Source organism: Variovorax davisae, assembly GCF_030316845.1.
Lineage (GTDB): Bacteria > Pseudomonadota > Gammaproteobacteria > Burkholderiales > Burkholderiaceae_C > Variovorax > Variovorax davisae.
Map to the genome: position 1 here is coordinate 275,651 of NZ_JASZYS010000004.1, position 57,111 is coordinate 332,761.

The 57,111-nt window shown below is 70.3% G+C and carries 47 protein-coding genes, 1 tRNA gene and 1 pseudogene (1 of these 49 running past the window's edge); 35 read left to right on the forward strand and 14 right to left on the reverse strand.

Annotation, left to right across the window (positions count from 1 at the left end; genetic code table 11):
• Nucleotides 1-73: 73 nt before the first annotated feature.
• From rpoZ to QTI33_RS11760, 3 genes are read right to left on the reverse strand one after another with little or no spacing between them, the layout of a single operon-like run.
• Nucleotides 74-277 (reverse strand): DNA-directed RNA polymerase subunit omega, encoded by a 204-nt coding sequence (gene rpoZ / locus QTI33_RS11750; protein ID WP_019656435.1) that lies wholly within the window; start codon nt 275-277, stop codon nt 74-76.
• 32 nt (nt 278-309) lie between these two features.
• Entirely contained in the window at nt 310-930 is a 621-nt protein-coding gene (gmk, locus tag QTI33_RS11755) for a guanylate kinase (protein ID WP_286369933.1), read from the reverse strand.
• A gap of 55 nt (nt 931-985) precedes the next feature.
• Nucleotides 986-1,924 (reverse strand): WYL domain-containing protein, encoded by a 939-nt coding sequence (locus QTI33_RS11760; RefSeq protein WP_286506114.1) that lies wholly within the window; start codon nt 1,922-1,924, stop codon nt 986-988.
• A gap of 95 nt (nt 1,925-2,019) precedes the next feature.
• Here QTI33_RS11760 and QTI33_RS11765 point away from each other — a divergent pair, with 95 nt between their 5' ends.
• From QTI33_RS11765 to recD, 5 genes are all read left to right on the forward strand, one after another.
• Nucleotides 2,020-3,171: a metallophosphoesterase family protein gene (locus tag QTI33_RS11765; protein WP_286506116.1), complete on the forward strand. Its 1,152-nt coding sequence runs from the start codon at nt 2,020-2,022 to the stop codon at nt 3,169-3,171.
• A 61-nt stretch (nt 3,172-3,232) separates the two neighbouring features.
• The gene (locus tag QTI33_RS11770; protein ID WP_286506117.1) at nt 3,233-5,893 is read left to right on the forward strand and encodes an AAA family ATPase; all 2,661 of its coding nucleotides are present in this window, start codon (nt 3,233-3,235) and stop codon (nt 5,891-5,893) included.
• A 9-nt stretch (nt 5,894-5,902) separates the two neighbouring features.
• Complete coding sequence (recC, locus tag QTI33_RS11775) at nt 5,903-9,415, forward strand: exodeoxyribonuclease V subunit gamma (protein ID WP_286506118.1); 3,513 nt, start codon at nt 5,903-5,905, stop codon at nt 9,413-9,415.
• Nucleotides 9,412-13,149, forward strand: a complete 3,738-nt coding sequence (gene recB, locus QTI33_RS11780; RefSeq protein ID WP_286506119.1) for an exodeoxyribonuclease V subunit beta — start codon at nt 9,412-9,414, stop codon at nt 13,147-13,149. Before recC ends, recB begins: the two co-directional genes overlap by 4 nt.
• The gene (recD, locus tag QTI33_RS11785) at nt 13,146-15,266 is read left to right on the forward strand and encodes an exodeoxyribonuclease V subunit alpha (protein WP_286506121.1); all 2,121 of its coding nucleotides are present in this window, start codon (nt 13,146-13,148) and stop codon (nt 15,264-15,266) included. Before recB ends, recD begins: the two co-directional genes overlap by 4 nt.
• A 6-nt stretch (nt 15,267-15,272) precedes the next feature.
• On the opposite strand, the gene QTI33_RS11790 is transcribed toward recD, so the two are convergent.
• The 4 genes from QTI33_RS11790 to QTI33_RS11805 form a co-directional block, all read right to left on the reverse strand.
• Nucleotides 15,273-16,031, reverse strand: a complete 759-nt coding sequence (locus tag QTI33_RS11790; RefSeq protein WP_286506123.1) for an SDR family oxidoreductase — start codon at nt 16,029-16,031, stop codon at nt 15,273-15,275.
• Between the two features lie 5 nt (nt 16,032-16,036).
• Nucleotides 16,037-16,516, reverse strand: coding sequence for a carboxymuconolactone decarboxylase family protein (locus QTI33_RS11795; RefSeq protein ID WP_286506124.1), 480 nt, complete (start codon nt 16,514-16,516; stop codon nt 16,037-16,039).
• Between the two features lie 127 nt (nt 16,517-16,643).
• A complete protein-coding gene (locus QTI33_RS11800; RefSeq protein WP_286506125.1) occupies nt 16,644-17,525 on the reverse strand; it encodes an RNA polymerase sigma-70 factor in 882 nt (293 codons plus the stop codon).
• Nucleotides 17,526-17,568: 43 nt separating this feature from the next.
• Nucleotides 17,569-18,486, reverse strand: a complete 918-nt coding sequence (locus QTI33_RS11805) for a YicC/YloC family endoribonuclease (RefSeq protein WP_286506126.1) — start codon at nt 18,484-18,486, stop codon at nt 17,569-17,571.
• Between the two features lie 90 nt (nt 18,487-18,576).
• Here QTI33_RS11805 and QTI33_RS11810 point away from each other — a divergent pair, with 90 nt between their 5' ends.
• From QTI33_RS11810 to QTI33_RS11840, 7 genes are all read left to right on the forward strand, one after another.
• A complete protein-coding gene (locus QTI33_RS11810; protein WP_286506127.1) occupies nt 18,577-19,584 on the forward strand; it encodes a serine/threonine protein kinase in 1,008 nt (335 codons plus the stop codon).
• A complete protein-coding gene (locus tag QTI33_RS11815) occupies nt 19,581-20,486 on the forward strand; it encodes a PP2C family protein-serine/threonine phosphatase (protein ID WP_286506128.1) in 906 nt (301 codons plus the stop codon). The genes QTI33_RS11810 and QTI33_RS11815 overlap by 4 nt, the downstream gene beginning before the upstream one ends.
• 28 nt (nt 20,487-20,514) lie before the next feature.
• Nucleotides 20,515-21,243, forward strand: coding sequence for a ribonuclease PH (rph, locus tag QTI33_RS11820; RefSeq protein ID WP_286506129.1), 729 nt, complete (start codon nt 20,515-20,517; stop codon nt 21,241-21,243).
• A gap of 31 nt (nt 21,244-21,274) precedes the next feature.
• Nucleotides 21,275-21,880 (forward strand): RdgB/HAM1 family non-canonical purine NTP pyrophosphatase, encoded by a 606-nt coding sequence (rdgB, locus tag QTI33_RS11825; protein ID WP_286506131.1) that lies wholly within the window; start codon nt 21,275-21,277, stop codon nt 21,878-21,880.
• Nucleotides 21,877-23,130 (forward strand): radical SAM family heme chaperone HemW, encoded by a 1,254-nt coding sequence (hemW, locus tag QTI33_RS11830; protein ID WP_444814834.1) that lies wholly within the window; start codon nt 21,877-21,879, stop codon nt 23,128-23,130. Before rdgB ends, hemW begins: the two co-directional genes overlap by 4 nt.
• 19 nt (nt 23,131-23,149) lie before the next feature.
• Nucleotides 23,150-23,824: a TetR/AcrR family transcriptional regulator gene (locus tag QTI33_RS11835; RefSeq protein ID WP_286506133.1), complete on the forward strand. Its 675-nt coding sequence runs from the start codon at nt 23,150-23,152 to the stop codon at nt 23,822-23,824.
• Nucleotides 23,825-23,863: 39 nt separating this feature from the next.
• A tRNA-Ser gene (locus QTI33_RS11840) sits at nt 23,864-23,951 on the forward strand.
• A 34-nt stretch (nt 23,952-23,985) separates the two neighbouring features.
• Here QTI33_RS11840 and QTI33_RS11845 read toward each other — a convergent pair.
• The 5 genes from QTI33_RS11845 to QTI33_RS11865 form a co-directional block, all read right to left on the reverse strand.
• Entirely contained in the window at nt 23,986-24,357 is a 372-nt protein-coding gene (locus tag QTI33_RS11845; RefSeq protein WP_286506134.1) for a hypothetical protein, read from the reverse strand.
• Nucleotides 24,358-24,443: 86 nt separating this feature from the next.
• Nucleotides 24,444-24,809, reverse strand: coding sequence for a hypothetical protein (locus QTI33_RS11850; RefSeq protein ID WP_286506135.1), 366 nt, complete (start codon nt 24,807-24,809; stop codon nt 24,444-24,446).
• A gap of 45 nt (nt 24,810-24,854) precedes the next feature.
• Nucleotides 24,855-25,736 carry an alpha/beta fold hydrolase gene (locus tag QTI33_RS11855; protein WP_286506136.1) on the reverse strand — a complete coding sequence of 294 codons (882 nt, stop codon included), beginning with the start codon at nt 25,734-25,736 and terminating at the stop codon, nt 24,855-24,857.
• A 13-nt stretch (nt 25,737-25,749) separates the two neighbouring features.
• Nucleotides 25,750-25,989 carry a hypothetical protein gene (locus QTI33_RS11860; protein WP_286506137.1) on the reverse strand — a complete coding sequence of 80 codons (240 nt, stop codon included), beginning with the start codon at nt 25,987-25,989 and terminating at the stop codon, nt 25,750-25,752.
• Between the two features lie 366 nt (nt 25,990-26,355).
• Nucleotides 26,356-27,519 (reverse strand): citrate synthase family protein, encoded by a 1,164-nt coding sequence (locus QTI33_RS11865; protein ID WP_286506138.1) that lies wholly within the window; start codon nt 27,517-27,519, stop codon nt 26,356-26,358.
• 82 nt (nt 27,520-27,601) lie between these two features.
• Between QTI33_RS11865 and QTI33_RS11870 the strand changes: the two genes are divergently transcribed.
• From QTI33_RS11870 to QTI33_RS11895, 6 genes are all read left to right on the forward strand, one after another.
• Nucleotides 27,602-28,555: an NAD(P)-dependent oxidoreductase gene (locus tag QTI33_RS11870; RefSeq protein ID WP_286506139.1), complete on the forward strand. Its 954-nt coding sequence runs from the start codon at nt 27,602-27,604 to the stop codon at nt 28,553-28,555.
• Nucleotides 28,556-28,559: 4 nt separating this feature from the next.
• A complete protein-coding gene (locus tag QTI33_RS11875) occupies nt 28,560-29,282 on the forward strand; it encodes a fumarylacetoacetate hydrolase family protein (RefSeq protein WP_286506140.1) in 723 nt (240 codons plus the stop codon).
• A gap of 5 nt (nt 29,283-29,287) precedes the next feature.
• A complete protein-coding gene (locus QTI33_RS11880; protein ID WP_286506331.1) occupies nt 29,288-30,043 on the forward strand; it encodes an SDR family oxidoreductase in 756 nt (251 codons plus the stop codon).
• A 36-nt stretch (nt 30,044-30,079) separates the two neighbouring features.
• Nucleotides 30,080-31,054, forward strand: a complete 975-nt coding sequence (locus QTI33_RS11885) for a Bug family tripartite tricarboxylate transporter substrate binding protein (RefSeq protein ID WP_286506141.1) — start codon at nt 30,080-30,082, stop codon at nt 31,052-31,054.
• 129 nt (nt 31,055-31,183) lie between these two features.
• Nucleotides 31,184-32,305 carry a TIR domain-containing protein gene (locus QTI33_RS11890; protein WP_286506142.1) on the forward strand — a complete coding sequence of 374 codons (1,122 nt, stop codon included), beginning with the start codon at nt 31,184-31,186 and terminating at the stop codon, nt 32,303-32,305.
• Between the two features lie 4 nt (nt 32,306-32,309).
• Nucleotides 32,310-33,119, forward strand: coding sequence for an N-acetylmuramoyl-L-alanine amidase family protein (locus QTI33_RS11895; protein WP_286506143.1), 810 nt, complete (start codon nt 32,310-32,312; stop codon nt 33,117-33,119).
• On the opposite strand, the gene QTI33_RS11900 is transcribed toward QTI33_RS11895, so the two are convergent.
• Nucleotides 33,070-38,562 (reverse strand): DUF7379 domain-containing protein, encoded by a 5,493-nt coding sequence (locus tag QTI33_RS11900; protein ID WP_286506145.1) that lies wholly within the window; start codon nt 38,560-38,562, stop codon nt 33,070-33,072. The two genes, QTI33_RS11895 and QTI33_RS11900, sit on opposite strands and share 50 nt — an antisense overlap.
• A gap of 236 nt (nt 38,563-38,798) precedes the next feature.
• On the opposite strand from QTI33_RS11900, the gene QTI33_RS11905 reads away from it, so the two are divergent.
• The 9 genes from QTI33_RS11905 to QTI33_RS11945 all read left to right on the forward strand — a co-directional run bounded on the left by QTI33_RS11905 (nt 38,799) and on the right by QTI33_RS11945 (nt 46,670).
• A complete protein-coding gene (locus QTI33_RS11905) occupies nt 38,799-39,599 on the forward strand; it encodes a glycerophosphoryl diester phosphodiesterase membrane domain-containing protein (protein WP_286506146.1) in 801 nt (266 codons plus the stop codon).
• Complete coding sequence (locus QTI33_RS11910) at nt 39,596-40,276, forward strand: toll/interleukin-1 receptor domain-containing protein (protein WP_286506147.1); 681 nt, start codon at nt 39,596-39,598, stop codon at nt 40,274-40,276. Before QTI33_RS11905 ends, QTI33_RS11910 begins: the two co-directional genes overlap by 4 nt.
• A complete protein-coding gene (locus tag QTI33_RS11915) occupies nt 40,273-41,196 on the forward strand; it encodes an AAA family ATPase (RefSeq protein WP_286506149.1) in 924 nt (307 codons plus the stop codon). Before QTI33_RS11910 ends, QTI33_RS11915 begins: the two co-directional genes overlap by 4 nt.
• Nucleotides 41,193-42,719: a tetratricopeptide repeat protein gene (locus tag QTI33_RS11920; RefSeq protein ID WP_286506151.1), complete on the forward strand. Its 1,527-nt coding sequence runs from the start codon at nt 41,193-41,195 to the stop codon at nt 42,717-42,719. The genes QTI33_RS11915 and QTI33_RS11920 overlap by 4 nt, the downstream gene beginning before the upstream one ends.
• Before the next feature lie 142 nt (nt 42,720-42,861).
• A complete protein-coding gene (locus tag QTI33_RS11925) occupies nt 42,862-44,817 on the forward strand; it encodes a putative Ig domain-containing protein (RefSeq protein WP_286506153.1) in 1,956 nt (651 codons plus the stop codon).
• A 32-nt stretch (nt 44,818-44,849) separates the two neighbouring features.
• Complete coding sequence (locus QTI33_RS11930; protein WP_286506344.1) at nt 44,850-45,224, forward strand: hypothetical protein; 375 nt, start codon at nt 44,850-44,852, stop codon at nt 45,222-45,224.
• A gap of 2 nt (nt 45,225-45,226) precedes the next feature.
• Nucleotides 45,227-45,661 (forward strand): aryl-sulfate sulfotransferase, encoded by a 435-nt coding sequence (locus tag QTI33_RS11935; protein WP_286506332.1) that lies wholly within the window; start codon nt 45,227-45,229, stop codon nt 45,659-45,661.
• A gap of 107 nt (nt 45,662-45,768) precedes the next feature.
• A complete protein-coding gene (locus QTI33_RS11940; RefSeq protein ID WP_286506155.1) occupies nt 45,769-46,191 on the forward strand; it encodes an FHA domain-containing protein in 423 nt (140 codons plus the stop codon).
• Nucleotides 46,192-46,280: 89 nt separating this feature from the next.
• Nucleotides 46,281-46,670, forward strand: a complete 390-nt coding sequence (locus QTI33_RS11945) for an FHA domain-containing protein (protein WP_286506156.1) — start codon at nt 46,281-46,283, stop codon at nt 46,668-46,670.
• A 37-nt stretch (nt 46,671-46,707) separates the two neighbouring features.
• Here the strand turns inward: QTI33_RS11945 and QTI33_RS11950 are convergent, their stop codons facing one another.
• Complete coding sequence (locus QTI33_RS11950; RefSeq protein WP_286506158.1) at nt 46,708-47,715, reverse strand: AraC family transcriptional regulator; 1,008 nt, start codon at nt 47,713-47,715, stop codon at nt 46,708-46,710.
• A gap of 178 nt (nt 47,716-47,893) precedes the next feature.
• Between QTI33_RS11950 and QTI33_RS11955 the strand changes: the two genes are divergently transcribed.
• The 8 genes and pseudogenes from QTI33_RS11955 to QTI33_RS11990 form a co-directional block, all read left to right on the forward strand.
• Complete coding sequence (locus QTI33_RS11955; RefSeq protein WP_286506160.1) at nt 47,894-48,685, forward strand: SDR family oxidoreductase; 792 nt, start codon at nt 47,894-47,896, stop codon at nt 48,683-48,685.
• A 20-nt stretch (nt 48,686-48,705) separates the two neighbouring features.
• Complete coding sequence (locus QTI33_RS11960) at nt 48,706-49,944, forward strand: styrene monooxygenase/indole monooxygenase family protein (protein WP_286506162.1); 1,239 nt, start codon at nt 48,706-48,708, stop codon at nt 49,942-49,944.
• A 14-nt stretch (nt 49,945-49,958) separates the two neighbouring features.
• A pseudogene (locus QTI33_RS35145) lies at nt 49,959-51,176 on the forward strand (styrene monooxygenase/indole monooxygenase family protein); the annotation flags it as partial.
• Nucleotides 51,168-51,692 carry a flavin reductase family protein gene (locus QTI33_RS11970; RefSeq protein WP_286506333.1) on the forward strand — a complete coding sequence of 175 codons (525 nt, stop codon included), beginning with the start codon at nt 51,168-51,170 and terminating at the stop codon, nt 51,690-51,692. The pseudogene QTI33_RS35145 and the gene QTI33_RS11970, both read left to right, overlap by 9 nt.
• Nucleotides 51,693-51,728: 36 nt before the next feature.
• Nucleotides 51,729-52,973, forward strand: coding sequence for a dienelactone hydrolase family protein (locus QTI33_RS11975; protein WP_286506163.1), 1,245 nt, complete (start codon nt 51,729-51,731; stop codon nt 52,971-52,973).
• A 222-nt stretch (nt 52,974-53,195) separates the two neighbouring features.
• Nucleotides 53,196-53,477, forward strand: coding sequence for a helix-turn-helix domain-containing protein (locus QTI33_RS11980; protein ID WP_286506165.1), 282 nt, complete (start codon nt 53,196-53,198; stop codon nt 53,475-53,477).
• Nucleotides 53,474-54,796 carry a type II toxin-antitoxin system HipA family toxin gene (locus tag QTI33_RS11985; protein WP_286506166.1) on the forward strand — a complete coding sequence of 441 codons (1,323 nt, stop codon included), beginning with the start codon at nt 53,474-53,476 and terminating at the stop codon, nt 54,794-54,796. The genes QTI33_RS11980 and QTI33_RS11985 overlap by 4 nt, the downstream gene beginning before the upstream one ends.
• Nucleotides 54,797-54,870: 74 nt before the next feature.
• Nucleotides 54,871-57,111, forward strand: the 5' portion of a protein-coding gene (locus tag QTI33_RS11990) for an AsmA family protein (RefSeq protein ID WP_286506167.1). The gene runs 1,494 nt beyond the window's last position; only the first 2,241 of its 3,735 coding nucleotides appear in the window; the start codon lies at nt 54,871-54,873; its stop codon lies off the right edge, out of view.

Here is a 57,111-nt window from a genome sequence, read left to right on the forward strand (position 1 = left end):
CCGGATCGTCGCATTCAGCCACAAAAAAAGCACCGCGTACGGTGCTTCCTTGTTGCATGTGAGCATCAACTTCTCAGCCGGGGACCTTCTTGAGCATCTCGAGGCCGATCTTGCCTTCGGCGATTTCGCGCAGCGCGGTCACGGCCGGCTTGTTCTTGCTTTCGATCTTCGGGGCATGGCCCTGGCTCAGCATGCGCGCGCGGTAGGTGGCGGCCAGCACGAGCTGGAAACGGTTCGGGATGTGAACAAGGCAATCTTCGACGGTGATGCGGGCCATGAGGATCTTTCGGTGCGGACTTTGGGGTCGTTTCAGGGGATGTTCAGCGCGGCGAAGGTGTCGGCGCGTGCGCGGCGCTGTGCGGAGTAGCGCAGCCGCTGAGCGTGGACGATCGCTTTCAGGTCGAAAAGTGCGCGCTCAAATACCTCGTTGATTATAACGAAGTCGAATTCCGATGCACGCGCCATCTCTTCGGCGGCATTCTGGAGGCGCAATTCGATGATCGAGGCGCTGTCCTCGCCGCGCCGCTCGAGCCGCGAACGCAGCTCTTCCCAGCTGGGCGGGAGGATGAAGATCATCACCGCGTTGGCGAAGGTCTTGCGGATCTGCAGCGCGCCCTGGAAGTCGATCTCGAGGATCACGTCGGCGCCCTGGGCGATCCGTTCCTCGATCGCCTTCTTGGAGGTGCCGTAGCGCTGGCCGTGCACATGCGCCCATTCGACGAAGGCGTCGGCCTCGACCATGGCGTCGAATTCGGGGTGCGAGGCGAAGAAGTACTCGCGGCCGTGCTTCTCCTGGCCGCGCGGCGGGCGGGTGGTGTGCGAGACCGAGGGCTGGACGGCCGAGTCGAGCTCCATCAGCGCCTTGACCAGGCTCGATTTGCCGGCGCCGCTGGGCGCTGCGACCACGAAGATGTTGCCGGGGTAGTCCATGGATTCTTTGTTCGATGCCCAGCCAGCCCGGGCGCGAGGCCGGCCGAAACGGGCGTCAGCGGCTGGATGCGGCGGTGTCGTCGCGTTGGCGGGAACCCTGTAGTTTATCAGCCGGGGTCGCCGGCCCCGGCGGCCGGTAGCCCGGCGCCAGCAGTGCGTTGGCCGCGCCGTAGAGCACCAGCGGGTCGCGCAGGCCGAGGGCGTACTCGGGGCCGCGCAGGCCGAGGTCGGGCGAGCAGTCGACGTTCCAGCGCCGCAGCATGTAGCCGGCGTTGGCGGCCCGCACCCGAATGCGCAGCACCCCCTCGGGCATGTCGTAGTCGCGCCGGATGACGTCGGGGCGGGGGTGCGAGGGGTGGGGCAATAGTTCGAGCTCGACGATCCGGCTCCACTGGACATCGTGCTCGGCGCTCTCGCCGGGGCCGACCGCGCTGTCGGCGAGCACCACCGGCGACTCGATCCGGGTCAGCACGAAATCCCGGAACTCGGCCGACTTGCGGTCGAAGGCCCGGACGTGCCAGCGCACGCCTGAATCGACCAGGGCGAAGGGGACCACTTCGCGCTCGCCCGGCGGTCCGGACAGCGAGTGGTAGACCAGCCGCACGGCCTTGCCGCAGTGGATGGCGCGGGTGACCGGTGCCAGCACGTCCATCCGTGGCCGGCTGAGCGCGGTGGGAATCTCGCAGCGCAGCAGCGGCGACAGGTCTTCGGCCGCGCCCTGGCCGAAGCCCTGCGACAGGGCGCTCAACACGCGCTGGGGCGCATGCTCGAACAGCGGCTTGAAGGTGGCGCTCGGCAGGTACAGCTTGCGGGTGCCGTCGAAGTCGAGGTTGGCGGGCGCAGCGTCGCGGTATTGCGCGATGTCGCGGGTGGCCCCGGCCGGGCCCATGCCGAAGCGGGCGACCAGGTCGGAGCGCCGCAATTCACCCAGGAAATAGAGCCGGAAGTCGATGTACGACAGGCGTTCGAGCTGGGCGCGGGGGATCGGCGGCATGCCGGGATGGTAACCTGATCGTCACCATAAAAGATCAAAAAGCCAATTTAATCTCATCAAAATGATGATGTAATAGCGCAAAGGGACTCCGCACCATGACTCGCTTTCTGCATACCGCCGATTGGCAGATCGGCCGCCAGTTCGCCACCTTCGACCCCGAGCACGCGCCCATCCTGGCCGAGGCGCGCATCGCCGCGGTCGAGCGGCTGGCCGAGCTGGCCACCGGGCACCGGGTCGACGCCGTGCTGGTGGCCGGCGACGTCTTCGATGCCCAGACCGTGTCGGAGCGCACCGTGCGCCGCCTGTTCAATGCGCTGGCTGGCTATGCCGGGCCGTGGCTCATGATCCCCGGCAACCACGACGCCGCCCTGGCCGAGAGCGTCTGGACCCGCGCCCAGCGCCTGGGCGTGGTGCCGCCCAACGCCCATCTGCTGCTGGCGCCCGAGCTGCGGCTGTTCGAGGCGCAGGGCTTCGCGGTGCTGCCGGCACCGCTGACGCAGCGCCACACCTACAACGACCTCACGGCCTGGTTCGACACGGCCGAGACGCCGGCCGGTCTGTTGCGCATCGGCCTGGGCCACGGAAGCGTGCAGGGCATCCTGGCCGAAGGCATCGATTCGGCCAATCCGCTGGCGCCGGACCGCGCCGCCAGCGCCCGGCTCGACTACCTGGCGCTGGGCGACTGGCACGGCTGCAAGCGCATCGACGCCCGCACCTGGTATGCCGGCACGCCCGAGCCCGACCGCTTCAAGGCCAACGACGCCGGGCAGGCGCTGCTGGTGGAGATCGCCGCGCCGGGCGCCGAGCCGCAGGTCACGCCGCTGGCGGTCGGCCAGTTCCAGTGGCACCTGCTGGGGACCCAGCTGCATGTGGCGAGCGACCTCGACGCCCTGCTGGAAGAGCTGGCGGGGCTCGGCGCCCAGGACGTGGTCGACCTGCGGGTGCAGGGGCGCATCGACCTGGCGGGCCGGCAGCGGCTGCAGGCCGCGGTCGGCAGCGCCGAGGCGCGGGCGCGCCATCTGCAGGCCGACCTGTCGGCCCTGCAGCTGGTGCCGACCGAGGAGGACATCGCCGGCCTGCAGGCCGACGGCTACCTGGGCGAGGTGATCGCCGAACTGCGCGAAGCCCAGGGCGGCGCCGACCCGCAGGCGCGGATCGCCCAGGAGGCGCTGGCCCTGCTGACCACCGCGCTGCTGCAGCGCGCCCCGGCGCTGGCGATCGTCCCGATGGAGGCGGCCGCCGCATGAGCCCCCGCCCGGCCGTTCAGAAGGGGTCTCGCACCGCAGTGCGAAGCACGGAGGTTCTCCGATGAACCTCCAGATCACCCGGCTGCGCGTCGAGCAGCTGCGGCGCTTCCGAAAGCCGCTGGAGCTGCGCGGCTTCGAGCCCGGCCTCAACATCCTGAGCGCGCCCAACGAGGCCGGCAAGAGCACCCTGGTGCGGGCCATCCGCGCCGCCTTCTTCGAACGCCACCGCTCCACCGTGGTGGAAGACCTGCGCCCCTGGGGCGAGGGCAGCGGAGCGGCGCCGCAGGTCGAACTCGACTTCGTGCTCGACGGCCAGCCGCACCAGCTGGTCAAGAGCTTCCTCGGCAAGAAGCGCTGCACCCTGCGCATCGGCGTGCGCACGCTGGACGGCATCGAGGCCGAAGACCACCTGGCCCAGCGCTTCGGCTTCGCCTTCGCCAGCAAGGGCGCCAGCAAGTCGGAGCACTGGGGCATTCCGGGCCTGCTGTGGGTGGAGCAGGGCACCGGCCAGGAGCTCGACGTCGACCCCGCGCGCGACCACCTGCACGATGCGCTGCAGGGGCAGGTCGGCGCCGCGGCAGGAGCGCTGGCGGCCACCGGCGGCGACGAGCTGCTGGACCGGTTCCGGGTCCAGCGCAACGAACTGCTGACCAGCACCGGCAAGCCGCGCGCGGCCTACCTCGAAGCTGGCGAGGCGATCGCCGGCTGGCAGTCGCAGGCCGAGGCGCTCGACCTCCAGATCGCCGGCTATCGCCAGCAGGTCGACCAGCTGGCGGCGCTGCGCCTCGCGCATCGGGCCGACGAAGCGGCGCGGCCCTGGGACACGCTGCGCCAGGCCTTGGCCGACGCCCGGCAGCGCCAGCAGGCCCTGGCGGAGAGCCAGGCCCAGCTGCAGAACGACCGGACCCGGCTGCTGCAGCTCGAAGGCACGCGCGGCCTGCTGGTGAAGGAAGTCGACGGATTGGCGCGACAGCAGTCCGACGCCGCCCAGCGCGGGCAGGCGCTGGCCCAGGCCGCCGAGCAGCTGCAGGCGGCGGATGCCGCGGTGGCCACGGCGCGCGCGCACGCCGAATCGGCCCGCGCGCGCGCCCACGCGGCCCGCGAGGCCTCGCGCGTCGCGCGCCAGGAGGACCAGCGCGGCCATCTGCGCCAGCAGGTGGCGCAGGCCCAGGCCGAGCTGGCCCGCAGCGACGACGCGCTGCGGCGCGCCGAGGAAGCGCAGCAGCGCCTGGCCGCGTTGCGTGCCGGCGCGGCCCGGGCGCCGGCCATCGCCAAGGCCCAGGTCCAGCGCCTGGTCGAGCTCGACCGTGCCGAACGCGACGCCGCACTGCGGCGCCAGGCCGTTGCCACGCGGCTGCAGTTCGCGCTGCCGGAGGGCGTGGTCCTCGGCCTGCAGACGCACGCGGAAAGCGGGCAACTGCAAGCTGCCGGTGAACGGCTGCTCGATGCGCCCACCACGCTGCGGCTGCCCGGCGGCGGCGAACTGGTCATCACGCCGGGCGGCGAAGACCTGGCGCAACTGGCCCGCCGCCACGCCGAGGCGCAGCAGGCGCTGCGCGCGGCCTTGCAGGCATCGGGCGTGGCCGACCTTGCCGAAGCGCAGGCGCGGCTCGCCACAGCGGCCGAACGGGAGGCCCAGCTGCGGCTGGCCGAGCAGGCGCTGGCCATCGTCGCGCCCCAGGGGCTGGAGCCGCTGCGGGGTGCGCACGCCGAGGCGCAGTCGCGCATCCGCAGCGCCCAGGAAGCATTGGCGCGCCTGCCCGAAGTCCCGTCGGAAGCCGTGCTGCCGGCCGACCAAGCCGAAGCGGCGCAAGACGCGGCGACGGCCACCGAACAAGCGAGCACCGCCGCATTGGCACAGGCCCAGCGTCGCCAGGCGGCCGCACAAAGCCTGCGTGACACCGCGCAGCACGAGCACCTCGCGGCCCAGGCGGCACTGGCCGATCCGGCGCGCACGCAGCGCCAGTCCGAAGCGCAGGCGCAACTGCTGGCCACCGGCGCCGAGCATGCCGCGCTGGCCGCGCGGATCGAGGCGGCCAGCGCCCAGGTGCGCGAGGCTCGGCCCGACATCGTGGCCCAGGACATCGACCGCCTGCAGCGCAGCATCGAGCAGATGACGCGCAGCCACCAGCAGCGCCGCGAGGACATCCTGCTGCTCGAGAACACGCTGCAGCAGGCCGGTGCCCAGGGGCTGGAGGAGCAGCGCGACGCCCTGGCTGGCCGGTTGGCCCAGGCCCGGCGCCGCCATGCCGAACTGCAGCGCCGCGCCGAGGCGCTCGACCTGCTGTGCAGCAAGCTCGACGCCAAGCGCCAGGCCACGCTGGCCCGGCTGCAGGCGCCCTTGCAGGCGCGGCTGCAGCATTACCTGCCGCTGCTGCTGCCGGGTGCCACGGTGCAGATCGACGCCGGCCTCGCGCCGGGCACCCTGCTGCGCACGCAGGCCGACGGCGCGGTCGAATCGGGCCAGGTGCAGGACCTGAGCTTCGGCGCCCGCGAGCAGCTCGGCCTGATCAGCCGCTTCGCCTACGCCGACCTGCTGCAGCAGGCCGGCCGGCCGACCCTGCTGATCCTCGACGACGCTTTGGTGCACAGCGACGCGCCGCGCCTGGCGCAGATGAAGCGCGTGCTCTTCGATGCCGCGCAGCGCCACCAGGTGCTGCTGTTCACCTGCCACCCGCAGAATTGGCAGGACATGGGCGTGGCACTTCGGCCCCTGTCCTGACATCCCGCAATGACCGACACCGCTCTCTCTACCGGCTTCATGGCCGTGCACAGCAACCACCCGGAAGCGCTGCGCGACCTGATGCTCGCCTGGATGGCGCGCCATCCGCTGGCGCCGCTGGAGGACGAGTGGGTGCTGGTGCAGAGCAACGGCGTGGCGCAGTGGCTGCGGCTGTCGCTGGCGCGGGATCCGGCCCAGGGCGGCGTCGGGATCGCGGCGGCGCTGCAGACCGAGCTGCCGGCCAGCTTCATCTGGCAGGCCTACCGCACGGTGCTCGGCGCTGCGGCCGTGCCCGCTGCCTCGCCCTTCGACAAGCCCCTGCTGGTCTGGCGCCTGATGCGCCTGCTGCCGGCGCTGCTCGAAGAAGCTGTGTTCGCGCCGCTGCGCCGCTTCCTGGCCGATGACGCCGACCTGCGCAAGCGCCATCAACTGGCCGAGCGCCTGGCCGACCTGTTCGACCAGTACCAGGTCTACCGCGCCGACTGGCTGGCCGGCTGGGCCGAAGGCCACGACCGGATCGTCGCCAGCCGCTCGGGCGCCCAGCCGGTGCCCGACGAGCTGCGCTGGCAGCCGCGCCTGTGGCGCGCGCTGCTGGACGACGTCGGCCCGGCCGGCGCCGCCCACGGCCGGGCCGCCGTGCACCAGCGCTTCATGGCCGCGGCCGCCGACTGGCAGGGCGAGCGCCCGGCCGGACTGCCGCGCCGGCTGGTGGTGTTCGGCGTCTCCTCGCTGCCGCAGCAGTCGCTCGAGGTGCTGGGCGCGCTGGCGCGCTGGATGCAGGTGCTGATGTGCGTGCACAACCCCTGCGAGCACGACTGGTCGCACATCGTGGCCGACAAGGACCTGCTGTGCGCCGAGCGCCTGCGGCAGCGCCGGCGTCCGGGCGGCGAAGGCGCGATCGCCGAAGAGAGCCTGCACCTGCATGCCCAGCCGCTGCTGGCCGCCTGGGGTAAGCAGGGCCGCGACTTCATCCGCCTGCTCGACGCCCACGATGCGCAGGAGTCCTATGCGCAGAACTTCGATGCCATCGGCCAGCGCATCGACTGCTTCGACCCCAACCCGCAGGACACGCTGCTGCGCCAGCTGCAGGACGACATCCGCGACCTGCGTCCGCTGGCCGAGACCCGCGCTCGGTGGCCGGCGGTCGACGCCGGCAGTGACCGCTCGATCCGCTTCCACGTGACGCACGGCCCGCAGCGCGAGGTCGAGGTGCTGCACGACCAGCTGCTCAGCGCCTTCGCCGCCGACCCCACGCTGCGTCCGCGCGACGTGATCGTGATGGTGCCCGACGTCGCGGCCTACGCGCCGCACATCCAGGCCGTGTTCGGCCTGCTCGGCGCCGACGATCCGCGCCACCTGCCCTACACGCTGGCCGACCAGGGCCAGCGCCATCACGACCCGCTGCTGGGTGCGCTCGAGAAGCTGCTGGCGCTGCCGCAGTCGCGCATCGCGGTGAGCGACCTGCTCGACTGGCTCGAAGTGCCGGCCCTGCGCGCGCGCTTCGGCATCGACGAGAACCAGCTGCCGCTGCTGCACCGCTGGATCTCGGCCGCCAACATCCGCTGGGGCCTGCATGCCGAGCAGCGCCGCCGGCTCGACCTGCCCGGGGCGCTGGCGCAGAACAGCTGGGACTTCGGCCTGCAGCGCATGCTGCTGGGCTACGCGGTGGGCACCGGCGAGGCCTGGGAAGAGGTCGAGCCGCTCGACGAAGTGGGCGGCCTCGACGCCGCGCTGCTCGGCCCGCTGGTGCAGCTGCTGGCCACGCTCGAAGCGCATTGGCGCACGCTGGCCACGCCGGCAGCGCCCGCGGAATGGGGCGTTCGGCTGCGGGCCCTGCTGGGCGACTTCTTCGCCGCCGACGAGGACAGCGACGGCTTCACGCTGAAGCGGCTCGAAATGTCGCTGCAGCAGTGGCTGGACGCCTGCGCCAGCGCCGGCCTGGCCGAGGCGATTCCGCTGTCGGTGGTCCGCGAGCACTGGCTGGCGCAGATCGACCAGCCGACGCTCAACCAGCCCTTCTTCGCTGGCGCCGTGACCTTCGCGACCCTGATGCCGATGCGCGCGATCCCGTTCCGCGTGGTGGCCCTGCTGGGCATGAACGACGGCGACTATCCGCGCAGCCGCGTGCCGATGGATTTCGACCTGATGGGCCACGACTGGCGCCCCGGCGACCGCTCGCGGCGCGAGGACGATCGCTACCTCTTCCTCGAAGCGCTGCTGTCGGCGCGCGAGCAGCTGCACATCAGCTGGGTTGGCCGCAGCATCCTCGACCATTCGGAGCGGCCGCCCTCGGTGCTGGTGGCGCAGCTGCGCGACCATCTGGCGGCCGGCTGGCGGCTGGCGGGCGACGCGGAAACGCCGGACGCCGGCCTGCGGCTGCTGCATGCGCTGACCGTGGAGCATCGCCTGCAGCCGTTCCATCCCGCCTACTTCACGCTCGGCGGCGATGCGCGCCTGTTCAGCCATGCGCGTGAATGGCGGGCCGGCCTGGTGCCCCGGCCATCGGTGGCAGCCGATGCCGGCGCCCTGCCGCCCTGGCGCTTCGACGGCCCGCTGACGCTGCGCCTGCTGGCCGACTTCCTCAAGGACCCGGTGAAGAGCTTCTTCCGCCAGCGGCTGGGTGTCCACTTCGAGGCCGCCGATCCGGTCGGCGAGGATGAGGAGCCCTTCGCCATCGACGCGCTCGAAAACTGGCAGCTGCAGAACGAGCTGATCCAGGCCCAGCGGGCGGCCATCGAGGCCGGCGGCTCGCGCGAAGAGGCGCTGGCCACGCAGCTCGCCCGCATGGCGCGCCGCGGCGACCTGCCGGCCGGCCACTTTGCCGCCCTGGTTCAGGAGCGCCTGGCCGAGCCGATGGAAAAGATGTTCGCCGAGTACGCGAAGGCGCTGGCCGAATGGCCCGAGCCCGTGCCCGACGCCGCGCTGGACCACCTGCCGGAGGGCCGGCCCGAGGCGCTGCGCCTCGCCGACTGGCTGGGCGGCCTGCGCGCCAACGCGGCCGGCGAGCGCTGCCGCCTGCTGCTCGACAGCGGCAGCCTGGTCAAGGACCGAAGCTACCGGCTCGACAAGCTGGTGCCGTTCTGGATCGCGCACCTGGCGGCGCACCTGGAGGGTGGATCGCTCACCAGCCGGATCGTCAGCAAGGCCGGCAGCGTGACGCTGCATCCGCTGCCGCAGGCGCAGGCGCGCGCTGGGTGGTCGGTGCTGCTGGATGCCTGGCAGCAGGGCCTGGACCGGCCGTTGCCGCTGGCGCTGCGCAGCGCCCTGGCCTGGCTGGGCAAGGGCGGCACGCAGGCCGACATCGACGCCGGCGCGCCGCGCGAAGCCGCGCGCGCCTGCTACGAGGACAGCGACCCGGCCTACGGCAAGTTCGGCGAGTGCGACGGCAACGCCTACCTGGCCCGCGCGTTCCCGAATTTCGAATCCCTGTGGGCCGGCGGCGAGTTCGCCCGCCGGGCGCTGGCGCTGCTGCAGCCGATGCGCGATGCGGTCGGCCGGGCGCCGGAAAAGGAAGCCGAATGACCTTGCCTTCACTGCTGGACCCCCTGCGCTTTCCGCTGCGCGGCAGCCGGCTGATCGAGGCCAGCGCCGGCACCGGCAAGACCTTCACGATCGCCGCGCTGTACTTGCGCCTGGTGCTGGGCCATGGCGGCGAGGCCGCCTTCACGCGGCCGCTCGCGCCGCCCGAGATCCTGGTCGTCACCTTCACCGAGGCCGCCACCAAGGAGCTGCGCGACCGCATCCGGGCCCGGCTGGCGGAAGCGGCCGAGGCCTTTCTCGCCGACCCTGCGACCGTGCAGCCCAGGCCACCGGGCGAAGACCTGCTGTACGACCTGCGCGCCAGCTACCCGGCAGCGCAGTGGCTGGCCTGTGCCCGCACCCTGCGGTTGGCCGCCGAGTGGATGGACGAGGCCGCGGTGTCGACCATCCACGGCTGGTGCAACCGCATGCTGCGGGAGCACGCCTTCGACAGCGGCAGCCTGTTCACGCAGACGCTCGAGACCGACCAGCGCGAGCTGCAGGCCGAGGTCATGCGCGACTACTGGCGCACCTTCTTCACGCCGCTGGCACCCGCCGACGCCCAGCAGGTGCATGGCTGGTGGGCCACGCCCGACGCCCTGCTGAAGGCGGTCGAGAAGCTGGTCGGCCTGAGCGAAGTGCTGGGCGAGGGCTTGCCGCCCGACCTGGCGCTGGAGCGCGCGCGCACCCACACCGGGCACGCGCTGTCGGGGCTCAAGGCGCCCTGGGCCGGCGACGACGGCTGGGCCGCCGGCCTGCTGGCCGGGCTCGAAGCCGCGGTCGCTGCCAAACAATGCAAGCTGCCCAAGCGCAAGGAATGGATGCAGAAGCTGCGCGACTGGGCCGAGGGCGACCTGCTGCTGCCATCGTTGACCAAGACGGCATGGGAGCGCCTCACGCCGGCCGGACTGGGGGATGGCTGGAGCGGCGACAGCGCGCTGCTGCGCCATCCGGCGCTGCACGCGCTGGCCGGCCTGCAGGAGGCCGTCAGGGCCTTGCCCGACGGCCGCCAGGACCTGCTGCGCCATGCGGCCCGCTGGTCCACCGAGCGGCTCGCCGCCGAGCAGGCGCGGCGCGCGCAGATGGGCTTCGACGAACTGCTGACCCGGCTCGACGCCGCGCTGCAGGGCCCCAATGGCGAGCGTCTCGCGGCCCTGGTCCGGCGCCAGTTCCCGGTCGCGCTGATCGACGAGTTCCAGGACACCGATCCGCTCCAGTACCGGATCTTCGACGCCGTCTACGGCATCGCGGCCAACGCGCAGGACACGGCCGTGGTGCTGATCGGCGACCCCAAGCAGGCCATCTACGCCTTCCGCGGCGCCGACATCCACACCTACCTGGCGGCGCGGCGCGACACCGACGGCCGGCACGCCACCCTCGGCACCAACTTCCGCTCGACGCCGGCCATGGTCGAGGCCGTCAACCATGTCTTCCTGCAGGCCGAGGCACGCGAAACGGGGCAGGGCGCCTTCCTGTTCCGCGCCCATGGCGAGAATCCGCTGCCCTTCCTCCGGGTGCAGGCCCGGGGCCGCAGCGAGCGCTGGATCGTCACCGGCGAGGCCGCCCCGGCGCTCACCTGCTGGACCCTCGATGGCGATCCCCCGCCCGGCAACGGCGAGGCCCAGCGCCTGCTGGCCGCCGCCTGCGCCACCGAGATCGTGCGGCTGCTCGCCGACGGCCTGGCGGGCCGCACCGGTTTCGCGAAGGAAGGCGAGGCGCTGCGCCCGGTGCAGCCCGGCGACATCGCGGTGCTGGTCAACAGCGGCCGCGAAGCCGGCGCCGTGCGCCAGGCGCTCGCCAGGCGCGGCGTGCGCAGCGTCTATCTCTCCGACAAGGACTCGGTGTTCCAGAACCCGGTGGCGGCCGAGCTGCAGCGCTGGCTGGCCGCCTGCGCCGAGCCCGACGACGACCGTCCGCTGCGCGCCGCCCTCGGCAGCGCGGTGCTGGCGCTCGGCTGGACCGAACTCGACCGGCTCAACCACGACGAGCTGCAATGGGAAGCCCGGGTGCTCCAGTTCCGCCGCTACCAGCAGACCTGGCGGCGGCAGGGCGTGCTGCCGATGCTGCGCCACCTGCTGAACGACTTCGGCGTGCCGCAGCGCCTGCTGTCCATGGGTGACGAGCGGGCGCTGACCGACCTGCTGCACCTGGCCGAGTTGCTGCAGCAGGCCAGCGCGCAGCTCGACGGCGAGCATGCGCTGATCCGCTGGCTGGCCGAGCAGCGCGAGGACAGCGGGAGCGAGAACGAGGCCCGCAAGCTGCGCCTCGAAAGCGACGCCGACCTGGTCAAGGTCGTCACCGTCCACAAGTCCAAGGGGCTCGAATACCCGCTGGTCTTCCTGCCCTTCGCCACCGCCTTCCGCGCCGCCAAGGCCGAGGACCTGCCGCTCAAGTGGCACGACGACCAGGGCCGCCTGGTGGTGGCGCTGCAGGCCGACGCCGACGCGCTGGCCCGGGTCGACCACGAGCGCCTGGGCGAAGACCTGCGCAAGCTTTACGTCGCGCTGACCCGCGCCCGCCATGCCACCTGGGTCGGCGTGGCGCCGCTGGCCGGCGTGGAGCGCAGCGCGCTCGGCTACCTGCTCGGCGGCGGGGCACCGCTGGCGGCGTCGGCGCTGGCCGATGCGGTGCTCGACTGGGCCAAGCCGTGCCCGGCCATCGCGGTCGAAGCCGCCCCCGAGCCCGGCGATGCGCGCTACAGCCCGGCCGCCGACGCGTTGCAGCTGGCGCCCGAGCCGGCCCTGCCATCGGGTCCGCGCGAGCGCTGGTGGGTCGCCAGCTATTCGGCCTTGAGCCGGGCCGGCGACCTGCTCGACGACGAGGCCGCGCTGGCACTCGGCGAGCCCGCGACCCGGCTGGCGCTGCCGCCGACGCCCAGCAGCGCCGCCGAGGACATCTACGCCGACAGCCGCTCCGATGCCGCCGCGCCCGACGAGGACGTCGACGCGCCGGTGCCGAGCACCGGCAGCCTGCACGACGTCCCGCGCGGCGCCGGCCCGGGCAGCTTCCTGCATGGCCTGCTCGAATGGGTGGGTCGCCAGGGCTTCGGGCGCCTGCGCTCCGATGCGGCGGCGCAGGCCGACCTGGCCGACCTGGTTGCCCGCCGCTGCAACCTGAGCGGCTGGAGCGCCTGGACCGAGACCTTGCGCGACTGGCTGCTGGGCTGGCTGGCGGCGCCGCTGGACCTCGGCGCGCTGGTCCCCGGGGCCGGCGCGGTGGCGCCCGCGGCGCTGGGCCGGGTGCAGATCGAGATGGAGTTCTGGTTCGGCGTCCGGCAGGTCGACCTGCGCGCGCTCGACGCCCTGGTCTGCCGCTACACGCTGGACGGCGCGCCGCGCGCGGCGCTGCTGCCGCAGCAGCTCAACGGCATGCTCAAGGGCTACATCGACCTGGTGTTCGAGCATGAAGGCCGCTACTTCGTGGCCGACTACAAGTCGAACTGGCTGGGCACGCGCGATGCCGACTACACGCCCGCGGCGCTGCGCGGCGCCGTGCTGCAGCACCGCTACGAGCTGCAGTACGTGCTCTACGTCTTCGCGCTGCACCGGCTGCTGCGTTCGCGGCTGCCCGACTACGACTACGAGCGCCATGTCGGCGGCGCGGTCTATCTGTTCCTGCGCGGCCACGCGGCGCCGGGCCAGGGGCTGCACTGCGAGCGGCCGCCGAAGGCGCTGATCGATGCGCTCGATGCCTTGTTCAGCGGTGCGGCGCTCGCTGCGGCGGAGCAGCCGTCATGAAAGCCCCGACCGTGTCCACCGACGTCTTCCTCGGCGCGCCGCCCGCGCGCCATGCGCCCCTGCTCGCCGACCTCGACCGCTGGGTCGCCGAAGGCTGGCTGCGCGCGCTCGACCGCAGCTTCGCCGCCTTCCTGGCGCAGAAGGCGCCCGAGGCCGATCCGCTGCTGGTCCTCGGCGCTGCGCTCGCCAGCCATCAACTGGGCCGCGGCCATGCCTGCCTGGACCTGCAGGCGGCGTTGGCCGATGCGAGCCAGGCGCTGTCGATGCCGCCCGAAGGCATCGCGCGCTCGGCCGAGGGCGCGGCCCCCATCACCGCGCCCTCGGCCCTGCTGGCCGGCGTGACGCTGGCGCGCTGGACCAAGGCCCTGACGCACCCCGCGCTGGTCGGCAGCGGTCCCGGCGCCACGCCGCTGGTGCGCATCGGTCATCGCCTGTACCTGCGCCGCTACTGGCAGTACGAGCAGTCGGTGCGGGCCGCGATCGCCGAGCGGGTGGCGATGCCGACCGCCGCGGCGGCGCCCGAGGCGCAGGCCACGCTGGCGGCGGCACTCGACGTGCTGTTTCCGCATGTCGACGGCGCCGCCGTCGACTGGCAGAAGATCGCCTGCGCGCTGGCCGCGCGGCAGCACTTCGGCATCGTCACCGGCGGCCCGGGCACCGGCAAGACTACCACCGTGGTGCGCCTGCTGGCGGTGCTGCAGCACCTGGCGCTGGCCGGCGGGGAGGGCCGCCGGCTGCGCATCCGGCTGGCCGCGCCCACCGGCAAGGCGGCGGCGCGGCTGAACGAATCGATCGCCGGCGCGGTCGAGCGCCTGCCGCTGGCCGGGCTGGCCGATCCGGCGGCAGTGCGCGCGGCCATTCCGACCGAGGTGACGACCGTGCACCGGCTGCTCGGCAGCCGCCCCGACACGCGGCACTTCCGCCACGACGCGCGCAACCCGCTGGCGCTCGACCTGCTGGTGATCGACGAAGCCTCGATGCTCGACCTCGAGATGATGGCCGCCGTCTTCGCCGCGCTGCCGCCCCATGCGCCGCTGATCCTGCTCGGCGACAAGGACCAGCTGGCGTCGGTCGAGGCCGGCGCGGTGCTGGGCGACCTGTGCCAGCGCGCCGACGCGGGCCACTACAACGCCGACACCGCCGCCTGGCTGGAGGCCGTCACCGGCGAACTGCTCGAGCCCGAGCTGTGCGACGCCGACGGCAGCGCGCTCGACCAGGCGGTGGTCAAGCTGCGCATCAGCCATCGCTTCAGCGCCGCCAGCGGCATCGGCAAGCTGGCCGAGGCGGTCAATGCGGGCGATGGCGGGAGAGTGCGGCGGGTGTTCGAGCGCGGCCATGCCGACCTGTCGCAGCAGCGCAGCCTCGACGATGCGGCGCTGCGCCGGCTGGTGGTCGACGGCGCGCCCGAGGGCTTCGCGGGGCAGGGCCGGGGTCGCCTCGAAGGCGGCCAGGCCGTGGCGCCGCCGGCCGGCTACCGCCACTACCTGACGCGGATGAGCGAAGGCAAGCCCGGCATCGACGCCCCGCAGGCCGACTTCGACGACTGGGCGCGCCGGGTGCTCGCCGCCTATGGCCAGTTCCAGCTCCTGTGCGCCCTGCGCAGCGGTCCGCAGGGCGTCGAGGGGCTGAACCAGCGCATCGCCGGCCTGCTGCGCGCCGAGGGGCTGCTGGAGGCCGACCATGGCGGCTGGTACCCGGGCCGCCCGGTGCTGGTCACGCGCAACGACTACGGCCTGGGCCTCATGAACGGCGACGTCGGCGTCACCTTGGGCGTGCCGGCCCGGGTGCCGGGCGAGCAGCGCCCGCGCTGGACCCTGCGCGTGGCCTTCGCCGCCGGCGACGGCCAGGGCGGCATCCGCTGGGTGCTGCCGAGCCGGCTGCGCGCGGTCGAGACCGTGTTCGCGATGACGGTCCACAAGTCGCAGGGCTCCGAGTTCGCGCATGCCGCGCTGCTGTTGCCCGAGCGGGCCAGCCCGGTGCTGACGCGCGAGCTGGTCTACACCGGCATCACGCGGGCCCGCCACTGGTTCACGCTGGTGGCGGCGCCGGAGGTGATGCAGGCGGCGGTGCGCAAGCGGGTCGACCGCGTCGGCGGACTGGGCCTGCGCGGCGATTGACGCCGCCTACTTCGAGGCGGCGGTCCGCTGGAACCAGGCCTCGAACCCCATCGATCCCAGCCACGGGTTCTGGCCGCTCGGCACCAGCGTGTCGTCGTCGAGCCGGGCGCCGAAGTAGCGCGCCTGCGGATCGGCCACGACCTGGCGCGAGTCCTTCGTGGCGGCCAGGTAACGCTGCAGCAGCTCGGGCATCCGCACGCGCTCCGGCCCCGCGATCTCGACCACGCCGTTGACCGGTGCGCCCAGCGTGTACTCGGCCATCGCCGCCGCCACGTCGTCGGACGCGATCGGCTGCACGAAGGCCGGCGACAGCTTCACGGTCTGGCCGTCGGCGCCCGACTGCGCGATGCCGCCCAGGAATTCGAAGAACTGCGTCGAATGGACGATCGTGTAGGGAATCGAGCCCGCGCGAATCAGCAGCTCCTGCGCGATCTTGCCGCGGAAGTAGCCGCTTTCGGCCAGCCGGTCGGTGCCGACCACCGACAGCGCCACGTGGTGCTTCACGCCCGCCGCGGCCTCGGCCGCCAGCAGGTTGCGGCCCGCGGTCTGGAAGAATTCCAGCACCGCCTTGTCCTCGAACGAAGGTGAGTTCGCGACGTCGACCACCACCTGGGCGCCAGCGAGCGCCTCGGCCAGGCCTTCGCCGGTGATCGTGTTGACGCCCGAGGCCGGCGAGGCCGCGAGCACCTCGTGGCCGCGCTGGCGAAGGTTGGCGACGAGCTTGCTGCCGATCAGGCCGGAGCCGCCGATGACGACGATCTTCATGGTGTTCACTCCAGTCCTGCCTTGTCGAGGCCGTAGGCCTTGTCGGCCGAGCCCGGCACGGTGCGGAAACCGACGTTGAGCCGGTTCCAGGCGTTGATCGCCATCACGGAAAAGCTCAGGTCGGAGAGCTCCTTTTCCGACAGCTGGGTGCGCACGCGGTCGAAGACATCGTCGGGCACGCCGTGCTCGGGCAGCCGGGTCAGGTTCTCGGTCCAGGCCAGGGCGGCGCGCTCGCGCGGGCTGAACAGGGTCGATTCGCGCCAGATCGCGAGGTGGTGCAGGCGCAGTTCGCGCTCGCCGTGCAGCTTGGCTTCCTTGACGTGCATGTCGAGGCAGAAGCCGCAGCCGTTGATCTGCGAGGCGCGGATGTGCACCAGGTCCAGGATCTTCTGCTCGATGGCGCTGCTCTTCTCCAGCATGCTGAATTCGACGAATTTCTTGAACAGCTCGGGCGATTGCTGCATGGCGTTGATGCGTTGGGTCATGGTCACTTCCTGGTGAGCCCCAGATCGGCTGAGGAACCGTTTGCGAAATCTCGCTGCATGGACGGGTCTGTCTTTGCATCCATACCCACAAGACGCGCCAGTTCGCCGGTTTGTGACAGGCCTTGCCTCAATGTCCCTGAAAAGCCGCCGCCAGCCGCGCCAGCTTCTCGGGATTGCGCTGCACGTGGATGCGCGTGATGTGCGCGCCATCGGTCTCGTACGACTGCGCGGATTCCAGCACCCCGTCGATGAAGCGCAGCAGCGCCCACTCGCCATTGATCATCGCGAGCTCCACCCGCACGCCGCTGCCGAAGCGCAGGTGCGAGGCATAGAAGAGCTGCGCGATGCGCTGGCCGCCGAGCAGCGGCTTGCCGAAGCTCGGCACGATGCCGCCGCCGTCGCCGATCAGCTCGGCGTTCTCGGCCAGCATGCCGTTCATGGCCGCGAAGTCGCCGCGCGACAGCGCCTCGGCGAAGCCCCGCATCAGTTGGTGGTGGGCATCCCGCGAGACCGCGAAGCGCGGCCGCTCCTCGCGCAGCTGCGCCTTGGCGCGGTGCACGATCTGGCGGCAGGCCGCCTCGCTCTTGCCGACGGCCTTGGCCACCTCGTCGTAGTCGGCGTCGAACACCTCGCGCAGCAGGAAGGCGGCGCGGGCCTCGGGCGCCAGCCGTTCGAGCATGAACAGGAATGCCACCGAGACGTCGTCCGACAGTTCCTTGGTCTGTTCGGGCGTCGAAGGCGCATCGGTCAGGACCGGCTCGGGCAGCCAGTAGCCGACGTAGTGGGCGCGCTGCACCTTGGCGGCGCGCAGCCGGTCGATCGCGATCCGCGTGGTGATCGTGACCAGCCAGGCCTCGGCGTTGTCGATGCCGGAGGGGTCCGATTCATGCCAGCGCAGCCAGGCGTCCTGCACCACGTCCTCGGCCTCGGCCACCGAGCCGAGCATGCGGTAGGCGATGCCCTGCAGGCGGGGGCGGAGGCGGTTGAAGGTGGTGGTGGGGTCGGTCATTGCGTCTCAGACGTTGGACGCCGGGCGTTTGTGACGCCCGCCTTCACTCGATGTTCTGCACCTGCTCGCGCATCTGCTCCACCAGCACCTTCATGTCGACCCCGATCCGGGTCATTTCCAGCGTCGCCGACTTCGAGCCCAGGGTGTTGGCCTCGCGGTGCAGCTCCTGGATCAGGAAGTCGAGCCGTTTGCCGATCTCCCCGCCCTTCTTCGCCAGCCGCTCGATCTCGTCCAGGTGCGAATCCAGCCGGGTCAGCTCTTCCGCCACGTCGATGCGGATCGCGAAAGCGGTGGCTTCCGACAGGGCTCGGTCCTGCGCCGCCTCGGGCGCGGTGGCGCCGCCGCCCAGGCCCATCGCCTCCTGCCAGCGTTCGAGGAAGCGGTTGCGCTGCTGCTCGACCAGCTTCGGCACCAGCGGCAGCGCCTGCGCCGCCAGCTTGCGCAGCTGGCCCAAGTGGTCCAGCAGCATCTTGGCCAGCCGGGCGCCTTCGCGCTCGCGGGCCGCCAGCAGGGCCTTCAGGGTCTTTTCCGCCAGTTCGGTCAGGTCCGGCCCCAGGTCGCCGCGCGGCGCCGAATCGCCGGCCGCCAGCCGCAGCACGTCGGCCACGCTCAGGTCGCGGGCGCTCGGGAGCCAGGACTTGATGTTGTCCTGGACCCCGTTCAGGCGCTGCAGCAGCTTGGTCGACGGATCGGCCACGCCGGCGCTGGCGGGGTTCTCGAACGCCACCCGCAATTCCACCTTGCCGCGCTTGAGCTGCCCGGTGAGCAGCTCGCGCAGCGCCGGTTCGTGCTGGCGCAGCTCCTCGGGGAGCTTGAAGGTGAGGTCGAGGAATCGGCTGTTGACCGAGCGGATCTCGACCCCGAGGCGGCCCGTGGGCTGGGGCCTGGTTTCGGCGTCGGAGTGGCTGCCTGTGGGGCCGTTCTGGCCGCTGGCATAGCCGGTCATGCTGTAAACTGGCATCGCGCCTCGCTGTGGTTTGTTTGCGTTTCACCGAGGCCCGGCACCGCGTTCGCTTGCCGCACCATCGCCTTCGGGCGAAACTCCCGGATTATGTCAAAGGTCAAACCTTCGCCCCTGCTTCCCGACACGATGATCGGGGGCTACCGCGTCGTGCGGCGGTTGTCCGCCGGTGGCTTCGGCGTCGTCTACCTGGCCGTCGACACCAGTGGCCAGCAGGTTGCCATCAAGGAATACCTGCCCTCGTCCCTGGCCACCCGCGGCACCGGCGAGCTCAATCCCCAGGTGCCGCCCGAAAAGCTCTCGCTCTACCGTCTGGGCCTCAAGAGCTTCTTCGAGGAAGGCCGCTCGCTGGCCCAGATCTCGCACGCCTCGGTGGTCAGCGTCCTCAACTTCTTCCGCGAGAACGAGACCGTCTACATGGTCATGAACTACCTGGAGGGCGCCACCCTGCAGGATTTCATCGTCACCGCGCGCGACTTGAAGAAGCAGAAAGTATTCAGAGAGTCGACGATCCGATCGCTCTTCGACGAGATTCTGCGCGGCCTGCGCATCGTCCACCAGCACAAGATGCTGCACCTGGACATCAAGCCGGCCAACATCTTCGTCACCGACGACGACCGCGCCGTGATGATCGACTTCGGCGCCGCCCGCGAAGTGCTGTCCAAGGAGGGCAACTTCATCCGCCCGATGTACACCCCCGGCTTCGCGGCCCCCGAGATGTACCGGCGCGATTCGTCGATGGGTCCCTGGACCGACATCTACGCCATCGGCGCCTGCATCTACGCCTGCATGCAGGGCTATCCGCCCAACGACGCGCCGCAGCGCATCGAGAAAGACCGCCTCGGCCTGTCGCTCTCGCGCCTGCGCGGCATCTACTCCGACAACCTGATCGAGGTGGTCGAATGGTGCATGTCGCTCGACCCGCTGTCGCGCCCGCAGTCGGTGTTCGCGCTGCAGAAGGAGCTCAGCCGCGAAGGCGAGCGCCGCTACACCAAGCTCACGGTCGGCGAGAAGGTCAGGCTTTCCATCGACAACATGCGCTCCTTCGAAAAGAAGGGGCTGCCCAAGGCCGCAGCACCCACCACACGCCCCGCATGAAATTCTCGGTATTCCAGGTCAGCCGCAAAGGGGGCCGCCTCAAGAACGAAGACCGCATGGGCTACTGCTACACGCGGGAATCCGGGTTGTTCGTGCTGGCCGACGGCATGGGCGGGCACCCCGAAGGCGAGGTGGCGGCCCAGTTGGCGCTGCAGACCATCGCGGCGCTCTACCAGCGCGAGGCGCGGCCGGTGGTCAAGGACGTCAAGGCCTTCCTGACCGCCTCGGTGATGGCCGCGCACCAGCAGATCATGCGCTACGCCGGCAACAAGGGGATGCTCGACACGCCCCGCACCACGGTCGTGGCGGCCGTCATCCAGGACAACTCCGCCAGCTGGATCCATTGCGGCGACTCGCGGCTCTACGTGATCCGCGAGGGCGAGCTGCTGACCCGCACCCGCGACCATTCGCACGCCGAGCGCCCGCGCGCCAATGCCGGCCCCGAGCCGGTCAACCGCAACCTGCTGCTGACCTGCCTGGGCTCGCCGACCACGCCGCTGTTCGACGTCTCGGCGCCGCTGCAGCTGCAGCGCGGCGACCGCATCATGTTGTGCTCGGACGGCGTCTGGGGCGTGCTCGACGACAGCGTCATCGTCCACATCCTCTCGTCCGGCAAGCCGGTGTCCGACTCGGCGCCCGACCTGGCCGAGATGGCGCTGCGCAACGGCGGCACCCACAGCGACAACGTCACGCTGATCGCCCTCGAATGGGAAACCCCCGACGCGCCGGGCCAGAAGCGCGGCGTGTCGACCGACAGCATCAGCGACGGCGTGTTCGCCTCCACCATCCAGGCCGGCATGCCGTCCGACAGCGAGCTCGACGACCTCGACGACGACGCCATCGAGCGCTCCATCGCCGAGATCAACGAGGCGATCAAGCGCTCCGCAGCCCGCAAGGGCTGACCGTTTCAATCCTTTCTTTCCGTTCACCATGACAGTTTTCGTTCGAAGCGGCGGCCGTGCGGCCGACCAGCTGCGCCCCGTGCGCATCACCCGCGGTTTCACCATCCATGCCGAGGGCTCGGTCCTGATCGAGTTCGGCCAGACCCGCGTGCTGTGCACCGCCTCGGTCGAAGAGAAGGTGCCGCCGCACAAGCGCGGCAGCGGCGAGGGCTGGGTCACGGCCGAATACGGCATGCTGCCCCGCGCCACCCACACCCGCAGCGACCGCGAAGCCGCCCGCGGCAAGCAGAGCGGCCGCACGCAGGAGATCCAGCGCCTCATCGGCCGCTCGATGCGCGCCGTGTTCAACCTGGCCGCCCTCGGCGAGCGCACCATCCACCTCGACTGCGACGTGCTGCAGGCCGACGGCGGCACCCGCACCGCGGCCATCACGGGCGCCTTCGTGGCCGCGCAGGACGCGGTCGACAAGCTGCTGGCGGCGGGCAAGATCCAGGCGACGCCGATCCTCGGCCACGTGGCGGCGATCTCGGTCGGCATCGTGCAGGGCACGCCGCTGCTCGACCTCGAATACACCGAGGACTCGGCCTGCGACACCGACATGAACGTCGTCATGACCGGCGCCGGCCACTTCGTCGAAGTGCAGGGCACGGCCGAAGGCGCGGCCTTCACGCGCGACGAGATGAACGCCCTGCTGGCCCTCGCCGAGAAGGGCATCGGCGAGCTGACCGCGCTGCAGACGCAGGCCCTGGCCGCTTGAGGATCGATCCCGCGCACCCGCGCCCGTTGACATGAAACTGGTCCTCGCATCCAACAACGCCGGCAAGCTCGCGGAGCTGCAGGCGCTGTTCGCACCGCTCGGCGTCGAGCTGGTGCGGCAATCCGAACTCGGCGTCGGCGAAGCCGAAGAGCCCTTCCGCACCTTCGTCGAGAACGCGCTGGCCAAGGCCCGCCACGCCGCGGCCGTCACCGGCCTGCCGGCGATCGCCGACGATGCCGGCCTGTGCGTCGACGCCTTCGGCGGCCTGCCCGGCGTCGACACGGCCTACTACGCGACGCAGTTCGGCTACGAGAAGGGCGACGCCAACAACGTGCGCGCGCTGCTCGAGCAGATGGCCGCGGTCGACGACCGCCGCGCTGCGCTGGTCAGCACCCTGGTGGCGCTGCGCAGCGCCGACGACCCCGAGCCGCTGATCGCGGTCGGCCGCGCGCCCGGCGAGATCACGCGCGAGCGCATCGGCGACAACGGCTTCGGCTTCGACCCCGTGATGTTCCTGCCCCAGTTCGGCAAGACCTTCGCCCAGCTGCCGACCGACGTGAAGAACGCCAACAGCCATCGCGGCCAGGCCGCCCGGGCGATGCTGGCCCTGATGCGCGAGCGCTGGCTGTCGCCGTGAGCATCGTCATCCCGATCGCCCCCGGCGCCGAAGAGGCCGCCGCGGGCGCGGCCGGCGCCAACGACGTGCTGCACCTGATGCGGCCGGGCCCGCTGCAGCTGGCGGCGCTGCCACCGCTGTCGCTCTACGTGCACCTGCCGTGGTGCCTGCGCAAGTGCCCCTACTGCGACTTCAACTCGCACGAATGGCGCAGCGGCGGCGACGCGCTGCCCGAGCAGCGCTACATCGATGCCCTGGTGGCCGACCTCGACGCCGCGCTGCCGCTGGTGTGGGGGCGCACCGTGCACACCATCTTCATCGGCGGCGGCACGCCCAGCCTGTTCTCGCCGGCCGCCATCGACCGCCTGATCGGCGACCTGCGGGCGCGCCTCAAGCTCGCGCCCGACTGCGAGATCAGCTTGGAGGCCAACCCCGGCACCTTCGAGCGCGACCGCTTCCGCGCCTACCGCGCGGCCGGCGTCACGCGGCTGTCGGTCGGCGTGCAGAGCTTCAATGACGAGCACCTGAAGGCGCTCGGCCGGGTGCACGACCGGGCCCAGGCCATCGCCGCGGTCGAAGAGGCGGCTGCCGCCTTCGACACCTTCAACCTCGACCTGATGTACGCGCTGCCGGGCCAGACCTTGGAAGGCCTCGACGCCGACCTGGACCAGGCGCTGGCGCTGGCGCCGCCGCACCTGTCGGTGTACCACCTGACCATCGAGCCCAACACCTACTTCGCCAAGTTCCCGCCCGCGATTCCCGAGGACGATGCGGCATACGAGATGCTCGACCGCATCACGGAACGCACGGCCACCCACGGCCTCCATCGATACGAGATATCGGCCTACGCGCGAACGGGCCATGCCTGTGCACACAATTTGAATTACTGGCAGTTCGGCGATTACCTGGGAATCGGCGCCGGCGCCCACAGCAAATTGAGCTTTGCGCACCGGGTGGTGCGGCAGGTGCGGTTCCGGGAGCCGCGCCTGTACATGGACAACGCGATCGCCGGCCGGGCGGTGGCGCAAAGCGAGGAGGTCGGCATCGCTGCATTGCCTTTTGAATACATGCTCAATGCCCTGCGGCTGAAGGATGGGTTTAGGCTTGCGGAATTCGGCGAGCGCACCGGCTTGGCCATCACCAGCATCCAACGCGGCCTGGAGGAGGCCGAGCGCAAGGGATTGATCGAACGGGACCTTGCCCGTGTCTGGCCGACCACGCGCGGCTTCGACTTTTTGAGCGACCTGCAGTCCATCTTTCTGCCGGACTGAGGGAACGACGACAAGCGCCATGGAACACAACGAAGAAAGCATCGAACACACCGAGTCATCGACCAAGCGCCGCTCGCGGGGCCGCCCCAGCCCCGAGCAGGCGGCTGCGCTGCGCGAGTCCTTCCTGGCGGCGGCGCTCGAGTCCTTCCTGGAGAAGGGCTACTCGGCCACCAGCATCGAGGCCATCGCGCGCGAGGCGGGCGTGGCGAAGATCACCATCTACCGCCAGTTCGACAACAAGGAAGCCTTGTTCCGCGAAGTGGCGCACCGCGCCGTGAGCAATGCCCGCGAGACCATGCAGAACACGCTGGTGCACCGTGGCAGCGACGAGCGCCAGACCCTGACCGACCTGGTCGAGCGCATGTACCTGAGCGCGAGCGAGCCCAAGACCCTGGCGCTGATGCGGCTGGTGATCGCCGAGGCGGTGCGCTTCCCGGAACTGGCGAAGTCGCTCTACGCCGAGAACAGCTACGTGCTGGCCCCGGTGGTCGACTACCTCGCCGAGGCCCACCGCGCCGGCAAGCTGCGCGTGCCGGCGCCCGAACTGGCCGCCGTGCAGCTGTCGACCCTGGCCTTCGGCGGCGTGCGCTTCTTCATCTCGAAGCCCTTGGCGGGGCCCGACGAACGGCGGGTCTGGGCGGAGGGCATCGTCGACCTGGTGCTGCGCGGCTGGGCGCCGGCCGCGAACGACTAAAATCCCGACCCTGCCGCCGTGCAAGGCGACGGCAGCCCAGGAGAGTTGGGTGAGTGGTTTAAACCAGCAGTCTTGAAAACTGCCGACGGGAAACCGTCCGTGAGTTCGAATCTCACACTCTCCGCCATGCGGCCTTGTCCCGCCATGGCGGGCGACAACGCCTAGCCGCCGGTGCAAGCCACCGGCGTGGCGCGCCCCACGGCCCACGAGGTGCGGCCCTGTTCGATGAACATCGTTTGGCGTCCGTTGGAGAACGTGGTCCCCGACTTTCCGATCGCGGGAAGATCGATGGCGGCCGCTCCGTCGACGGAGACCGAGGCGCTTTCTCCCATCAAGCGCACGGCCAGGCGTGTCCCACCGCAAACGTAGCTGCTCACTGGATGGGGATTGCCGACACCGATCGACGGACCTGGTATCGGTTGCTGGCAGGCCGCCAGCGTCCAGATGGCAAACATGCCGACGATCGAACAAAGAATGCGTTGCACCTTGACCCTCGCGGTGTCCGCCGCGTCGTTCGGCGGCGTGATGCTCATTGGCTGCGCAGTTCGCACGGAGGGCTCCTCGATTTCGATGGGATGAACCCTACACGCTCGGGCTGACAACGTCCAGTTGGCGTTTTTCAGCCAAATAGCGCGAACAGCGCATAGAGGCCGGCCAGGAACCAACCGACCGCCGCCGCGGCCTGCGCGTTCTCCTTCGGGATCGGAAACATGTCCGCCCGGCGCCATGCCCACCAGTTGAACGCCAGCGTAGGGCAGACCGCCAGAACGGCGGCGAGCCAGGGCGCTCCGGTGAGCGCAATCGCCGCAATCAGGGCGACGATGAACACCAGAAGGGTGCCGACGAAGATGCCGTTCGACGTACTGGCCAGGACATGCGAAAGACCGCCGCAGAGCGCGCATGTGGCCGGGCATTCGCGCGCCGACCATCGCTTCGCCAAGGCCGGGATGCCGGCGCCGCGGCACGAGGGGCATGCATGGTTCATGGGATGGATGGATCCTCAGCCACGCCATTGTGACCAACCCGCAGGTCAGTGCGCACTCAAGAACTGGATGACGCGCTGCTGGGCGGCCTCGGCGTCGGCGTTCGTGTAGAGCGCCAGGTGGGTGCCTTCTTCGAGCGCGAGCAGCTCGGCGCCCGGGATCGTCGCGGCCGCGAAGTCGCTGTGCGAAGGCGGCAGGTCCGCGTCGACCGTGCCCTGGACGATCAGCGTGGGCGCCGTGATCCGCTCGAGCTCGAGCGACGCGATTCGGCCGAACTGCGCGAGGTCGTTGTCGTAGCCGTCGCACCGGTCCTTGCCCTGCTCGGCGGTCGGGCCGAGGTCGAGAACGAACTGGCGCTTGGTATCGTCGGCGAACACCGCATCCACCTGCGCCGCCAGCTGCGCCCTGGTCAGGTGCCCTTCGCTGCTGAGCGCGCCGGCGATGTACTGCCTGGGCTGGTGTGCCGCAAGCACCCGCATGAGCCAGCGTCCGGTCGATGTGGTGAACATCAACCGGGAGACGGCGCTGGCGTGCGTGTCGCGGTACGCCTGGCTGACCGCGGCGAAGGCGACCAGCGACACGACCTTGCCGGGATGCCTGACGGCCAGCCGGTAGCCGGCAGGGCCTCCGCCGGACCAGCTGTAGACCGCGGCCCTGGCGATGGCGAGTTCGTCCAGCAGCGCGGCGAGCAGGTCGGCCTGCTGGTCGATGGTGCGCCGGTCGCCCAGCGCGGTGCCGAGGTAGCCGGGCCGGGACACCAGGATGGCCTTGAACCGCGCCTTCGGCAGGAAGCGGGCCATCAGCTCGGCTGCGTCGATGCCGCCCGGGCTGCCATGGATCACGAGCACCGGAATGCCCTCACCGACGATGGCGTACTCGATCGGGCCGAACGGCGTCCGGGCAACGGCGGTGGTCAGTGCGGTCGTCATGCTTTCTGCAAATCTACTGGAGCCAGCGAAGACCGGCCCAGAATCTGTCGCCCAGGCGAGCCGCGCCCATGCCGCAGGCGACGACTGCGAGGGTCAAGAGCGCGCACACGGCGAAGATGCCCAGCGGCCATAGCTTGACGCACATGCCCAGGCCGACGAGCAGGCCCAGCAGCGCGCCGCAGCAGAACCGCAGCCTCGTCTCGAACGCGTCGGGCCGTCGGCCGGCGGGCATCGGACCTGATTCAATCTTCATGCGGCGTCCTCCAGTTCGAACTTCATGACGCCGGCCAGTTGTTCGCCGTCACGGGCCACGTGGAAGAGGCCGGCGCACGTGTCTCGCAGAACGCGTTCATCGCTGGTCTCGGCGGTCGACCACAGCGCCTGGCCGCCGCTGGCGAGCCACTGCGCCCTGGCCGGACTGTGCCACAGCGAGCCGACAGGAGCGGGTCCGATTGGCGCGCGCCCTGCCGCTTGCCTCGGCGTTGGCGGCGCCTACCTTCTGGGAAAGTGGCCGTCTTGGGCAAGCCATAGGCCTGCTCCAGGGCGGGCCGGACCGCACGGCCGTGCATGGCAGCCATGAGGTTCTCCTCGAGGCACGCGAACACGGTGATCCGTTGACCTACGTCCTGGTCTGCTGCGGCAGCTCCGGCACCGGGCCCACGTAGCGCCCGCGCGGGCGGATCACCTGGGTGCCGCCCAGTTGTTCCAGGCTGTGGGCCAGCAGCCCGACGCTGCGCGCGGTGGCGAACAGGCCGAAGGCCGCATCGGCGGGCAGCCGGTGGTGCGCGACCAGGGCCGCCAAGGCGACGTCGATGTTGGGCCGCAAGCCGGTCAGGCTCGTCGCCTTGTCGATGAAGCGCGCGATCACCTCCGGGGGCTCGAACAGAGCGAGCAGGGCGGCGGCGCGCGGATCGCCGTCGGGATAGAGGTGGTGGCCGAAGCCGGCCAAGGGCAGGCCGGTCGACAGGTAGTGGGCCAGCACCTGGTCCTCGCCCAGCCGCTCTACTTCGCTGAACAAGGCCTGGACCCGGCCCGAGGCGTCGCCATGCAAGGGGCCCGAGAGGGTGGTCAATCCGGCCAGCAGGCAGGCAGGCAACGAGGCGCCGGTCGACGCCGTGATGCGGGCGACGAAGGCCGAACTGGTCAGCTCGTGGTCGACCAGCAGCACCATCGCCGTGCGCAGCAGCTCGGCCACCCGCGGCGTCTGCTTCCATCCCTGCGCGAAGCGCAGGTGCAGCGGCTGGCGCCCCGGCTGGGCGCCGAAGGCGTTGGCCAGCTGACCCACCAGGCCCTGGCCCTCGGTGTGCAGCACCCGCGTCAGGCGCCCGCGGATCGAGTGTCCGCTGGCCGCCAGGCCGGCCAGCGCGGTGAAGGCGGCCACCCGCCCGGGAGTGCCCGAGCGCATCGCCGCGGCGCACGAGAAGTCGGACGGCTGCTCGGCGTCCCACAACAGTTGCGCCACGTCTTCCAGGTGGGCCGTCCGGGCCAGTTCCACCGCATCCTGGCCGCGGTAGTACGGGCGCTCGCGAAAGAACGCGCACAGCGCGGTCGGGATGCTGGGTTCCGAGCCGAACAGCGTGTTGGCGGCCAGGGTCTCGTGCTTGCGGCCGGCCTGCTTGCGCTTGGCCAGGGCGTCCACGTCCTCGGCGCGGTACAGGCTGCGGCGCGTATCGGCCGGGTCGGGCGCGACCTCCAGCTTGCCGCGGCTGACGTAGGCGTAGACCGTCTGGGGCCGCACGCCGAGGAGGCGGCAGGCCTCGTCCATCGATATCCAGGAAGCCATGGTGGGATGCAAGTGGTCTAAATATGTTGATTATATAAATCAATATTGACGCTTATATCAAGTATTAACTAGCATGGCCGGCATGAACTCCCAGGTCCTGCAACTCAATCCGATCCTGATCCCCGCGATCAACGACAAGCTAGCCTCGCGCTACACCGTCCACAAGCACTTCGAGGCCGCCGACGGCGAGGCCTGGCTGCGGGCCCACGGCGCCTCCATCGACGCCGTGATCACCGGCGGCCACACCGGCATCTCGCGCGCCATGCTCGAACAGTTGCCAAGCCTCAAGGTGGTGGCGGTCAACGGCGTCGGCACCGACGCCGTCGACCTGGCATACTGCCGCGCGCGCGGCCTGCCCGTCACGGCGACCCTGGGTGCGCTGACCGAGGACGTGGCGGACCTGGCCATCGGCCTGCTGATCGCCGCCTGCCGCAACCTGTGTGCCGGCGACCGCTTCGTGCGCGACGGCCAGTGGGAGCGCTTCCCCCAGCCGAGCGCCATCCCGCTGGCGCGCCGGTTCAGCGGCATGCGCGTCGGCATCGTCGGCATGGGCCGGGTGGGCCGCGCCGTCGCGGTGCGGGCCGCGGCCTTCGGCTGCCCGGTGAGCTACACCGACCTGCGTGCCATGGACGACGTGCCCCATCGCTTCGTGCCGAGCCTGGTGGAGCTCGCGCGCGGCTCCGATGCGCTGGTGCTGTGCGCGGCGGCGGACCAGGCCGAAGGCATCGTCGACGCGGCCGTGCTCGACGCCCTCGGCCCGCGCGGCTTCCTGGTCAACGTCGCCCGCGGCCGCCTGGTCAACGAGGCCGACCTGGCGGCGGCGCTGGCCGCCGGCCGCATCGCCGGTGCGGGCCTGGACGTGTTCGTCGACGAACCCCGCGTGCCCCTGGCGCTGCGCCAGTCCGACCGCGTCACCCTCCAGGCCCACCGCGCCAGCGCCACCTGGGAGACCCGGACCGCCATGGCCGAGATGGTGCTCGACAGCATCGCCCAGGCCCTGGCGGGCGAGCGCCCGGCGCGGAGCCTGACCACCTGATCCCATGACGACCTTGGTCTTTCCGGCACCTGCGCCCGTCACGCTGCCCGTGGCGGGCCGCCCGGCCTTGTTCCCTGTCGGCCGCGTGTTCTGCATCGGCCGCAACTACCGCTGGGGCCCCGACGAGCCGGCCAGGCCGGTGGAGATGCCCGCCTGGTTCATGAAGCCGGCCGGCGCGGTGGTGCCGGCGCAGGGTCTGCTGCCCTATCCCCCGGCCACCGGCGACTTCTGCCACGAGATCGAACTGGTGGTCGCCATCGGCCGTGGCGGCTTCGACATCGACCCGGACGAGGTGGAGCCGCAGCACGTCTGGGGCTATGCCGCGGGCCTGGACCTCACGCGGCGCGACCTGCAGCAGCAGGCCAAGCGCGCCGGCGGCCCCTGGGAGGCCGCCAAGGCCTTCGACCACTCGGCGCCCTGCACGCCGCTGGTGCCGGCAGCCCTCTGCGGCCATCCGCGGCAGGGCGCCGTATGGCTCGCGGTCAATGGCGTCGAACGCCAGCGCGCCGACCTGTCCGGCCTCCTGTGGCCGGTGGCCGAACTGGTGGCAATGCTGTCGCGCTCGGTGACGCTCGCGGCCGGCGACCTGATCTACACCGGCACGCCCGCAGGCGTGGGCCCGCTGCAGCCGGGCGATGTCGTCAGCGGCGGCGTCGCGGATATCGGCCGCTTCTCGATGACCGTCGGCGACCGTGCCGGATTCAACCCACCCAGGAGTCTCACTTGAACGCAATGTCCCCTCCGAAGATCGCGCTGGTCACCGGCGCCGGCAGCGGCATCGGCCGCACCGTGGCGCTCGGACTGCTCGACGATGGCTGGGCCGTGGTGCTGGCCGGCCGCCGCAGCGAGCCCTTGGATGCGCTGGCGGCCGAGGCCGAGGCGCGAGGCCGGACCGCCCTGGCCGTGCCCACCGACGTGACCGAGCCCGCCAGCGTGCAGGCGCTGTTCGACGCCATCGAGCGCCGCTTCGGCCGGCTGGACCTGCTGTTCAACAACGCCGGCGTCAACGCTCCGGCGGTGCCGATGGACGAGCTGCCCCTGGACCAGTGGTTCACCGTGCTGAACACCAACGTGACCGGCGTGTTCCTTTGCGCGCGCGCGGCCTTCGGCCTGATGCGCCGCCAGCAGCCGCAGGGCGGGCGCATCATCAACAACGGCTCGGTGTCGGCGCACACGCCGCGCCCCTTCACCGCGCCCTACACCGCCAGCAAGCACGCGGTGTCGGGCCTGACCAAGGCGCTGGCGCTGGACGGCCGCGCATTCGGCATCGTCGCCAGCCAGATCGACATCGGCAATGCGCTGACCGAACTGTCGGAGCGCATGACGCGCGGCGTGCTGCAGGCCAACGGCACGGTGGCGCCCGAACCCATGATGGACGCGAAGCACGTGGCCGACGCTGTGCGCCACATCGCAGCGCTGCCGCTCGGCGCCAACGTGCTGAACATGACCGTCATGGCCAGCGCCATGCCCTACGTCGGGCGTGGCTGAAGACCGCTTTCGATCACCATCAAGAAGGAGACATCCATGCCACGCAGATCCCTGTTCAAGTTCCTCGCCGTCTCGGCGACCCTGGCCGCGGTGCCGATGCTCGCATCGGCCCAGGCCTACCCGACCCATGCCATCCGGGTCATCGTGCCGGCACCGCCGGGCGGCGCCATCGACACCATCGCCCGCGTCGTGGGCGACAAGCTGGCGGCGTCGATGGGCCAGCCGGTGGTCATCGACAACCGGCCCGGCGCCTCCAACAACCTCGGCACCGAGGTGCTCGCCAAGGCGGCGCCCGACGGCTACACGATCGGCATCGTGGGCGGCAGCCACAACATCAACAAGTTCCTGTTCAAGAACCTGGGCTGGGACCCGGAGAAGAGCTTCGAGCCCATCGTCTACACCCACGTGGTGCCGCTGGTGTTCGCCATCTACCCGAAGATCCCCGCCAGGACGCTGCCGGAGTTCGTGGCCTGGATGAAGGCCAACCCCGAGCAGGCCAAGGTCGCCACCTCCGGCCGCGGCAGTGCCCAGGAGATGGCGGCCGAGATGTTCCGAATGGCCACCGGCGTGGACATGCTGCTGGTGCCGTACAAGGGCTCTTCCGCCGCCCAGCCGGACCTGCTGGGCGGCCGCACCGCGCTCTACATCGACACCATCAGCGCCATCCAGACGCAGGTGAAGGCCGGCAACGCCCGGGCGGTGGCGGTGTCGACCCGCAAGCGCGCAGCGACGCTGCCGGACGTGCCGACCGCGGAGGAGCAGGGGCTCAAGGGCTATGACGCCAACACCAACGGCGGCTTCCTGGCGCCGGCCGGCACGCCCAAGGCGATCGTCGACAAGCTCAATGCCGAGATCAATGCCGCGCTCAAGCTGCCCGACGTGCGCGCCAAGCTGGAGGCCGCCGGCATCGAGATCCAGGGCGGAACGCCGCAGGAGTACGCCGCGCTGATCCAGTCCGACCTCGTCAAATGGAGCAAGGTCGTCAAGGCGGCGGGCATCCAGCCGGAGTGAGCCTGGGGGGGGCGCGGCGCCACGCTGCATACGCCGTCCGCCAGATTGTGCCGAGGGCCCGCCCTGCGCCAAGATGCGCGGGCGGGCCATGGTTCTCGTCCGGCGGCGGCGAAGCAACGTGAGGGGCACATGCCAGACGCAACAGAAGAGATCTTCTTCAGCTATTCGCGCAGCGATGAAGCGCTCGTGCTGAAGATCGCCTCTGCCTTGCGGCGCGACGGCCGCCGCGTCTGGGTCGACCAGCTCGACATCGCCAAGGGCGCGCGCTGGGACGACGAGGTCGAGAAGGCGCTGAAGTCCTCCTCCTGCCTGCTGGCCATCCTCTCGCCGGCCGCCGTCGCCTCGCAGAACGTGATGGACGAGGTCTCCTATGCCCTCGGCGAGAAGAAGAAGGTCATCCCCATCCTGGCGAAGCACTGCGACATTCCCTTCCGGCTCAAGCGCCTGCAGTTCGTCGACTTTGCCGATGACTACGACAAGGGCTACCGCGAGCTGTCGGCCGCGCTCGATGGCGGCGCGACCCCGCCGCGCAGGGACATGGACCGGCCGCCCGTGGCGACCGGCCGCCGGACGCAGCAGGCCGTGATCGGGGGCGCCGTCGTGGTGGTGGCGGCGGTCGCGGGCTATGTCGTGCTCGGCCGTCCGACCCCGGCTCCCGCGCCGGCACCGTCGCCGGTCGTCGTTGCCCCGCCACCGCCCGCGGTGCAGCCGGCACCTGTGGTGGTCCAGCGCGAGCCCGCGCCCGTCGCGCCGCCGGTGCAGCCCGCGCCGGCCGCGCCGCCACCCGTGGTTGCAGCGCCCGCGCCCGCCCCGGTGTTCGTGCCCGCACCGGCGCCCGCGCCCATGAAGCAGGCCGTGGCCTCCGACCGCCAGCTCACCGATTTCGTCCGCCAGTACATCAGCACCCAGAACCGTTCGAGCCCCAACGACCTGGTGGCTTTCTATGCCGACGAGGTCGAGTACTTCAACGAGAAACGCGCCACCAGGGCCTTCATCCTGAAGGACAGGCTGAACTTCCAGCGCCGCTGGCCGGAGGTCGACAACCGGCTCGCCGGTCCGATCGACATCGATCGGTCTGCAGGCGACGGGACGGCGGTGCTGTCGTACACCATCCGCTACGGGGTCCGAAGCCTGGAACGCGGCGACAGCAAGTCGGGGATGGCCCGCGACGAACTGCGGGTGCGCCCCATCGACGGCCGGCTGCTGATCGTGGGCCAGCACCAGCGGATCCTCAACGCGCAGGCCAACTGAGGCGATGCCCACCATGCGCCGGGCGTTGGCGTGGCTCTGGCCCCTGCTGCTGGCCGCGTCGCCCGTCGCGGCCTGCGACAGCGCCGGCTTCGCGATCGCCATCGATCCCGGGCATACCCGGGCCAATCCCGGGGCGACCAGCGCCCGCGGCGTGCCGGAGGTGCAGTTCAACGCGCAGCTGGCCGAGGTCGTGCTGCGCGAACTGCGGCGCGCCGGTTTCGAGCAGTCCTTCCTGACGGTCGAGGACCAGGCCCCGATCACGCTGCCCGAGCGCGCTGCGCGGGCCGAGCAGCGCCATGCGCGCCTGTTCCTCTCGCTGCACCACGACGCGGTGCAGCCCCAGTACATGTCGGACTGGGAATACCAAGGCCGTGCCCAGCGCTACAGCGACCGGTTCAGCGGCTACTCGCTGTTCGTGTCGGCCAAGAACGCCGACGAGGCCCGCAGCCTGCGCATGGCGCAGCTGCTCGGTGCCGAGTTCCGGCGCCGGGCGCTGGCGCCCACGCTGCATCACGCCGAACCCATCGCCGGAGAGAACCGGCCGCTGATCGATCCGGCGCTCGGCATCTACCGCTTCGACGACCTGGTGGTGCTGAAGCGGGCCTCGATGCCGGCGGTGCTGATCGAGGCCGGGCTGATCGTGAACCGGGCGGACGAACTGCAGCTCGACAGCGCTTCGTTCCGGCAGACGCTCGCCGAGGCGATCACCGCGGCGGCGCGGCAGTTCTGCGACCAGGCGGCCGCCTGGCCATCCGGCGCGGCCGTCAGGCCGAAGCTGTCCTCAGCCGCTCGAGCGTCGCCAGCAGCGCGTTGATCTGCTGGCGGACCGCCTCGGACTGGTCCTCGCGCGACAGGCAGGGTTCGAGGACGAAGCGAGCCTGGTTCCAGACCGAGTCCCACATGCGCGGCGACGGCACCCGCACCTTCAGCTCGCACAGCGTGGCGATCAGCCTGGGCGCGTCCTGGTCGAGGCGGCCGCGCACCAGCGACACCAGGATGTCGAGTTCGGTCTCGCCGACCACCGACCAGAAATCGGGATCCTTGGCGATCGCCAGCTGCAGCGCGTCGCGCACGTCCTGGATGCGCGCGTCCGGCACTTCGGGCGGTTTCTCGCCCAGCAACGCCGCGCGCACCTCGGCATCGAGGTAGTTCTTCGCGGCGTAGAAGCGCTTGACATCGCCGCTCTTGCGGGCCGTGTCGTCGGCCCCGCGGTAGTGCCGGCTGGCCTTCGCCAGCGCCGCCCTGGCATCGGCTTCCCGGCCCTGGAGCGTCGACAGCGTGAGCGTCATTCGTTTCCATCCCGAGCCCAGCAGGCTTTCGCGTTCGTAGGTCCGCCCCACCGCGAGCACCTTCTCGAGCAGCATGAGGCCTTCCTCGATGAGCGCGATGTCCCCGCCAGCCTCGCCGAGCCGTGTCAGCATGTTGCCGAGCTGCTCGGCGGCCTTCAACGAGGCCGTGCCGTCCTCGGCCTGGACCGCCTTGCGATACCAGTCGACCGCCTGCGCGCGGCGGCCGAGGTTGGCGTTGGCCCTGCCGAAAGCCTCCGCCACGATGCCCAGGCCGCCCCACATCGGGCCGAAGGCCTGCTCCAGGTAGAGCAGCTTGTCGCCGAGGCCGACCGTGTCCGGCGACCGGTACTCGCCGTCGACCGCGATCTTCTCGAGCGCGAGTTCGAGCGACACCCGCGACGCCACGCCCGCGTACTCGTCGGCAGGCGCGCGGCGGGGCGCCTGGGCCCCGGCGTTGTCGCCGCGCCAGGTCCAGTCGGGGTCGCCATAGCACTGGTAGGCGGCCCAGGTGTTGCCGTTGCGGTCGGTCTTCCAGGCCGCCTCGCGCGCGGCGCCGACCGCCTCGATGAAGCGGGCGTTGTCGAGCAGCCGGCCGTAGAAGGTGGTGGCGAAGACCTCGGCCGCGGCGTCGTCGACCGCCCAGCCGGCCGCGATCACGCAGCGCACGCCGACCTTGATCAGCGCCTCCGCGATGTTGGCGGCGAACTCGGTGCGGTCGTACGGTGGTGGGGGCGTGAGCACGCTCGACGCCTCGCGGCCCGCGAGATGGCAGCAGTTGAGGAACACCAGCTGCGGCACCACCCGCATCGCTTCGATCTCGTTCGCGCCCAGGTAGGTGTCGGTGCCCGACAGCACGACGCCGCCGTTCGGACCGAAGGCGCCGTGCCCGGCCACGTGCACGGCCCGGTAGGGGCGGTCGAAGAGGGCATTCACGACCGTCTGGGCGTTCGGCTGGTCGAGCGCCACCACGGCGCTGGTCGTTCCGGCGGCGGCTGCGGAACGCAACAGGTTGGCCACCGCGGTGGCCTCGCGGCGGGCGCCCTCGAGGCTGGGGTAGGTGTCGGGATCGCATTGCGGCTCGCCCACGACCAGGATGGCGGCCTCGGGCGTGGCGTCGCGCGGCTTGGCGCGGAAGTCGTCCAGCCGCAGCTTGCGCAGCAGCTTGGTGCGGATCGCCCAGGGCCGCTGGTCGTCCGAGCTCGGGTCGGGGTTGGTGTTGAGCAGCTCCCAGGGGATGGCGGCGGTCTTCGGTTCGAGCTCGATCACCATCTCGCTCTTGCCGCCGAGGAAGGGCTCCATCTCGACCGGCACCAGCAGGTTGAACAAGGTGCGGCCGATCGATGGATCCCGGTTGCCGTCGTTCGAGGCCTTGGCCACCATGTCGCGCAGCAGGTTGCCCTGGGCGCGCTGGGCCCGGACTTCGGTGCGCGCCCGCTGGGTGTCGAGGGTGTAGGCGATCACCGGGTTGGCGGCGTCGCCGGCCTGGGGCGCCTGCAGCGCGCTGATGAGGTCGTAGCTGGCGCCGCGATAGCCCGAGTCGACCATCCGCGTCATGGCGCCGGCGCCGGACTCGACGTGGCCGACGACCTTCAGCCGGTCGGGCGTCGCGGTCTGCTGCACGTGCAGGGCGCGCCACGCATCGCCGGCCCGATCGAGAAAGAGCTCGACCACGACCAGCCGGCTGAGCTGCGGCCAGCCGCTCTTCTCCAGCCGCTGCCGGGCCTCGACCGCGCCCAGCGCCACCGCGATCGCGGCCCCGCCGGTCGTGATGCCCGTGCCGCCGCTGCCGATCAAGGTCGCCGCCAGCTCGAAGTCGGCCGGCGCGCCACCCGGGTGCTCCGACAGGCGCTGGGCGTAGGCCAGCACCGCCTGGCGCACCGTGAACACCAGGTCCTTCGCCAGCAGCTTGCCCTCGGGCCCCAGCCCGCAGACGATCGCCGCCGCCGGGCTGGCCATGCGCTTCGGGTTCTCGGGGTCGCCGCGCCAGTTGCCGAAGATCTGGTGCGAGCCGACCGCGTCCGGATACAGGCCGGCATCGAGGCCCCGGCTCATGCCCTTGCCGACCAGCCGGTCGATCACGGCCTCGGCGCCGGTCAGCCGCATCGCGCTGTAGTGGCCGACCAGGATCGCGGGCTGGACGAAGCGGATGTCGGCATTGAGCACCTGCACTTCGAGCGCCGTGGTGGGCGGCGGCCGCTGGCCGGCGGCCGACAAGACGCCGAAGACATCGGCATCGGACGACGGCGGCTGCGAGCCGAACAGGCCGCGCGACGGCCGGCTGCGCACCACCGCGGCCAGCGGGGCCGCGACAGCGCCGCGGCTTGGCGCGGCGAAGGCCTCGAGCTGGGTGGTCTTGCCGGTGGTCAGCAGCTCGATGTAGGCGGCCCAGGCCTGCGGCACGGCGGGCAGCTTGCCGTGCTCGGCATCGAGCTTCCAGGTGGGCACGCCCAGCTGCATGGCGCTGTCGTAGGTCACGCGGCCGTCGCCGGCGTCGGCCGAGCCCGTGTAGTCGAGGCCGGCGCCGCCGTCCAGCGCGTAGCCCGTGGGCGTGAAGGGCGCCCGGCCCACTACCAGCACGATCTTCGACTTGGTGTCGCCGAGCAAGTCCACCTGGTCGTCGAGCTTGCGGCGCAGGCGGGTCGCGGCATCGAGCACCTGCTGCGGCGGCGCGCTCCAGTCGTACACGGCTTTCTGCGCATCGAGCTGGTGCCAGGTGCTGCGGGCCATGAGGGCGTCCTTGTCGGCCTTGACCAGCGCCGCCCATTTGTCGGCGGCGCCCAGGCCCCAGGCCGGGTCGAGCAGTCCGGCCTGCATCTCGAGCAGGCCCGGCATGCCGGCCATCATCTTGCGGGCTTCGCCGTTGTGCAGCAGCGAGCCGAAGGCGACCAGCGCATTGCCGAAGTTGTCGTCGCCCGAGAGGATCTGCATCGGCGCCCACGAACCCCCGTTGGGCACGCCCAGCATCAGCAGGCGGGCGTCGGCATGCGCCATCAGGCGGTTCCAGGTCTTGGGCGACACGATCTGCATCGTGCGCGCCACCAGGCCGCCCATCGAATGCGCGACGATGCGCACCGGCTGCCCGCTGGCCGCGCGGGCATCGAGCTGGGCGTCGACCGCGGCCGCCAGCCGCTTCGCCTCGTCCTCGATGGGGCGCCGCCAGTCGAAGGCGAAGGGGAACACGGCATGGGTCTCGGCGAGGCGATCGATCAGGCCTTCGTAGGTGCCCTTGATGGGGCCGTCGGGCTGGACGTTGTCGGCGGTCGCCGGGTCCCAGCGCAGCTTGAGCAAGCCGTTGAGGAACGCAAAACCCAGCCAGACCCGCCGGTCGCCGACCTTGAGGTTCGAGCCGAGGATGCCCGGCAGCACGAACACCGCCGGGCGCGTGGGGTCGTTGGCCGGCACGCCGCCCCGCAAGCCCTCGGCGCTCTCGCCGCGCCACGACAGCGGGCCGATGGCGGCGAAGGCTTGCGGCGCGTCCTCCAGCAGCGCGCCGACGATGCCCTCGACGGTGCTCGGGTTGGCGAAGTAGTTGAAGTGGTTGACCTTGGCGCCGCGGTCGAGCAGGAAGCTGGCGCTGCCTGCCGTCGCGGCCGAGCCGGCGGCCCGCGGCACGCCGCCGTACATCGAGCCGGTCTGCACCACCAGGTCGTTGTCGGCCCAGTAGAACGCGTCGGCCATCAGGGTCTTGACCCACGAGCCGATCGAGTCGCCCTGCATGTCGCCGGCCACCACGCGCAGGTCGCCGGGAATCTGGACCTTGCCCATGTCGAGCCACTTGACGAGTGCGCTCTCGGGCATCATGGCCTCGATGCCGGGCAGCTGCGCCGGATCGGCGCGCCGGCGCGCCACCTCGTGCAGGAAGTCGACCAGCTCCGGCGCGACCGGCACGCCCGCCAGTTTCAGCCCCCACTGCAGCACCGACAGATAGGCGTCGAGCCGGCCGGAGGCCAGCGTGGTGCCGCGGGCCGGGCAGGCCACGCGCACCATGCGCTCGACGCGCAGGCCCTTGACTTGCGCCTCGGTCACCAGCGCCTTCAGGTCCTGTCGCTGATCGCCGTAGGCGTCGGCGGCGAACAGCGCCAGTTCGTCGTCGTCCAGCACGGCGCCGCCGCAGGCGCGCGCGAGCACCTCGGCCACCAGCCCGCCGCGCGAATGCGTCAGCAGGTGCAGCCGCGCGCCCGCGGGCAGCGCGCGCACCAGCGCCAGCGCGTTGCCGATCGGGCTCTTGCCCACCGTGGGGTGGTCGAGCGCATAGACGCGCTGCTTGTAGCGCTCGAACAGCGCGCGCACCTTGTCCGGCTGCAGCCACAGCTTGCCGAAGGTGCTGACCGTGTCGACGAAGGTGCCGTGCACCAGCACCAGCAACGGGCCGCCGTCTTCGGCCGGCGCCACGGCGGCGGCGCGGATCGCGCCCTTCATGAAGGCTTCGGGCTGCCAGTCGGGTGGCAGCTTGTAGACGCCCTCGACCACCGCGCCATCGATCTTCTTCGTGACCAGCGAGGCCACCAGCGTCGCCGCCTCGGCCTGGAAGCCGGTGAGCACCTTGAAGGCCGAGAGCGCGACCTCGCCCATCCAGCCGCGTGTCGTGCCGCGGCTGGCGGCGGCTTCGAGGCCGGGCCAGCCCAGCTGCGCCTTGACGACCAGTGCGCCCGCATCGGTGGTCTCGACCGCGCCGCGGGTGCCGGCGGGCGCCTGCGCGCTCAGCAGGTCGGCCGCGCTCTGGGGGCTCAGCACCAGCGTCGGGCCGTTGATGACGGTGAGCTCGACCACGTCCTCGCCGTCGCGTGCGACCACGCTGGCCATGTCGTCCTCGCCGCGCGTGGCGCCGGTGCCGGGTGCGGGCGTGGGCGCCACCGGCACCGCACCGCGAGAGGTGGTCGACGCCGCCCGGTCGGTCGCCATGCCCGAGTCGGCCCTCAGCAAGCGATTGGGAACGACGAAGGTGATGTTCCTGACAGCATCGGCCAATGAAGACTCCTTGCGGACATCCAGCGCAATGATCGGCGGGTGGGCGAAGCAGTATGTCCACGAAGCGCGCCGGCCGCAATTATCTCGGGCGCTCTATGTCTTGCGTTGCGACTCGATGCCAGGCCATCCACAAGCCGGATGACGTCCGCAGAGGACGGGGTGATTGCGGGCTTGCTTTTTCGCACGTCGGGGAGTTTGATAAGCGCACCGTCCGCTTGACCTCTTGAAAGTCGATCATGACCAACGTCGAAGCAACCCTGGGCCCAGCGTTTCTAGGAGACAAGGCTACCGTGCTGCTCGGCGAGCAAACGGTGCGGTCGCTGTTCGTCAACATCTATCGTGTCTACCGCCATCACTTCGGCGTGATCTTCTGGTGTTGTGTGCTGCCCCTGATTCCGGCCGTGGCTCTCGTGCACGCCGCCCAAGGCGGATCGATCGGCTGGATGCTCGCGTCGAACGTGCCGTACTTCGTCGCACTGTTCATTGTCACGGCGGCGCTCACCATCGCGCTCTCCGACATATGCCTTGGCAATCGTGCCTCGGTGCGGTGCAGCTATGGGCGAATCTTCCAGAACTCGCGTTGGCTGCAGGTGATCGCGATGGCGCTGGTGGTGACTGTCGGCGTCTACCTGGGCTTCCTATTGCTCGTTGTCCCGGGCATGTGGTTTGCTGGACGTTCCCTCTTCACCTCCACGGTCATCGTGCTGGAAGGGCGTCGCGGTGGGGCGGCCGTTCGACGCAGCATGGAGCTCACCAAGGGGCAGTACTGGAGGATCTTCGGCCTGCTCTTTCTCCCGGTGTTGGCGGCGCAGGTGCTGACAGTGCTGTTGGTGGCCGTCGTGGCACTTGCCGCTCCCACGCTGCTCGAGACCTCCAGCCTGCTCGTGTTTCGCTTGTTCTCCTTTTTCGTTTCCGTCCTGTCGACGGGGGTTTTCCTGCCGATCATCAGCCTGACGACGGTGCTTCTCTACTACGACCAACGATTCCGGCGCGAGGCCTATGACGCGCAGGCGCTGTCCGAAGACCTCATGCGATGACCCACGCCATATTCCTCAGCTACCGGCGCGTCGAGTCCGGGGGCTGGGCAGGCCGTCTCGAATCGGACCTGGCGACGACCTTCGGCGACGCGGCGCGCTTCATCGATCTGCATTCGATCGCCCCGGGCGCCGATTTCCGGGACGCTATCGAGCAGGGGCTTGTTGGCGCAGCCGCGGTGCTGGTTCTGATCGGACCGCGCTGGCTCGATCTCCGGAATGACCGCGGGGAGCGGCGCATCGATGGCACGGAAGACGTGGTCGCCGACGAAGTCGAGAAGGCGCTCGGCCTGGACGTTGCGGTGATCCCGGTCTTGTTGGGGGGCGCGGTGATGCCCGCTTCCTCGGACCTTCCGCCTCGGCTGAAGCCGCTGGCGCGGCGAAACGCCATCGAACTCAGCGACGCGCGCTGGCCCTACGACCTGGAGCGGCTCCTGGCCGCGCTGGAGACCGCCACGTCGTTGCGACGCCTTCCAGGTGCGGTCGGGTCGGGCGCGGTCAGTGTCGGTTCCGGGCTGCGAATGAGCGACGCCGAGGCCGGGAACGTCATCGGCGTGCGCGGCGCACTTCCACCCGGCGGTGTGGATGTACTGTCGGGTGCGGGGCTGAGCCGGGTGAAGCTGGGAGACATCGTCGGCGTCGAGATCGCGCCCCTTCGCCCGAAGGAGCCTCGGGAATGATGCAGGCGGCCGTCGCGCCGATGGACCGCCTGCGCGCGCGACGCCTTGCAGAGTTCGTCGACCGCTCGGCCGAGATGTCCTCGTTCGTGGACGTGCTCGATACCGGCGAGCCTCCGATCATGGTGGTCTCGGCCGAGTCGGGCATGGGCAAGACTTCGCTGCTGATGCGCATGGTCCATGAAAGTTCGCTGCGCAGCCTGAGACGGGCCGAGATTGTATGGAGCGATACCAACGTCTATGACTACATGACCGTGATGCGCCGAATGCGGGACGACCTCGGCGCGGAGCATTTCGGCGCATTCACCGATCTGGTGAACTACTACACCGATGCCAACTATCAGCCGCGACTCGACATCAACGTCAACCTTCAGGGAGGAACTATCGATGTGGCCAAGGCCGCGCAGATCAGCGGCAGCAGTGTCGGCGACATGGCCGGCGTCATCCTGCGCGACAACATGATCGTCTACCATCGATCGGACATCGCGGTGCCGATCGAGGTCCGGCGCGAGCAGCTCACGGCGCGATTTCTCGAAGGCCTCGCCGGCTTGTCCAAGGATGAAACGATTGTCCTGTTTTTCGACGCCATCGAGAAGATGTCGGATCTCACCCATCAGTGGCTGTGGGACCAACTGCTGAAGCCGGTCGTTGCGGGCGCCTTGCCCGGTGTCAGGGCCGTGGTGCTGGGGCAGCGTCCTCTGCCCGCTGATCGCGATCTGGCCGCTTTCGTGAAGGGCGTGCGTCTGGAGCCACTGGGCCGCGATGACATCGACGCCTACATCGCCAAGCGGGCCGACGGCATGGGGCTGAGCGATTCCACCCGCATGGAATTGGCGACGCTGCTCGCTGCCATGACCCGCGGCCGACCGACTGACGTGGCCTCCGCCGTCGATCTCTACCTTGCGAGCCGCGCCAAGGCATGACCGACGACGCGATTTCCCTGGAGGCGTTTCGCAAGCTGCTCGAAACCTCCACTGCGTCGAACAGTGCTGACAGTCCGGTCATCCTGACCGACAGTCTCGTCGGGTCGAGAGCAGGTGCCGTCCTCAGGCGGTGCGCGGTGCCTCATGAATTCGATCGCGCGCTGCTGCAACAGCTCGGCGAGTGCGATCAGGTCGAAGCGGAGGCACTCTATGCCCAGTTCGCCGAACTCTCCATCATCCAGATCAACGAAGGGGCTCTTTGCTTGCACGAGCGGTGGCGCCGGTTGCTGTGGAACTGGTGGCTCGACGCCGCGCAGCGCCATGAGTTCGCCGCCCTGAGCGAGAAGCTGGTTGGATGGTTCGCGGCGGCGGCCGAGCAAGGCGATCCGGCTGCGATCCGGCGCCGTGCCTTCCATCTCGTTGGATGTCGGCGGGAAGAAGGGCTGCGCGCTTTCGATACGCTGTTTCGCCAAGCGCGTCACGGCCGGCAGGTTTCGGAATGCAGTCTCCTCATCCGCATGGTCCACGAGTACGACCCGCTGCTGCAGCCGCGCGAACGCGCGAAGCTGCTGTATGACGAGGGAAAGCTCGCATCGGACATGCTGGACTGGGAGCGGTCGATCGCATTGCTGCATGCGGTGGCCGACGATGCAAGCGCCGACCCCGTGCTGCGGCTGGCAGCCGAGGTCCGCGTCGGCCACGCGTTGCACAAGGCAGGCCGGGTGAGCGAAGGCCTTACCGTCCTCGAGCGGGCCCGGGCAATGATCGCGGATCGGGTCGACGCCTCGCGCCTCATGTGGCGAGTGCTCTACGAGCTGGGCGAGACCTATCGCGACCAGGGGCGGAACGACGCCGCGGCCGCGACGCTGCTCGGTGCCCTCGAACGCGCCAGGAAGGAACCTGGCGAGGCCGATGTCGCTGGCATCCTGAACAGCCTGGGCACGGTGCAGCTCAAGATGCGCGATGTCGACATGGCCATCCACTCGTTTCAAACAAGCCTGAACCTGCTGGCACAGCACGGAGACGCCGTCCGCAGTGGCGCGGCGCTCAACAATCTGGCGCTGGCGCAACTGGAGCGTTGCGACTGGTTCGCTGCCGAAGCCAGCTTGTCTGAAAGCCTGAAGTCCAAGCGAGCTGCGGGCGACGTACTGGGGCAGGCCACGGCGTTGCTGAACCTGAGCCGCGCCCAGGCCGCGCAGGATCGCGTCGACGACGCCATCAAGTCCGCCGAACGCGCCATCGACCTTTTCCAGTCCCTCAGCGATTTTCGTGGCCAGGCCAGGGCGCATCTGGCGGTGGCCCGGCTGTTCAGGCGCAGTGGGCGGTGGCCGGAATCGATGTCGCTGCTGCAGATGTCGGTGGCCGAAGCGAGCGTGGCCAACGACGAGGCCACGGCCGCCGCCGCGCATGCCGAAATCGCCCGCAAGGAGTCGCCTCGCGGCATGCGGTGGTGGGTGTGGCTCCTGATCGCCTTGCTGCTGGCCTATTTCGTGGGGGTGATCATGTTCGTGGCCCTTGACTGAATTCCGGCGCCGGGGTGCCAGAACCTCGGCCACTAACTCGGCGATCGAGCCTGCCCGGCACGAACAACTCGAAAACTGGACGCGTGACAGGCACACGCACCCGCATGCATACTGCGATCCCTTCGTCGTGGACGGGCTCGGCATGCAGAAGACATCTTGGTCCGGTGGCTTGCGCCTGCTGGCATGGGGGCTGGTCGGCCTGGCGTTGCTGGGCCTGCAGGCATGTGGCGGCGGTGGCAGCAGCTTCTTCTTCCCGGGCGTTGCCACGCCTCCTGCGGGACTGCACTACGAGCGCAATGCCGTGGTGTACGCCCTGGGCCAGGAAATCCATCCGAACGCCCCGAGCAGCAGTGGCGGTCGGATCGTCCGCTACGTCGTGCGTCCGGCGCTGCCCGACGGGCTCCAGATCGACCAGGCCAGCGGCGTCATCAGCGGCGCGCCGCGGGTGTCGGCGGCCCCCACGTTGTACACCGTCACTGGCAGCAACTTCGCGGGCGTGGTCACGGCCGGCCTGCTGATCGCGGTCCTGCCCAGGACGCAGTCCCCCGCCAATCTGCGCTACGACAACCAGAATGCGATCTACACCATTGGTGTGCCGATCCCTCCGAACCATCCCTCGGTGGACGGCGGCGACGTCAGCCGCTTCACGGTGCAGCCGGCGCTTCCCGACGGCCTGGCGATCGACCCCGCCACCGGCATCATCTCCGGCACGCCCAGTCGGGTCGCTGCCTCGGCCAGCTTCACCGTGACCGCCGCCAACAGCGCCGGCGCGACCAGCGCCCAGCTGCAGATCGAGGTCGGCAACCCGGCGAACAGGGCGCCCGGCCTGCTGGTCTTCGAGCAACCGAAGGCCGTGTACGCCGCGGGCAGGGCGGTCATGCCCAATCTGCCGCACAGCATCGGCGGCCCGATCGATGTCTTCGTCGTCTCGCCGGCGTTGCCTGCGGGATTGAGCATCGATGCCGCTGCCGGTGTGATCGCCGGCACGCCGCAGGATGTCAGCGCTGCCGCCGACTACGTCGTGACCGGCAGCAATGCGGCGGGTTCGGTCTCTGCGACGTTGAACATCGAGGTGGTTCCCGCCGGCACGGGCGTGCCGACCAGCCCCATGAGCGCCGCGCGCACCAACCCCACCGCCAGCCTGCTCGCGGCGGGAGTGGTGCTGCTCGCGGGCGGGCACGATGACACCCATACGCTGGCGTCGGCCGCGCTCTACGCCCCTGGCGCCGGCTCGTGGGTGTCGGCCGACCCGATGAGCGCCGCGCGCTTTTTCCATACCGCGACGCTGCTGCCGGATGGCCGGGTGCTGGTCGCGGGTGGCGAGGACCTCAGCGGTGTGTTCAACGCCTCGGCGGAGATCTACGACCCCGGCACGCGCCGGTGGTCGTCGACGGGCGCCATGCGCGTGGCGCGCAGCGGCCATAGCGCCACCCTGTTGTCGACGGGCCAGGTGCTGGTGGCAGGCGGATCCAACGGCGGCTTTCTCGCCACCGCCGAGCTCTACGATCCCGCCACCGGCCAGTGGACGCCCACCGGCAGCATGAGCACCGCCCGCAGCGTGTTCACCGCCACGCTGCTGGCGGACGGCCGGGTGCTTGCCGCGGGAGGCACCAGTGGCAGCCCGCTCGCCGCGGCGGAGCTGTACGACGCGGCCACCGGCCGCTGGACGCTCGCTGCGCCGATGATCGCGGCCCGGCTGACGCACACCGCCGTCCTGCTTCCCGATGGCAAGGTCCTGGTGACGGGAGGCAACGGCGGTGCCGCCGGCGGTGGCTCGCTGGCGACCGCGGAGCGCTACGACCCCGCCACCGGGGCCTGGTCGGCCACCGGCGCGATGAACAGCGGACGCACCGCCGCCACCGCGACCTTGCTGTTCGATGGCAAGGTGCTGGTCGCAGGCGGCTATGACGGCAACGGCAGTGCGCAGGCTTCGACGGAGCTCTACGACCCCGCCAGCGGTCGGTGGACGGGCACCGGCGCCATGCGCGGTGCACGCTACTTCCACACGGCCACCCTGCTGCCCGATGGCAACGTGCTGCTCGCCGGAGGCGCCAACGACGTCGGGGCGCTGGCGACGACGGAGTTGCACGTGCCGTAGCGCCGTCGGCGTGCCCGTCCGGAGGTCAAGCCATGAAGCTGTTCCTGTGCACTGCCATCGCGTTGTCCCTTGCCGGCTGCGGCGGTGGCGGAGGCGGCGGAGGAGGCGGCAGCGGCCCGGCGGTGGTGCCGGCGCTCGCTGCCGCGCAGCAGGTCGCGGCCGACGCATCGGCTGTCGCCGCCGTGCGCCCGGGCGTCTCGCCCTTCATCGCTTTCGTCGATGTGAAGGTGCCGGCCGGCGAGATCCTGACCGCGGCGCACTACCGCATCGAGCCCAAGCCGGGCAGTGCCTCTCGCCCGGTCGACGTCGACTACGCGATGTCCTACCTGAGCCGTCGTGGTCGATACCGACGGCCAGATGCGCCGGGCGGTGCGACTGGCACAGCTTTCCCTCGCTGGCGGCCCTGAGCCTGACGCTCGGGTCCGGCGGCCGGTATCCGATCGGGCAGCACGCGGTGTCGATCGCGCACGACGGTTCGCTGATGCTGATGAACGATGGCTCGGCGTCGGTCAACCAGCCCGCCGGTGCGCCGGCCGGCAAGACCCGCGGCTACAGCGCCGTGTCGGCCTACACGATCGACGCGGCGGGGCGCAGCGCGACCGAGGTCAGGCGCTTCGACTACGGGCAGACCGTGCATTCGTCGATCTGCTCCAGTGCCTACGAGGCAGCGGCCGACGGATCGGTGCTGGTGGACTACGCCGTGGCGGACAACATCACGCATGCGCGCCTGGTCGGCCTGGACCCGGGCCAGAACGCCGTGTTCGATTTCCATTACCCCACCGCGGGCTGCAACACCAGCTGGAACGCGCAGCCGATCGCCTTCGACGCGATGCGCTTCCAGTGAAGCGCCTGGCGCGTGTATCGCCTTGGTAAATCAAGCCCGAGTGCGCCGCTGGGCTGTCGAATTCAGTGAGAATGCGTGCGCACGCATACGCCGTGCCTCCCACCACCATGCCGATGCTCCTCATGACCAACGCCAGCGGCGAGACGCTGCAGGTCCACCTCAAGCCCCACGACAACAAGGTCGGCCGGGGCGCCACCAACGACGTGGTCGTCGACTCCTCCCAGGCCAGCCGCGACCATGCCGTGATCGACGTGGAGCATGCCTTCGTCACCATCACCGACCTGGGCAGCCGCAACGGCACCTTCGTCAACGACGTCCAGGTCCAGAGCCAGGTGTTGGCCGACGGCGACCTGATCCGGCTCGGCAGCTACGGCATCAAGTTCGTCGCCGCCGACCAGGAGTTCAGCCAGGTCGAGGCGCAGCGGATGATGACCATGCACGGGCTGCTGGTGAACATCGACACCGAGCGGGCCGGGCCCGAAGCGGCGACCGGGCCAGGGGTGCCAAGAAGTACCCGCGGGTCGATCTGATTTCCTGCGGTTTTCAGCTTCCAGTCAGGTTTCGGGCGGTGTTGATGTAACAATAAGGTGTTACACAATATTGCATCTGCCGAGGACGCATGCCGAAACTGATATTGATGAAGGGGGTTGCCGCGACCCGGCAATATTCCTTGCTCGCGAAGCAGACCACCATTGGCCGGGCTTCGACCAACGACGTCGTGCTCGACTCGATGCACGTGAGCCGGCACCATGCCCTCGTGACCGTCGACGGTCCCTTCGTGACCCTCAGCGACCTGGGCAGCCGCAACGGCGTCTTCGTCAACGGCACCAAGGTGCGCTCGCAGGTGCTGGTCGGCGGCGACGAGGTGTCGATCGGCAGCTTCAAGATCCGCTTCCTCTCGGGCGACCATGACCCGTCGGGGGTCGACGCGATGCGGCTCATGACGGCGCCGGAGCTGCTGGCGGACCTGGACCGGTCGCGCGAGACCTCGCACGCGTACGACGTCTGAGCGGTCTGCTGAGTGCGTGCCCGATCGCCGCCGCACCTCAGCCGCCCCGCGCCCCCCGCGTCTCCGACGGCCGCTCCCCGAACCGCGCCCGGTACTGCGCCGCGAAGTGCCCCAGGTGCAGGAACCCGTACTTCTGCGCCACCGCGCGCACACCGCCGTCAGAGACGCCAGCGGATGCCAACAGTTCGGCCCGCACCCGGTCCAGCCTGAGTTCCCGCAGGAACTCCATCGGCCCTTGGCCCGCATGCTGCCGAAACGCCATCTGCAAGGCGCGCGCGCTGCACCCGACTTCACGGCAGACATCCGCCAGCGACAGCGGCTGCTCCGCATGCGCCGCCATGTATTCCTGCGCCTTGCGCACCACGCGCGGCAGCAGGCTGCGCTGCGCCTCGCCGGCCAGCGCGCGCGAATGGTTGTGGCCCGCCGACATCAGCAGGCTCGACATCAGGTATGCCTCGGCATGCTCGCCAAGGAGTCCGCCCGACTGCAGCGCGTTGCCCGCATCGAGCGTCAGCCGCAGGTAGTCGATGAAATGCACCAGCGGCGCCAAGGCGGGGTTGTCCATCGGCACGCCCAGGTCGAACACCAGCTGCTGCTTCACCGGCGCCTGCAGCAAGGATTCGAGCCGCGACAACAGCGCCGACCGGGCCAGCCGCACGATCAGGTGCGGGCTGTCGTCGGCCCAGCGCATCGACAGCGGTTCGGTGGGCGAGGGCAGTGACGCCAGGGTGGGCGTGGCCTCCACCTGCTGCGCGCCACAGCGGATCTCCGCCCCACCGCGCAGCGGAATCTGCAGCAGGAAGAAGTCCTGCAGGTAGCCCGGGTCGATCTGCACGCCCGGCCCGTACTGCACGTAATTGAGGCTCACGTCGCGGTGCAGGCGCACGCTGTGGTGGCAGGCGTCGAGCTCGGCACGCGGCCGCAGCATGACCAGCTTGTGCGGGCAGAACACCCGGGCCACGCTCTCGCGCGCCTCGTCCATGTCGTGGCTCTCGAAGAGTCGGTAGCGCTGCAGCGGCAGCCGTGAAGGGGTGGCGGTTTCCATGGGGCCAGGGCACCGTAGCAAAAACCATCCCCGCCCACAATTCGGGCCAGCCCTTTGACGAAAGCTGCGCGCCACGGACAGCGCCTGCGTTTGCGGGACTCGCCAGCGGCCGCCTTGCCCCTAACGTTCGCTCCACAGGCCATCCCGGCCTGCCGATCAACCCAGGAGAGCAAGCGTCATGTTCAAGGGACTCGCGGGCAAGAGCGCCATCGTCACCGGTGGCTCCACATTGATAGGCGCCGGCGTGGTGCGTGCGATGCACGCAGCGGGCGTCAAGGTCGTCATCGCCGACATCGACGCCGACAACGGCCGGCCGCTGGCCGATTCGCTCGGCGCCGGCGCACGCTTCGTGCGCACCGACATCACCGACGACGCCCAGGTGCGGGCCTGCGTGGCGGAGGCGGCCGCGCGGCACGGCGGCGTGCAGTTCCTGGTCAACTTGGCCTGCTCCTACATCGACGACGGCTTCAAGTCGCCGCGCGCCGATTGGCTCACTTCGTTCAACGTCAACGTGGCGAGCGCGGTCGCCATGCTGCAGGCGGTGCACCCGCACATGGTCGCGGCCGGCGGCGGGGCGGTGGTCAACTTCACCAGCATCTCGTCGCGCGTGGCGCAGACCGGGCGCTGGCTCTACCCGGTGAGCAAGGCCGCGATGGCGCAGCTCACCCGCAACATGGCGATGGACCTGGCGCCCTACCGCATCCGCGTCAACAGCGTGTCGCCGGGCTGGACCTGGTCGGCCGTGATGGACAAGCTCAGCGGCGGCGACCGCGCCAAGACCGATCGCGTGGCCGCGCCCTTCCACCTGCTCGGGCGCGTCGGCGACCCCGACGAAGTGGCGCAGGTGGTGCTGTTCCTGTGCTCGGACCACGCCAGCTTCGTGACCGGCGCCGACTACGCGGTGGACGGCGGCTATGCCGCCATGGGCCCCGAGCAGGCCGTGCCCGCCATTCCCAAGTTGATGGACTGACCCGATCAAGGAGACATGCAATGAAGCGAATCGCCATCGTCGGCGCAGGCCAGTCGGGCCTGCAACTGGGGCTCGGACTGCTCGCCGCAGGCTACGAGGTCACGATGTACAGCAACCGGACCGCCGAGGACATCCGGCACGGCAAGGTCATGTCCAGCCAGTGCATGTTCGGTGCCTCGCTGCAGATCGAGCGCGACCTGGGCCTGGACCACTGGGCAAGCGATTGCCCCACGGTCGACGGCATCAGCCTGGCCGTGCCGCATCCCGAGCAGAAGGGCGCCAAGGCCATCGACTGGGCTGCGCGGCTGAACGCGAGCGCGCAGTCGATCGACCAGCGCGTCAAGATCCCGGCCTGGATGAGCGAGTTCCAGAAGCAGGGCGGCGAACTCATCCTCAAGGATGCCGGCATCGACGACCTGGAGGCCTGCACCCGCAGCCACGACCTCACGCTGGTCGCCAGCGGCAAGGGCGAGATCTCGAAGCTCTTCGAGCGCGACGCGCACAAGTCCACCTACGACAAGCCGCAGCGCGCACTGGCACTGACCTATGTGAAGGGCATGAAGCCGCGCCAGCCCTTCTCGGCCGTGTGCTTCAACCTGATCCCCGGCGTGGGCGAATACTTCGTGTTCCCGGCGCTGACCACCACGGGCCCCTGCGAGATCATGGTGTTCGAAGGCGTGCCCGGCGGCCCCATGGATTGCTGGGCCGACGTGAAGTCCCCGCAGGAGCATCTCGCGCGCAGCAAGTGGATCCTCGACACCTTCACGCCCTGGGAGGCCGAGCGCTGCCGCGACATCGAGCTGACCGACGACAACGGCATCCTCGCCGGCCGCTTCGCGCCGACGGTGCGCAAGCCGGTGGCGACCCTGCCATCGGGCCGCAAGGCGCTGGGCCTGGCCGACGTGGTGGTGCTCAACGACCCGATCACGGGCCAGGGCTCCAACAACGCGGCCAAGTGCGCCGACACCTACCTGAAGAGCATCCTCGCGCGCGGCGACGGCGCGGCCGATGCGGCGTGGATGCAGCAGACCTTCGACCGCTACTGGTTCGGCTACGCGCAGTGGGTCTCGCAGTGGACCAACATGCTGCTCGCGCCGCCGCCGCCCCACGTGCTCAACCTGCTGGGCAGCGCCGGCGCGATCCCGCCGCTGGCCAGCGCCTTCGTCAACGGCTTCGACGACCCGCGCACCTTCTTCCCGTGGTTCGCGGACCCCGCCGAATCGGAGCGCTTCATCCAAACCTGCGCCGCCGTCGCTTGAGCCGGAGCCCGAGCATGAAGCGACGCGTGGCCATCGTCGGCGCCGGACAGTCCGGCATGCAGCTCGCGCTCGGCCTGCAGCGCGCGGGGCATGAGGTGACGGTCTATTCGAACCGCACGGGGCAGGAGATCTTCGACGGCCCCGTGATGTCGAGCCAGTGCATGTTCGAGACCGCGCTGCAGACCGAGCGCGAGCTGGGGCTCGATGGGTGGGACGATGAATGTCCCTCCGTGGAAGGCATCGGCATGGTCGTGCGCAGCCCCGACGGCGGCAAGGCCATCGAATGGAGCGCGCGGCTCGACGGGCCCGCGCAGTCGGTCGACCAGCGGCTCAAGATCCCCGCCTGGATGGCCGCGTTCGAGCGGCGCGGCGGCCGGCTGGTGCTGCAGGACGTGGGGCTGGCCGAGCTCGAAGCCTGCGCCGCCACGCACGAGCTGGTGGTCGTCGCCAGCGGCAAGGGCGAGATCTCGCAGCTGTTCGAGCGTGACGCCGAGCGCTCGCCCTTCGACCAGCCGCAGCGCGCTTTGGCGCTCACCTACGTGAAGGGCATGAAGCCCGCCCAACCGTATGCGCGGGTGTGCTTCAACCTGATCCCCGGCGTGGGCGAGTACTTCGTCTTCCCGGCGCTGACCACCTCGGGGCCGTGCGAGATCATGGTGTTCGAAGGCGTGCCCGGCGGCCCGATGGATTGCTGGGCCGACGTGAAGACGCCGCAGGAGCACCTGGCGCGCAGCCAGTGGATCCTCGACACCTTCCTGCCCTGGGAGGCCGAGCGCTGCCGCGACATCACGTTGACGGACGACAACGGCATCCTCGCCGGCCGCTTCGCACCGACCGTGCGCAAGCCGGTGGCGACGCTGCCTTCAGGTCGCAAGGTGCTCGGCCTGGCCGATGCGGTGGTGCTCAACGACCCGATCACCGGCCAGGGCGCCAACAACGCGGCCAAGGCCGCCGACATCTACCTGAAGCGCATCCTCGAGCACGGCGACGCGCCCTTCGACGCCGCGTGGATGCAGCGGACCTTCGACCGCTACTGGGAAGGTTATGCGCGCTGGGCCACCGACTGGACCAACAGCCTGCTTGCCCCACCGAAGCCGCATCTGCAGAAGCTGCTGCAGAGCGCCACCCACATCCCCGCGGTCGCGAGCACCCTCGTCAACGGCTTCGATGACCCGCGTGCCTTCGCGCCCTGGTGGTTCGATGCCGCCGAGGCCGACCGCTTTCTGGAGACCAAGTCACGCGAGGCGGTGGCCGACCGCTTCGACCGGCGCGACTTCCGCAAGGCGCTGGGCCAGTTCACCACCGGCGTGACCGTCATCACGACCCGGGGCATCGACGGCCGCCGCGTGGGCATGACGGCCAACTCGTTCTCGTCGGTCTCGCTGGACCCGCCGCTGGTGCTGTGGAGCCTGGCGCGGCAGGCGCCGAGCGTGGCCGACTTCACCGGGGCCAGCCATTTCGCGATCAACGTGCTGGCGGCGCACCAGCACCACCTGTCGCGCCAATTCTCGACGCCGCAGCCCGACAAGTTCGGCGGCGTGGACTGCTGCGACGGCACGGCCGGCGTGCCGCTGCTCAACGGCGTCATCGCCCGCTTCGTCTGCCGCAACGTGAGGCAATATGACGGCGGCGACCACCTCATCTTCATCGGCGAGGTCGAGCGCTACGACCGCTTCGACGGCGAGCCGCTGGTTTTTCATTCGGGCTACTACCAAGTGACGACGCGACATCCGGAATGCGTGCAATGAGCACACCCCCATCCACCCCTTGAACGGAGCACATCCATGCAGGACACAGCAGCCACCACCTCCCCGCGCCACATCCGCATCCAGGCCAGCGACGGCAGCGGCAGCTTCAGCGGCTACCTGGCGCTGCCGCGCTCGGGCAGCGGACCCGGCCTGGTGCTGGCGCAGGAGATCTTCGGCGTCAACCAGACCATGCGCGACGTGGCCGACTACTACGCCGAGGAAGGCTACGTGGTGCTGGTGCCCGACCTGTTCTGGCGCCAGCAGCCCGACGTCGAGCTGGGCTATTCGCCCGACGACTGGCAGCGCGCCTTTGCCTTCTACAAGGGCTTCGACGAGGCCCGCGGCATGGAAGACATGCAGGCCGCGATCACCGCGCTGCGCGCGCGGCCCGAGGTGCCGGGCGGCCAGGTCGGCGTGCTCGGCTTCTGCCTGGGCGGCAAGCTGGCCTACCTGGCGGCCTGCCGCACCGATGCGGACGTGGCGGTGGGCTACTACGGCGTGGGCATCGACGCGGCGCTGGACGAGGCCGACCGCATCCGCTGCCGGCTCGCCCTGCACGTGGCCGAGCTCGACGGCTTCTGCCCGCCCGAGGCGCGCGAGCGCATCGTGCAGGCGCTGCGCGGCCGGCCGAACGTCGAGGTGCATGTGTACCCCGGCGTCGACCATGCCTTTGCGCGGGTCGGCGGCGAGCACTACCACCGGGCCTCGGCGCTGATGGCGCACGAGCGCAGCATCGCGGCGCTGAAGAGCGCCATCGGCCCGCACTACGACCTGGCGGCGCTGTGGGACAAGCACTGCGAGTACGAGTTCGCGACCCGCAACGTCGACGACACCATGGCCACCATGGTGGCCGAGCCCTACGTCAACCACATCCCGACCATGACCGGCGGCGTGGGCTACAAGGCGCTGCGCCACTTCTACACGCACCACTTCGTGAACAGCAACCCGCCCGACACCGCGCTGGTGCCGATCTCGCGCACCGTGGGCGCGTCGCAGGTGGTCGACGAGATGCTGTTCAGCTTCACGCACACCACGGAGATCCCGTGGATGCTGCCGGGCGTGGCGCCGACGGGGCGGCGGGTGGAGATCCCGCTGCTGGCGGTGGTGAAGTTCCGGGGCGACAAGCTCTACCACGAGCACATCTACTGGGACCAGGCGAGCGTGCTGGTGCAGGTGGGGCTGCTGGATGCGAAGGGGTTGCCGGTGGCGGGAGTGGAGACGGCGCGCAAGCTGCTGGACGAGACCTTGCCGTCGAACGGCTTGATGGGTTCGGGAGGTTGAGGCGGAAGCTTCGCGAGTCTGGAAAGCGCCTTTCAGGGCGCTTTTTGTCGACTGCAACAGAGAATGCTGTATTTGCTATAAGAAAATATCTTCACGAGAGTGAAGCTTCATCAGTTTCCGCCCCTTTTATGCAATATACGGCATAAAAGTCCCGATGCGGCCGTTTATGCTTTATTTGCTATAAAATGACGGAATCACGCATTTTTATAGCAAATAGAGCATATGAACACCTTGCCCGACCTTGGCCATGCGCTCGCGCGCTTGCGCAAAGAGCGCGGCCTGACCCAGAAGGAACTGGCGGCCGCCTGCGGCATGGGCCAGTCCACGCTCGCGCGCTTCGAGGCGGGCGGCGTCGCCGAGTTCGGGTCGCGCAAGCTGCTGCGCCTGCTGGAGGTTCTGGGCTACGAGATGAGCTACGTGCCGGTGAATCGCAGCTTCACGCTCGACGATGCGCTGGCCGAGCGGCAGCGCGAGTTCGCCGGCGACAGCGAAGTGCACGGATGAAGCTTCACGTCTTCGTCCATGACAAGCCGGTGGCGACCCTGGAGTCCGCCGATGGCTTCCGCCACGTGATGGCCTATCACCCGGACGTCGAGCCCGGGCAGTTCGTCTCGCTGCTGATGCCCGTGCGCACCGAGTCCTACGCCTACCCCGACCTGCACCCCATCTTCCGCATGAACCTGCCGGAAGGCTTCCTGCTGTCGATTCTTCAGGAGCAGCTGGGGCCGCAGGTCGGTGCATCGCCGCTCAACCTGCTGTCGGTGGTGGGGCGCAACGCCATCGGGCGCGTCAAGGTCGCGGTGCCCGGCGCAGACCCGACGCAGCCGCCCGTGCCCTTCGGGCTGGCGGGCATCCTGCGGGGCGACAACTCCGAGGCGGCCTTCGTCGACCTGGTGCGCCGCCATGCCGTGTCGGGTGTGTCCGGCGTCGTTCCCAAGTTCCTTTCGCCCAACACCCTTGCGCCCCACGGCAAGGCAACGCTGGCCACCGACCGGCACATCATCAAGGGCACCACCTCGCGGCTCCCCGGCGTCGCGCTCAACGAGCACCTCTGCATGGAAGTGTCGCGCCAGGCCGGCATCCCCACCGCGAAGACCGAGGTTTCCGACGACGGCCAGGCCCTGGTGGTGCATCGCTTCGACTTCGAAGACGACGGCGTCACGCGCAAGGGCATGGAAGACCTCTGCAGCCTGCTGTCGTTGCGGCCCGAAGAAAAGTACCAGTCGACCTGGGAGCGCGTGGTCGGCCGCATCAAGGACGTGGTGCCCGTTGCCGCGCAGCAGAACGCGGCGCTGTCGCAACTGGCCGACCTGCTGCTGCTGACCTACGCGCTGCGCAACGCCGACTGCCACACCAAGAACATCGCGCTGCTCTACAGCTCGCGCGAGCGCATCGCCCTGGCGCCCGTCTACGACATGCTGACCATCTCGGTCTACGACGACTATGCGAACAACCCACCGGGCATGCCGGTCGACGGGCGTAGTACCTGGATGCCGGGCAAGGCGCTGGAGCGCTTTCTGCAGACGCGCTGCGGCGTGATGCCCGCGCAGACCCGGGAGCGTGTGGAGCGCATCTGCGAGGCGATCGTCCAGGTGACGCCGCAGGTGGTCGAGGCGGCCGCCCGCTACCCCGGGTTTCGCGAGACGGGCCCGCGGATGCTGCAGGCGTGGAATGCCGGGATGAACAGCCTGCGGCTGCAGAAGACGTGGAGCCTGCCGTCGCTCGACAGTGCCATCGAGCAGGCGGGGTGGGCGGATGTGAGGCCGGCGGTGCCGACACCGCGCGAGAAGATCGGCAGGTCGCCCCTGCTGGGAAGGCGCTGACCCTTCGCTACGATGGCGGCACTCCGCCCGTCATCCACCCCGCGACCCGATTGCCCGCCGCTCACCGCCCCCCCATGACCCCACCCGGGTCGCCATGGCGTCGACGCACCGCCAAGTGGCTGCTGTGGGCGATCGGGCTGCTGCTGGCCGCGGCCCTGGGGCTGATGCTTTTCCTGAAGACACTCGACGCCGGGGTCTACCAACGTGCCCTGGCGCGGGAGCTTTCATCCGCTCTGGGGCGGGACGTGTCGATCGGCAGCGTGTCGTTCGACCTGGCCGTGCGGCCGACCTTGTCCGTGCGCGACCTGCGCATCGCCAACCCGCCCTGGGCATCGCGACCGGACTTCGTGACCGCTGCGAGCGGCGAGGCGCGCCTCGATCTCGTCGCCCTGTGGCAGGGCCGGGTCGAAATGCGCGCCATGCGCCTGGAGGGCGTGAACCTGCTGCTCGAGCGCAGCGCGCAGGGCGAAGGCAATTGGCAGTTCGGCACGCCCGACCGGGGCAGCCAGCGCGCGGCGTTGCCCGACTTCGGGACCGTGTCGCTGACCGACGCCCACGTCGGCTGGCGGCCCGGCGGCGACGCCGTCGAGCAGCTTCGTGTCGACAGCGCCGAGGTCACGATCAGCGGCGGCCTGCCGTTCAGGGTTCAAGCGCTTGGCGACTATCGGCAAACGCCGATGCAGCTCACGGTGGAGGCCGACACCTCGCTGCAGGCGGCGCTCGATGGCGCGCCCTGGCATCTCTCCGTCGGCCTGCGACCGAAGGGGGCGTCCCTCGCGCTCGACGTGCGAATGGCATCGATCGCGTCGCTCGAGGGCCTTGAACTCGGCATCGAGGCGACCGGCGACCATCTCGACGCGTGGTCCGGCGTCCTGGGGCGGCCATTGCCGGGATGGGGCCCTTATCGCCTGTCGGCGCAGGCGCGCTACGCAAAAGGCAGCCTGCAGGTCGACGATCTGGGCCTGACGCTCGATGGCCTGCCGATGCAGCCGTCGCGCCTCGAGATCGGGTCGGGCAAGGCGGTGCTCGGCGCCAGCGAGGACACGCGGCTGACGGTCGCGGGCAAGCTCGGTGAAGCGGCGTTCTCGCTTGAAGCCCGCAGCGCGCCATGGCCTGCGCTGCAAAAGACCGATGGCGCCGCGCCGCTCGCGCTGCGCGCCGAACTGGCGGGCTTGACGCTGAGCGCCGATGGCAGCCTCGCGCCCGGAGCCGAATCCACGGACTTCGATCTGGCGTTGACCGCCCGGGGCGACGCGCTGGCGCCGCTGCGCGCACTTGCGGGCCTGCGCCCGAGCCAAGCCTTGCCGCTGGATCTGGCGGCGCGCGTGAGCCATTCCAGCGAAGGCTATGCGGCCAGGAACATCCGTGGCCGGGTGCTCGCCACCGCGGTGTCAGGCGATCTCGCCTACGCAGTCGCGCCGCGCGCGCGGCTCAGCGGGGCGCTGAACCTCGGCCCGCTGGACCTGAACCAGCCTGATCTCAGGGCGCTCGAATCGGCCGCCCGCGAGACCCGCCCACGGGACGCCGCCGCTGCAGCCGCGCCGGCGTGGCCGCGCAGTGTCGAAGCGGATCTCTCGTTGCGGATTGCGGCCATCGCCGGCCTGCCGGTCCCGGCCCGGAACCTGAGCGGCCGGGTGCGCTGGCGCGATGACGTGCTTCATCTGCAAGGGCTTGTCGCCACGCTGGCCGGTACGGACGTCACGGGAGACGGCACGCTGCGCTGGCGCGACGGCCGGCCGCAGATCGATGGCAAGGCGAGCATTGCGCTGTTCGACGTCGCCAGGCTCGGCGGCAGCAGCGCGAAACCAGGATCGCGCAGTGCCTTCGACGAACCCCTGCCGCTCGCGCCGCTGCGTGCCTTCGATGCCCGGCTGGATGTCGAGGTGACCCGCATTGCCGGCGCGCCGATACCGATCGGCAAGCTGGCTGCGCGCGCGCAACTGCGGAGCGGCAAGCTCGCCATCGACCTGGCGTCTGCCACGGTCGCCAATGCGCCGGTGCAGGGCCATGTCACGGTCGATGCGAGCGGGCGGGCATGGCGCGTCGATGCCGACGCGAAGGCCGACCGCATCGACGTGGCGGCGCTGCTGCGCTCGCCGAATCCGCCCGACACGGTGCGCGGCACGATCCAGGGAATGCAAGTCGTGCTCGGCTCGCAGGGCACGAGCATGCGCGAACTCATCAAGCAGGCGAAGCTCTCCGTTCGCACCGCTCCCTTCTCCCTTGCGGTGGGGCGAGACCGCTCCCCGGTCCAGGTGCAGCAGGCGAGCATCGACGTGGAGCCGGGCGGCCCGGCGCGCGCGAGCGCGGTGGGC

What these genes read in the sequence shown, in the direction of transcription:
- QTI33_RS11880 (WP_286506331.1), top strand. Translation starts at nt 29,288, where the DNA reads ATGTCCCCTCCGAAGATCGCGCTGGTCACCGGCGCCGGCAGCGGCATC.
- rph (WP_286506129.1), top strand. Translation starts at nt 20,515, where the DNA reads ATGACAGTTTTCGTTCGAAGCGGCGGCCGTGCGGCCGACCAGCTGCGC.
- QTI33_RS11795 (WP_286506124.1), bottom strand. Translation starts at nt 16,516, where the DNA reads ATGACCCAACGCATCAACGCCATGCAGCAATCGCCCGAGCTGTTCAAG.
- QTI33_RS11890 (WP_286506142.1), top strand. Translation starts at nt 31,184, where the DNA reads ATGCCAGACGCAACAGAAGAGATCTTCTTCAGCTATTCGCGCAGCGAT.
- QTI33_RS11810 (WP_286506127.1), top strand. Translation starts at nt 18,577, where the DNA reads ATGTCAAAGGTCAAACCTTCGCCCCTGCTTCCCGACACGATGATCGGG.
- QTI33_RS11770 (WP_286506117.1), top strand. Translation starts at nt 3,233, where the DNA reads ATGAACCTCCAGATCACCCGGCTGCGCGTCGAGCAGCTGCGGCGCTTC.
- QTI33_RS11915 (WP_286506149.1), top strand. Translation starts at nt 40,273, where the DNA reads ATGATGCAGGCGGCCGTCGCGCCGATGGACCGCCTGCGCGCGCGACGC.
- rdgB (WP_286506131.1), top strand. Translation starts at nt 21,275, where the DNA reads ATGAAACTGGTCCTCGCATCCAACAACGCCGGCAAGCTCGCGGAGCTG.
- QTI33_RS11945 (WP_286506156.1), top strand. Translation starts at nt 46,281, where the DNA reads ATGCCGAAACTGATATTGATGAAGGGGGTTGCCGCGACCCGGCAATAT.
- QTI33_RS11860 (WP_286506137.1), bottom strand. Translation starts at nt 25,989, where the DNA reads ATGAAGATTGAATCAGGTCCGATGCCCGCCGGCCGACGGCCCGACGCG.
- QTI33_RS11870 (WP_286506139.1), top strand. Translation starts at nt 27,602, where the DNA reads ATGAACTCCCAGGTCCTGCAACTCAATCCGATCCTGATCCCCGCGATC.
- recC (WP_286506118.1), top strand. Translation starts at nt 5,903, where the DNA reads ATGACCGACACCGCTCTCTCTACCGGCTTCATGGCCGTGCACAGCAAC.
- QTI33_RS11765 (WP_286506116.1), top strand. Translation starts at nt 2,020, where the DNA reads ATGACTCGCTTTCTGCATACCGCCGATTGGCAGATCGGCCGCCAGTTC.
- QTI33_RS11760 (WP_286506114.1), bottom strand. Translation starts at nt 1,924, where the DNA reads ATGCCGCCGATCCCCCGCGCCCAGCTCGAACGCCTGTCGTACATCGAC.
- QTI33_RS11925 (WP_286506153.1), top strand. Translation starts at nt 42,862, where the DNA reads ATGCAGAAGACATCTTGGTCCGGTGGCTTGCGCCTGCTGGCATGGGGG.
- QTI33_RS11920 (WP_286506151.1), top strand. Translation starts at nt 41,193, where the DNA reads ATGACCGACGACGCGATTTCCCTGGAGGCGTTTCGCAAGCTGCTCGAA.
- gmk (WP_286369933.1), bottom strand. Translation starts at nt 930, where the DNA reads ATGGACTACCCCGGCAACATCTTCGTGGTCGCAGCGCCCAGCGGCGCC.
- QTI33_RS11865 (WP_286506138.1), bottom strand. Translation starts at nt 27,519, where the DNA reads ATGGCTTCCTGGATATCGATGGACGAGGCCTGCCGCCTCCTCGGCGTG.
- recD (WP_286506121.1), top strand. Translation starts at nt 13,146, where the DNA reads ATGAAAGCCCCGACCGTGTCCACCGACGTCTTCCTCGGCGCGCCGCCC.
- rpoZ (WP_019656435.1), bottom strand. Translation starts at nt 277, where the DNA reads ATGGCCCGCATCACCGTCGAAGATTGCCTTGTTCACATCCCGAACCGT.
- QTI33_RS11950 (WP_286506158.1), bottom strand. Translation starts at nt 47,715, where the DNA reads ATGGAAACCGCCACCCCTTCACGGCTGCCGCTGCAGCGCTACCGACTC.
- QTI33_RS11885 (WP_286506141.1), top strand. Translation starts at nt 30,080, where the DNA reads ATGCCACGCAGATCCCTGTTCAAGTTCCTCGCCGTCTCGGCGACCCTG.
- QTI33_RS11985 (WP_286506166.1), top strand. Translation starts at nt 53,474, where the DNA reads ATGAAGCTTCACGTCTTCGTCCATGACAAGCCGGTGGCGACCCTGGAG.
- QTI33_RS11895 (WP_286506143.1), top strand. Translation starts at nt 32,310, where the DNA reads ATGCCCACCATGCGCCGGGCGTTGGCGTGGCTCTGGCCCCTGCTGCTG.
- QTI33_RS11855 (WP_286506136.1), bottom strand. Translation starts at nt 25,736, where the DNA reads ATGACGACCGCACTGACCACCGCCGTTGCCCGGACGCCGTTCGGCCCG.
- QTI33_RS11850 (WP_286506135.1), bottom strand. Translation starts at nt 24,809, where the DNA reads ATGAACCATGCATGCCCCTCGTGCCGCGGCGCCGGCATCCCGGCCTTG.
- QTI33_RS11940 (WP_286506155.1), top strand. Translation starts at nt 45,769, where the DNA reads ATGCCGATGCTCCTCATGACCAACGCCAGCGGCGAGACGCTGCAGGTC.
- QTI33_RS11910 (WP_286506147.1), top strand. Translation starts at nt 39,596, where the DNA reads ATGACCCACGCCATATTCCTCAGCTACCGGCGCGTCGAGTCCGGGGGC.
- QTI33_RS11835 (WP_286506133.1), top strand. Translation starts at nt 23,150, where the DNA reads ATGGAACACAACGAAGAAAGCATCGAACACACCGAGTCATCGACCAAG.
- QTI33_RS11815 (WP_286506128.1), top strand. Translation starts at nt 19,581, where the DNA reads ATGAAATTCTCGGTATTCCAGGTCAGCCGCAAAGGGGGCCGCCTCAAG.
- QTI33_RS11790 (WP_286506123.1), bottom strand. Translation starts at nt 16,031, where the DNA reads ATGAAGATCGTCGTCATCGGCGGCTCCGGCCTGATCGGCAGCAAGCTC.
- QTI33_RS11930 (WP_286506344.1), top strand. Translation starts at nt 44,850, where the DNA reads ATGAAGCTGTTCCTGTGCACTGCCATCGCGTTGTCCCTTGCCGGCTGC.
- QTI33_RS11845 (WP_286506134.1), bottom strand. Translation starts at nt 24,357, where the DNA reads ATGAGCATCACGCCGCCGAACGACGCGGCGGACACCGCGAGGGTCAAG.
- recB (WP_286506119.1), top strand. Translation starts at nt 9,412, where the DNA reads ATGACCTTGCCTTCACTGCTGGACCCCCTGCGCTTTCCGCTGCGCGGC.
- QTI33_RS11975 (WP_286506163.1), top strand. Translation starts at nt 51,729, where the DNA reads ATGCAGGACACAGCAGCCACCACCTCCCCGCGCCACATCCGCATCCAG.
- QTI33_RS11805 (WP_286506126.1), bottom strand. Translation starts at nt 18,486, where the DNA reads ATGCCAGTTTACAGCATGACCGGCTATGCCAGCGGCCAGAACGGCCCC.
- QTI33_RS11955 (WP_286506160.1), top strand. Translation starts at nt 47,894, where the DNA reads ATGTTCAAGGGACTCGCGGGCAAGAGCGCCATCGTCACCGGTGGCTCC.
- QTI33_RS11905 (WP_286506146.1), top strand. Translation starts at nt 38,799, where the DNA reads ATGACCAACGTCGAAGCAACCCTGGGCCCAGCGTTTCTAGGAGACAAG.
- QTI33_RS11980 (WP_286506165.1), top strand. Translation starts at nt 53,196, where the DNA reads ATGAACACCTTGCCCGACCTTGGCCATGCGCTCGCGCGCTTGCGCAAA.
- QTI33_RS11800 (WP_286506125.1), bottom strand. Translation starts at nt 17,525, where the DNA reads ATGACCGACCCCACCACCACCTTCAACCGCCTCCGCCCCCGCCTGCAG.
- QTI33_RS11875 (WP_286506140.1), top strand. Translation starts at nt 28,560, where the DNA reads ATGACGACCTTGGTCTTTCCGGCACCTGCGCCCGTCACGCTGCCCGTG.
- QTI33_RS11960 (WP_286506162.1), top strand. Translation starts at nt 48,706, where the DNA reads ATGAAGCGAATCGCCATCGTCGGCGCAGGCCAGTCGGGCCTGCAACTG.